The organism is Mycobacterium gordonae, assembly GCF_002101675.1.
Taxonomy (GTDB): domain Bacteria; phylum Actinomycetota; class Actinomycetes; order Mycobacteriales; family Mycobacteriaceae; genus Mycobacterium; species Mycobacterium gordonae.
Map to the genome: position 1 here is coordinate 1 of NZ_LQOY01000150.1, position 51,892 is coordinate 51,892.

Sequence of the window (51,892 nt, forward strand, 5' to 3'; positions counted from 1 at the left end):
GACACCCCCGCCCAACGCTTAGCAGCCCTGCTCGATCAAGCCGCCTAACCGCGTTGCACTAACCACTTGACATTGAGGCTGAAAACTCGCCGTCAGCTCACGCTCGACGCAGCCCGCTCAGTGACTCAGTGGAACTGACCCTCTTCGGTCGAACCGGCCAGTGCGGTCGTCGACGAGGTCGGGTCGACCGTGGTGGCGATCCGGTCGAAGTAACCGGCACCCACCTCTCGCTGGTGCTTGGTCGCGGTGTAACCGCGCTCCTCGGCAGCGAACTCGCGCTCCTGCAGCTCGACATAGGCGCTCATCTGCTTGCGGGCGTACCCGTGGGCGAGATCGAACATCGAGTAGTTGAGGGCGTGGAAGCCGGCCAGCGTGATGAACTGGAACTTGAAGCCCATCGCACCGAGCTCCTTCTGGAACTTGGCGATGGTGTCGTCGTCGAGGTGCTTCTTCCAGTTGAACGACGGCGAGCAGTTGTAGGCCAGCAGCTGGTCGGGGAACTCGCTCTTGACGCCCTCGGCGAACTTCTTGGCGAGCTCCAGGTCCGGCGTACCGGTCTCCATCCAGATCAGGTCGGCGAACGGCGCGTAGGCCTTGGCCCGGGCGATGCAGGGCTCCAGGCCGTTCTTGACGCGGTAGAAGCCTTCGTTGGTGCGCTCGCCGGTGATGAACGGGCGGTCCCGCTCGTCGACGTCGGAGGTGATCAGCGTGGCGGCCTCGGCGTCGGTGCGCGCGATGACGACCGTGGGGACACCGGCGACGTCAGCGGCCAACCGGGCCGAGGTCAGGGTGCGGATGTGCTGCTGGGTCGGGATGAGCACCTTGCCACCCAGGTGGCCGCACTTCTTCTCCGAGGCCAGCTGGTCTTCCCAGTGCGAACCGGCGACACCGGCGGCGATCATGGCCTTCTGCAGCTCGTAGACGTTCAGCGCGCCACCGAAGCCGGCCTCGCCGTCGGCGACGATCGGAGCCAGCCAGTTGTCCACCGAGCGGTCGCCCTCGACCTTGGCGATCTCGTCGGCGCGCAGCAGCGCGTTGTTGATGCGGCGCACGACCTGCGGCACCGAGTTGGCCGGGTAGAGGCTCTGGTCGGGGTAGGTGTGGCCGGAGAGGTTGGCGTCACCGGCGACCTGCCAACCGGACAGGTAGATCGCCTTGAGTCCTGCGCGGACCTGCTGCACGGCCATGTTGCCGGTCAGCGCGCCCAGCGCGTTGACGAAATCCATCTCGTGCAGCTGCTCCCAGAGCACCTCCGCGCCGCGGCGGGCCAGGGTGTGCTCCTCGACAACGTGACCCTGCAGCGCCACGACGTCCTGCGGCGTGTAGGTGCGCTTGACACCGTTCCAGCGAGGGTTGTGGTCCCAGTCGTGCTGAATCTGCTCAGCGCTCTTCGGGGTGCCGACTTCGGACATGGGGCTGCTCCTTACGGTCATTCTTTGACTGAAATTTGCTGGCGACGAGTCTTGAGATGAGTCAAGCCACCGCCGCGCGGATGGAAGCTAAAGGCTTAACTTCACCTCGACTTCACTGATGTGCTAACTCGACCATGGCACAGTGCATTCCCGCTGGTCCACCCATTTCACTTGCGAATTTCGGCTATGACTTGTGGTCATTTTGCGAACCTTGCGAAGCTGGCGAACTACTGAAACGGTTCAGAAGCTACCGATCAGTAACCGAAACCCGCAGGTCATCGGCAATTTACCGGGACGCTTGTCCGGTTAGAGAGTGAACAGCGCGGCGACGGCTTTCGTCTCGTCGCCGACCGCATATGTGAGCGTTGTAACAGTCCGGTCGGCGAGCTCGGCGCCGAACTGGTCGGTCGAACCGGGCGGGTGCACGTGCGAAATGATCTCCAGCTTGTCGCCCAGGGCCACCGGCGCCTCGTGTTCGATGGTCACCCGCAGGGGAAGGGTGAACACCTCGGGATGGGACGCCAGGTAGTCCTCGACGACGCTCCAGTACACCGAGTTGTTCATGTGATCGAACAGGTCGATGTCGGTCACCCGGACGGGAAATTCGTGGATCTCCGTGGCGTCATCGCGGCTGCCCGGCTTCAGGTAGCCCTTCCAGCGCAGCCGCTCCACCGCGGTGGTCTTGTGCAGGCACGCGAGGAAGTCGTCGGCGATGCGCGCCGGCATCTCGGTTTCCTTGTTGACGTGGATCCAGAACGCCTCGGACTCGATCAGACCGCCCTTGCGTCCGTCGATGCGGACCCGCATCTCGCACCACCGGTTCGAGGTGCCCGAGCACCAACGCCGGCACCGCAGCAAGTCCTGGAACTCGATCGGCCGGATCAGGTCGACCATGGTGCGGCGCACGATCCAAAGCGGATGGGTCTCCTCGAAGCCCATCTCGCGCAGCTGGTCCTGGCCGATGTCCTGGATGTGCCGGCAAGACGCGTCCAACCGCAGCCGTCCGGTCCGGTCGATGTCGCCGACACGAAGCGGCCACTCGCGATCGAAAACATCGGGGCTACCGTCGGGCACCGGCATTAACTTTTTGTCCAGGCTCACGGCGCTGCTCCCCGTTTCCTCCTCGTGCCAAAACCAGGTTAACCCTGGGAACGTCGAAGCGAATCATGCCAACGACGACTGGCAAACACCAATCTCACCGCGCCTGCCAAGTCTGCGAAGCGGATCTTCGCAATGCCGACTAGGCTGGTCAGGTGTCTAAAACGTTCGTCGGCGCGCGCGTCCGCCAGCTTCGCGGCGAACGCGGATTCAGCCAGGCCGCGCTGGCTCAGATGCTCGATATCTCGCCCAGCTATCTCAACCAGATCGAGCATGACGTCCGCCCGCTGACGGTGGCGGTGCTACTGCGCATCACCGAGGTGTTCGGGGTGGACGCAACGTTTTTCGCCTCCCAGGACGACACCCGGCTGGTCGCCGAACTGCGCGAGGTGACCATGGACCGCGACCTCGATATCGACGTGGAACCGACCGAGATCGCCGAGATGGTCAACACCCATCCGGGCCTGGCGCGGGCGGTGGTCAACCTGCACCGCCGCTACCGGATTACTACCGCACAACTGGCCGCTGCCACCGAAGAACGGTACTTCGACGGCAGCAGTGGCACCGGATCGATCACCATGCCCCATGAAGAGGTCCGCGACTACTTCTATGAACGGCAGAACTATCTGCATGAGCTCGATACCGCCGCTGAAGAACTGACCGTCAAGATGCGCATGCACCACGGCGACCTGGCCCGCGAGTTGACCCGCCGGCTCACCGAGGTACACGGGGTGCACATCACCCGGCGCATCGATCTGGGAGACGCGGTCTTGCACCGTTACGACCCGCAAACCAAGACGCTGGAGATGAGCAACCACCTCGGCACTGGACAGCAGGTGTTCAAGATGGCCGCCGAGCTTGCCTATCTGGAATACGGCGACCTGATCGACAGCCTGGTCACCGACGGCAAGTTCACCAGCGACGAGTCGCGGACCCTGGCCCGGTTGGGACTGGCGAATTACTTTGCCGCCGCCGCGGTGTTGCCCTACCGCCAGTTCCACGACGTCGCCGAGAATTTCCGTTACGACGTCGAGCGGCTGTCCGCTTTTTACCAGGTCAGCTACGAGACCATCGCACACCGGCTCTCCACGCTGCAGCGCCCGTCCATGCGCGGGGTGCCGCTGTCGTTCGTCCGGGTCGACCGGGCCGGCAACATGTCAAAACGTCAGTCCGCCACAGGTTTCCACTTCTCCTCCACCGGCGGCACATGCCCGCTGTGGAACGTCTACGAAACCTTCGCCAACCCCGGCAAGATCCTGGTTCAGATCGCTCAGATGCCCGACGGGCGCAACTACATGTGGGTGGCCCGTACCGTGGAACGGCGCGCGGCCCGGTATGGTCAGCCCGGAAAAACCTTCGCGATCGGGCTCGGCTGCGAACTTCGCCACGCGCACCGACTCGTCTACTCGGAAGGACTCGACTTGTCGGGGAACATCACTACGCCGATCGGCGCGGGTTGCCGGGTTTGCGAACGCGACAACTGTCCGCAGCGGGCGTTCCCGGCGCTGGGTCGCGCGCTCGATATCGACGAGCATCGCAGCACCGTGTCCCCCTATCTGGTGAAGCAGGCATGACGGGCAGTCAGCCCGGCCGCATTCCGTCCGGCCGGTTCCGCCAGTTGGGTCCGATCAACTGGGTCGTCGCAAAGCTGGCCGCGCGCAAAGTCCGGGCACCCGAGATGCACCTGTTCACCACACTCGGTTCCCGCCAGGGCCTGTTCTGGACGTGGGCCATCTACTCCGGACGATTGCTGCGGGGCCGGCTGCCCACCATCGACACCGAGTTGGTCATCCTGCGGGTAGCCCACCTGCGGTCATGTGAGTACGAACTCCAGCATCACCGGGGTATGGCACGCCAAGCGGGGCTGGACGCCCAGACGCAGGCCACGATCTTCGCCTGGCCCGACGCTCCGCCGGGAGACGGCCCTCGCAAGGTACTCAGCGCCCGCCAGCAGGCGCTGCTCAACGCGACCGACGAACTGATCAAGGACCGCACCATCACCGAGGAGACCTGGCAGCAGCTGACCCGTCACCTCAACCGGGCTCGGTTGATCGAATTCTGCATGCTGGCAACGCAATACGACGCACTGGCCGCAACGATCACGGCGCTGCGAATTCCGCTGGACAATCCCCGGTAACGTCAGAGATACAGGTTGGCCAGCACGGCCAGCGTCAGCGCCACGGGCAGCACCGGAACGCCGAAGGCGAACGCCGACCAGCCGTACCTGCGACGCCAGCGCATCAACACGCCGCAGATCACCGCGGCGACCGCCAGGGCACCCGACGCCAGCAGCACGGCCACGCTCCACTTGCTCACCGTCGTGAGATCGTCGCCGACGGTGATGGCAGCCAGCCAGAGGACGTAGCCGACGAGCAATCCACCGATCGCGCCGATCACGACGGCAGAGTGCCGCGGCTCCTCGTTGCGGGACATGAACACCCCGCGATGGTATCTCCCGCGCGGAGTGTGCTCCCCGCGCAACGTCTGCCGATCAACCGATTCGGGTGAGGTTGAACCGGTCGTGGTGGTCATCGAGGGTGCAGGGCGCCACCGACGAGGGATGCGCGAAGACCACTTCGCCGGTAAGCGTCGTGGGGTCCCACCACTGAGTGACGCTTACCGGATGGCTGCGGCCGACCAGTATTAGTTCACCGACGAAGTAGCCGGGGCATTCCAGGCCGTCCATGATTATCCGCGAACTGACATAGCGGCCATTCTCCAGTTGGGCGTCGAAGGTGCGGCCCGACCCGGTCGTCACGTGGGCAACGCAAGACGCGTTGCAGTCAGTGGTGACGGTCCATGTCCCGACGTCACCGTCTTCGTCGGCGTAATGGTAGACACCGTTCATCGACGGGACTTCGGCCCTGGCGTATGGTGGCGCGGCGCTCAGGCCCATACCGAGCACAAGTGCGATTGCCGCGGGAAAAGCCTTCTTCCTCATGTGTTTCCGCCCTCTGGTGTCTGGACAACCAGCAGGGCGGTCGAGGCGGTCACCGTCAGCGAGTTTCCTCACCGCCGCTTCCGCACCGCCCCACCTAGGGCGAAATTTATATTACGAAAAATTTTTCGGCAATAAACCCGTGCACGACCAGAGCGTTTTCATAGGAAACCTGCCCTAGAAATTGATCATGTGCCCGATCAAGCCGTGGAAGCACTCCTGCAGCGCCTCGGACATGGTCGGGTGCGTGTGCACGTTGCGGGCGAGTTCGTTGGCCGTCAGGTCCCACTTCTGTGCGAGCGTGAGCTCCGGCAGCAGCTCCGACACGTCGTGGCCCACCAAGTGCCCACCGATCAGCTCGCCGTACTTGGCGTCGGCGATCAGTTTGACGAATCCGCTCGGGTCGCCGACGCCGTGCGCCTTGGCGTTGGCGGTGAAGGGGAACTTGGCGACGACCACGTCGTAGCCCTCGTCGCGAGCCTGTTCCTCGGTGAGGCCGAAGCTGGCGACGTTGGGCTGACAGAAGGTGGCACGGGGCAACATGCGGTAGTCACCCAGCGCCAACGTTTCTGCGCCGGCGATGGTTTCGGCCGCCACGACGCCCATGGCCTCGGCGACGTGCGCGAGCATCAGCTTGCCGGTGACATCACCGATGGCGTAGATGTGCGGCACGGAAGTCTGCATGTAGTCGGTGATGCCGATCGCCTTGCGATCGGTGAGCGCCACCCCGGCCTTGTCCAACCCGTATCCCTCGACGTTGGGCGCAAAACCGATGGCCTGCAACACTTTTTCGGCTTTGAGTTCCTCGGACTTGCCGTCCTTGCTCACGCTGACCGTGACCTCGGAGCCGTTGTCGGTGATGGACTCGACCTTGGTGCCGGTGAGGATCTTGACGCCCAGCTTCTTGAACGCCTTCTCAATCTCCTTGGAGGAGTCGGCATCCTCGTTGGGCAGGGCGCGCGGCAAGAATTCCACGATGGTGACATCGACGCCGTAGTTCTTCATCACGTAACCGAACTCCATACCGATGGCGCCGGCACCGGCGATGACGATCGACTTCGGCAGCTCCCGGGTCAGGATCAGCTTTTCGTAGGTCACCACGTTCTCCGACAGCGACGTGCCGGGCACCAGTCGGGTGCTGCTGCCGGTGGCGATGATGGCGTTGTCGAACGTGACGTCCTCGGTCCCACCGTCGTTGAGTTCCACCGAGATGGAGTTCGCGTCGGTGAACCTGCCGTAGCCGTGGATCTCGGTGATCTTGTTCTTCTTCATCAGGTAGTGCACGCCGGCCACCCGGCCGTCGGCCACCTTGCGGCTGCGGTCGAACGCGACCCCGAAGTCGAACGTGGCCTCGCCGCTGATGCCGAAAACCTTGGCTTCCTTGGTGAAGATCTGGGCGAGTTCGGCGTTGCGCAGCAACGCCTTCGATGGGATGCAGCCGACGTTGAGGCAGACGCCGCCCCAGTACTTCGGTTCGATGATTGCGGTGTTCAAACCGAGTTGTGCGGCACGAATGGCCGCTACATACCCGCCGGGACCTGCTCCGAGAACGACGACGTCATAGTGGGTCACGGAACTCACCCTAATGGTGATCGCAAGCGCCGCGAAGCGGGGCGCGGCGGGTCACCATCATCACCACCCAAGCTGATCGCAAGCGCCGCGAAGCGGGGCGCGGCGGGGCACCATCATCACCACCCAAGCTGATCGCAAGCGCCGCGAAGCGGGGCGCGGCGGGTCACCATCATCACCACCCAAGCTGATCGCAAGCGCCGCGAAGCGGGGCGCGGCGGGTCACCATCATCACCACCCAAGCTGATCGCAAGCGCCGCGAAGCGGGGCGCGGCGGGTCACCATCATCACCACCCAAGCTGATCGCAAGCGCCGCGAAGCGGGGCGCGGCGGGTCACCATCATCACCACCCAAGCTGATCGCAAGCGCCGCGAAGCGGGGCGCGGCGGGTCACCATCATCAAAATCCGTGCGGCTTATTGGGGCACTACGCCCATCACACACGGTGTCGTCACACGCTCGCAGTAGTACGAGCCGTACAGGGGCGCGGCGGCGGCGACGGAGGCGAACGGCGCGGACATCACCGCGATCGCCAGCGCGGCGACCAGCGGCTTGGACTCCACCATCGCCAGAATCAGGCCGGCGGCGGCGCAGGCCACCACGTACCCGAACGTCGCGAATACCGGCGGCGTCTTGTCGATGGTGTGGTACCACCAGTAGAACAAGCTCAGCCCGAATACCGCGGCGAAGGACCACACGCCGATCAGCACCAGTAAGAACTTCCACCATTTCAGGTAGAGGTAGCGCCCGGGGACGGCCACCGGTCCGGGCGCCTCGACCGCCGACTCAGCGCCCGAATCGGGCGCTGCCGTGGCGACCGGCGTCACCGGCGCGGGCCGCTCCTGGACCGGCGGCGATTCCGACTTGGGTTCCGCCAGACCGGCCAGCGGCAGGAATGGATGGGAGTCGGTGTCGAAATCGGGGACGAACGGCACGGATGGCTCACCGGCGTCGTATGTGGGTGCGACGGGCAGCTCTCCGGAGTCGAAATCCGGCACGAAGGGTTCGGTGCCCGGGCTCGACTCGCGGTCCTGGGCTTCCTTCTGGTCAGCCATGGGAGACCACCTGCAGCGCGGCCAGCATGCCCAGCCAGCCCGGCCCCAACGCCAGAATCGCCGCGCCGAGCATGGTGACCCATCGGCGCCCGGAGAACAGGATCACCGACAGCCCGACCACGGCGGGTACACCGACCACCAACGCGATCGCGATGTCGGGACGAATCCGGGCATGGATAAGCAGGCTGGACGCCACCGCCAGCACCTGCCCCAGCGCACTCCCCACCAGCATTCCGCCAGCCAGCAGCCACGCGCGCGGAAGAGGGATCACGGAAGACGACCTTACTGAACTACCGAGGCGGTGCTGGGCACGTCCCCGGCGAGTTGTCGGTCACAAGATGGCCTCGTATTGGCGGCCTTTCACCACGCTCGTACGCAGCGCCGGTGATCACGGGTTGGGCTTGCAGCAGTTCACTTTCGGCATCGGTGAAGACCCGGCCGCGACTGAGGAATCGCATTCCCTCGGGCGCTTCGAGGCTGAAGCCGCCGCCGCGGCCGGGTACCACATCGATGACCAGCTGAGTGTGTTTCCACGTCTCGTACTGAGGGCCGGAGATCCACACCGGCACGCCTTCGGCACCGACGTCGAGCACACCCAGCAGAACGTCGCGGTCGCCCACCAGAAAGTCGCCGCGCGGGTAACACATCGGCGACGAACCATCGCAACAACCGCCGGACTGGTGGAACATCACCGGACCGTGCCGGTCCTGCAACCGCGTTAGAAGCTCGGCGGCGGAGGCGGTGATGAGCGCCCCCGGGATCATCAGAAGAAGCCCATCGCCTTGTCGGAGTAGGACACCAGCAGGTTCTTGGTCTGCTGATAGTGCTCGAGTGCCATCTTGTGGCCCTCCCGCCCGAAACCGGACTGCTTGTAACCACCAAAGGCCGAGTGCGGCGGGTACACGTGGTAGCAGTTCACCCACACCCGTCCGGCCTTGATGTCGCGCCCGGCCCGGTAGGCGGTGTTGCCGTTGCGGCTCCACACCCCCGCACCAAGCCCGTACAGGGTGTCGTTGGCGATGCCGATCGCGTCGTCGTAGCTGTCAAACGGCGTCACCGCCACCACCGGCCCGAAGATCTCCTCCTGGAAGATCCGCATCTTGTTGTTGCCGGAGAAGATCGTCGGCTGCATGTAGAAACCGCCGGACAGGTCTCCGCCGAGTTCGGCGCGCTCGCCGCCGGTGATGATCTTGGCGCCCTCCCCCTTGCCGATCTCGATGTAGGACAGGATCTTTTCCAGCTGGTCGTTGGATGCCTGGGATCCCAGCATGGTCTCAGAGTCCAGCGGGTCGCCCTGCCGGACGGCCTTGGTCCGGATCGCGGCCAGCTCCAGGAACTCGTCGTGAATGTCGGACTGGATCAGGCTGCGCGACGGGCAGGTGCAGACCTCACCCTGGTTGAGGGCGAACATGGTGAAGCCTTCGAGCGCCTTGTCCTGGAAATCGTCACCGGCGGCCATCACGTCGGAGAAGAAGATGTTGGGGCTCTTGCCGCCGAGTTCGAGAGTGACCGGGATCAGGTTCTGCGAGGCGTACTGCATGATCAGTCGCCCGGTGGTGGTCTCACCGGTGAACGCGACCTTGGCGATCCGGTTGCTGGACGCCAGCGGCTTGCCGGCCTCGGCCCCGAAGCCATTGACAACGTTGAGCACTCCGGGCGGCAGCAGGTCGCCGATCAGCGACATCAGGAACAGGATGGAGGCCGGGGTCTGCTCGGCCGGCTTGAGCACGATCGCGTTGCCGGCCGCCAGGGCCGGTGCCAGCTTCCAGGCGCCCATCAGGATCGGGAAGTTCCAGGGAATGATCTGCCCGACGACGCCGAGCGGTTCGTGGAAGTGGTAGGCGACGGTGTCTTCGTCGATCTGCGACAGCGCACCTTCCTGGGCCCGGATCGCGGCCGCGAAGTAGCGGAAATGGTCGGCAGCCAACGGAATGTCGGCGGCCAGCGCCTCGCGGATCGGTTTGCCGTTGTCCCACACCTCGGCCACCGCCAGTGCCGCGGTGTTCGCCTCGATGCGGTCGGCGATCTTGTTCAGGATCGCGGCCCGTTCGGTCGGTGACGTCTTGCCCCACGCCGGCGCCGCGCCGTGCGCGGCGTCTAGCGCCTTGTCGATGTCGGTTTCGTCCGACCGCGGGATCTCGCAGAATGACTGGCCGGTCACCGGCGACGGGTTCTCGAAGTAGCGGCCCGCGGCGGGCGCCACCCACTCGCCGCCGATGAAGTTTCCGTACCGCGACTCGTACGACATCAGGGCCCCGGACGTCCCTGGACGTGCAAAGACAGGCATCTGCTCGGCTCCTCGTTAGGTCATGTAATACAGCTCACACTACCGCTGGGCCAGAATGGCTTCCATGTCATCTGAGAGTGCCGACGACCCCTACCTCTGGCTCGAAGACGTCACCGGCGACAAGGCACTGGATTGGGTGCGTGCACGCAACGAGCCGACCAGAGCGGAGTTCTGCGACGCCGAGTTCGAGACGATGCGCACCGAGGCGCTGCAGGTGCTCGACACCGACGCCCGGATCCCCTACGTGCGCAGGCGCGGTGACTACCTCTACGACTTCTGGCGTGATGCCACCAATCCCCGCGGCCTGTGGCGGCGCACCACGCTGGAGAGCTACCGCACCGACACACCGGAGTGGGATGTGCTGATCGACGTCGATGCGCTGGGCCGCGCGGACAACCGGAACTGGGTGTGGGCCGGGGCCGACGTGATCGAACCCGAACTCACCCGCGCCCTGATCAACCTTTCCCCGGGCGGCTCGGACGCCGTCGTCGTACGTGAATTCGACATGCTGACACGCGAATTCGTCGCCGACGGGTTCGAGTTGCCCGAAGCCAAGTCGCAAATCGGCTGGGACGATCCCGACACCGTACTGGTAGGTACCGACTTCGGGCCGGACTCGATGACCGAATCCGGTTATCCGCGCATCCTCAAGCGCTGGCGGCGTGGCACCCCGTTGACGGAGGCCGAGACCCTCTTCGAGGGCGAGCGCAGCGACGTCAGCGCCGGCGGCTCCAAGGACCGAACGCCCGGCTTCGAGCGCACTTTTGTCGGCCGCTCCCTGGATTTCTGGAACCGGCAACGCTACGAGCTACGCGGGACCGAGCTGATTCCCATCGATGTGCCCACCGACGTCAGCAGCATGTCGGTGCACCGCGAGTGGCTGCTGATCGATCTGCGCAGCGACTGGACGGTCGGTGACACCACCTACCGCGCCGGTTCCCTGCTCGCCGCCAATTATGACGAATTCCTGGCCGGTGCAAGGGAACTGACAGTCGTGTTCGAGCCCGACGAACACACCTGCCTCTATCACTACGCGTGGACCAGAGACCGGCTGCTGGTCGTCTCGCTGGCCGACGTCGCCAGTCGGGTGGAGATCGTCACCCCGGGCAGCTGGCGGCGTGAGCCGCTGGCGGGGCTGCCCGAGTCGACCAACACCGTGATCAGCGCCGCCGACGAAACCGGCGATGAGTTCTTCCTGGATTCCAGCGGATTCACCGCGCCGTCGCGGCTGCTGCGGGGCACCGGCTCCGGCGGGTTGGAGCAGATCAAGTCCGCGCCGTCATTCTTCGACGCCGAAAACATCGCTGTGGAGCAGTATTTCGTCGCATCCCAGGACGGCACGTCGATTCCCTACTTCGTGGTGCGTCCCACTGACACCGCGGGACCCGCCCCCACCCTGCTTTACGGCTACGGCGGGTTCGAGACGTCCAACACCCCCGGCTACAGCGGGGTGCTGGGGCGGCTGTGGCTGGCGCGCGGCGGCACGTACGTGCTGGCCAACATCCGCGGCGGCGGAGAATACGGGCCGGCCTGGCACACCCAGGCGATGCGCGAAGGCCGCCACAAGGTGGCCGAAGACTTCGTGGCCGTCGCCGACGATCTGGTCCGGCGCGGCATCACCACGGTCGGCCGGCTCGGCGCACAGGGCGGCAGCAACGGCGGCCTGCTGATGGGAATCATGTTGACCAAGTACCCGGAGAAGTTCGGAGCGCTGGTGTGCAGCGTGCCGCTACTGGACATGAAGCGGTACCACCTGTTGCTGGCCGGCGCCTCCTGGGTCGCTGAATACGGTGACCCGGACAACCCCGACGACTGGGCGTTCATCTCCGAATACTCTCCGTACCAGAATATTTCCGCCGACCGGGAGTATCCGCCGATCCTGATGACGACGTCCACCCGCGACGATCGGGTGCATCCCGGGCATGCCCGCAAGATGACCGCCGCGCTGGAGGCCACCGGCCACCGGGTCTGGTACTACGAGAACATCGAGGGCGGGCACGGCGGCGCCGCTGACAACGAACAGCTCGCGTTCAAGGCAGCGTTGAGCTACTCATTCCTGTGGCGAATGCTCCGAACCGACACGTAGCTGTGACGGTTACAACGTCTAGCAGTGCGCGGCTTCGGGCACCCTGGAAGTCATGTCCGCGCAACTGCCGGGAATCTTCGAATCGCTTGCCCCTACCCTCGACCGGTACGGGTACGCGGCGATCGTCGCCCTGGTAGGCCTGGAAGGGGTGGGGATCCCCCTGCCTGGCCAGCTGATCTTGATCGCTGGCGGAATTTATGCTGCCAGCGGACATCTGACGCTGGTCCCGGTGCTGCTCGTGGGCTTGTTGGCGGCGGTGGGCGGCGACAATGCCGGCTACGCCATCGGCCGCTACGGCGGCCGCGGCCTGGTCCTGCGGTTCGGCCCATATGTGTTTCTCAGCCGGGAGCGGCTGGCGAAGACCGAACGCTTCTTCGCCAGACGCGGCCACATCGTGGTCTCCGTCGGGCGCTTCGTCGACGGGCTGCGCCAGGCCAGCGGCATCGCGGCAGGGCTGGCGCGGATGCGGTGGCGCCGCTACCTCGCCTACAACGCGGCGGGCTCGGCGGTGTGGGTGGCCGTCTGGGTTCTCGCCGGTTATCTGGCCGGCAATCACATCGAGACGCTCTACGCCGGCGTACAGCGGTATGGCATCTATGCCCTGGCGACGGGTGCCGCGATCACCGTCGCCGTGCTGGCCGGGTTGGCGATGAGGCGGCAGGCCGTCGACGCTTGACACGGTGGTCCGCCGCGACTTCGCTTCGGCTTATGCCTGCTGCCAAGCCCGAATTCGAAACGCTGCTCTATTCCAGCAAAGGTCCGGTGGCCACGATCACCCTGAACCGTCCCGAGCAGCTCAACACCATCGTCCCGCCCATGCCCGACGAGATCGAAGCCGCAATTGGCCTGGCGGAACGGGATCACGACATCAAGGTCATCGTGCTGCGCGGCGCCGGACGGGCTTTCTCCGGCGGTTTCGACTTCGGCGGCGGCTTCCAGCACTGGGGTGATGCCATGATGACCGGGGGGCAGTGGGATCCGGGCAAGGATTTCGCGATGGTCAGCGCGCGCGAGACCGCGCCGACGCAGAAGTTCATGGCCATCTGGCGCGCGTCCAAACCGGTGATCGCGCAGGTGCACGGCTGGTGCGTCGGCGGCGCCAGCGACTATGCGCTGTGCGCCGACATCGTCATAGCCAGCGAGGACGCGGTGATCGGCACCCCGTACAGCAGGATGTGGGGCGCCTACCTGACCGGCATGTGGCTGTACCGCCTCAGCTTGGCCAAAGTGAAGTGGCATTCGCTGACCGGACGGCCGCTGACCGGTGTTCAGGCCGCTGAAATCGAGCTGATCAACGAAGCGGTGCCGTTCGACCGGCTGGAGGCCCGGGTGGCCGAAGTCGCGGCCGAGCTGTCCCAGATCCCGCTGTCGCAGTTGCGGGCGCAGAAACTCATCGTCAACCAGGCCTACGAGAACATGGGTTTGGCGTCGACTCAGTTGCTGGGCGGCATCCTCGACGGCCTGATGCGCAACACCCCCGACGCGCTTGATTTCATCCGCACCGCCCAAGCTCAGGGCGTCCGAGCGGCAGTGGAGCGCCGGGACGGCCCGTTCGGCGACTACAGCCAGGCGCCACCGGAGCTGCGGCCGAACCCGTCACATGTGATAGTTCCTGATCGCGATGGGTCGTAAGATGGGCTAGTAAATCGCCGTCGGAATGTTCGCAACCTGGAAAGTGTTACGGTAACCATGATGTCTCGGCTGAGAATCGGCCTGCGTGCAGGCACTGTTTTCATTGCTCTCGCGATCGCCGCGGTGGTGTTGCCCAACGTGGCCATGCCGTTAGCGAAGGCCGACTCCACCGAGGACTTTCCGATACCGCGCAGAATGATCGCGACGACGTGCGACGCCGAGCAGTATCTGGCGGCCGTGCGGGACACCAGCCCGGTCTACTACGAGCGGTACATGATCGACTTCAACAATCACGCGAATCTTCAGGAAGCGACGATCAACAAGGCCCACTGGTTCTTCTCGCTGTCGCCGGCTGGGCGCCGCGACTATTCCGAGAACTTCTACAACGGCGACCCGCTCACATTCGCCTGGGTGAACCACATGAAGATCTTCTTCAACAACAAGGGAGTCGTCGCTAAAGGCACCGACGCGTGCAACGGTTACCCGGCCGGCGACATGTCGGTCTGGAACTGGGCGTAGGGGAGACATGCGGGCACGCAGGTTCGTCGCCGCGGCCGTGATGGCCGCTGTCGCTCCGATCGGGATCGCCGTCGGAAGTGGCCCGGCACACGCCGACAGCGACCTGGGTAAGCAGTGCTCTCCCGAGGGCGCAAAGGTGTGGGGCAAGCCGGGCCCGATCTACTGCGAGCGCCAGGCGGATGGGCAACTGCAGTGGGTTTCCATCCCCGTCTCGGCGCTGTGCGTTGCCTTCTGCGTGAACCAGCCGTAGGCCCGCCCACTCACCGTCGGGCCAGGTCCCGGTTAGCAGACTTCCCGAATTTTGTCCTCCGTTTGGAGGACGAAAATTTCATCCGTTCGGAGGCCGTTCGGGGGATAGATCCGACCGCTGACCAGTGGAATCATGATGGGCGGCGGTAGAAAGTACGGTTTCGAGGAAGTGCCGCAACCACTCGGTCGCGGATAAATACATCGGTTGGGGCCTTGCCGCGGCAGGGCAAACGAACCCATAATGGACCTCCGGCCAGCCGAACATCCGCTCGATCTGCACGTGGTGGATGCGACTGCGTTCCGGAAGCTGGAGGACATCGCATGAGCCAAACAACTGGCAACGGCATCCCTGGCACGCTCGCGGCCCTGGACTGGCAGTCCATCACGTGCCAGTTCGAGGCCGGCTGCACCAACCGCGCAACCCACATCGTCCACCGGCACGCGGTGGATGAATGCAATCACCCGCACGTCGACCCATTCGGAAATATCGTCGAGATCGTCTGCATCGCCTGCCTGTGGCGCGCCGAAGCCGAGATCCTGGTGCAGGTGGGTCAGCTCCGGCGCTCGTCGGGTGCCTACTGCCTGACGTGCGGCGCCCCGGTATCCGAGTTGAGCGACATCATGCGCGACGTCGTCGCGCTCTGACCGTTTGTCAGTAGTGCGGCTGCGCGGCCGGTAACCGATCCGTGTTCTCCCCGTCGGGGGCGCCCTTCTCCCCTAACAGCGCACGCACCGCGGTACGCGGCCCGAACGGACGCAGCATGGTGCTGGCCGGCCGTGGGCGCACGTGCTGCGGCCACCAGAACCAGCGCCCGAGCATGGTGGCCAGCGACGGCGTCATGAACGACCTCACGATCAAGGTGTCGAACAACAGACCCAGTGCGATCGTCGTACCCACCTGGGCCATGACGCGCAATGGGCTGAACGCGAACGTGGCCATGGTGGCGGCGAACACCAGACCTGCAGCGGTCACCACCGAGCCCGAACCTGCCATCGCGCGGATCGTCCCCGTCTTGAGGCCCGCATGGATCTCCTCTTTGAACCGCGAGATCAGCAACAGGTTGTAATCCGAGCCGACCGCCAACAGCAGGATGATCGCCATCGCCAGCACCATCCAGTGCAACTTGATGCCCAGGATGTACTGCCACAAGAGCACCGAGAGCCCGAACGAGGCACCCAGCGACAGCAACACCGTGCCAACGATCACGACGGCCGCCACGACGCTTCGGGTGATCACCAGCATGATGACGAAAATCAGTGTGGCAGCCGATATTCCGGCGATCAACAGATCAATGTTGGAGCCGTCGTGCATGTCCTTGTACGTCGCGGCGGTGCCGCCGAGGTAGACCTTGGCACCCTCCCACGGCGTGCCTTTGATCGCCTCGTGCACGGCCCGCTTGATCGGTTCGATGAGGTTGATGCCTTCAGGACTCGCCGGGTCGCCTTCATGCGAGATGATCAACCGAACAGCGTGGCCGTCCGGCGATATGAACTGCTTGAGACCCCGCGCGAAATCCGGGCTCTGGAACGCTTCCGGCGGAAGGTAGAACGTATCGTCGTTCTTCGCCCTGTCGAATGCATCCCCTTCGGCGGTGGCGTTGTCGGACTGCGCCCTTGCCTGGTCGTTGAGGCCCATCGTCGTCGCATAGTTCGACATAATGGTGTCGAGATTGCGCTGCTGGCTCTCGATCTGCGGCGGTATCAATTCCACGAGCCTGGGCTGAATCGCGTCCAGCCTGTCCAGATTCGCGCTGAGTTTCACAATATTCTCCGCCACCTGGTCGATTCCATCCAGCGCATTGAAGATGGACCGCAGCGCCCAGCAGATCGGGACGTCGTAGCAGTGTCTCTCCCAATAGAAATAGCTGCGAATCGGTCGGAAGAAGTCGTCGAAGTTGGCTATCTCGTCGCGCAACGACTGGGTGATCTGCACGGTTTCTTTGGTGAGTCTGGTGGTTTCGTGCGTCGTGTTGCTGAGGTCCTGGGTGACCTGCATCTGCTCGCGCAGGGTGGCCATCGTCTTGCGCAACTCGTCGGCCTGGTTCAGCAGATTTTTGGCCTGCTCATCCTGAAAGTGCTGAGTCTGTATCCGCCCTGCGGCCTGGGCGCTCATCTGAAAACCGAGTGTGCTGTGGTCAAGCGGCGTGCCCAACGGCCGGGTGATGGTCTGCACCCGACCGATACCGGGGACGTGAAAGACCGCCTTCGCGACCTTGTCCAGGACCAGGAAGTCGGCCGAGTTACGCAGGTCGTGATCGGTTTCGATCATCAACAGCTCGGGATTGAGGCGAGACTGGTTGAAGTGCCGGTCAGCGGCCGCGTAACCGACGTTGGCTGGGGTGTCCGCGGGTAGGAAGTTTCGGGTGTCGTAGTCCGTTTTGTAACCGGGCAGAGCGATCAGACCGATCAGGGCAATCGCGATCGTCACCGCGAAAACCGGTGCGGGCCAACGGACGACCGCCGTGCCCATCCGGCGCCAGCCCCGAGTCTGCAGCTTTCGCTTCGGATCCAGCAGCTTGAAGAATGACGCCACCGTCAGCACTGCCGGGCCAAGCGTCAGCGCCGCCAGCACCGCCACCAACATGCCGATGGCGCATGGTGCCCCCAGCGACTGGAAATACGGCAGTCGGCAGAAGCTGAGACAGTACATTGCGCCGGCGATGGTCAAGCCCGAACCCAGCACGACATGCGCGGTGCTGTGGAACATGGTGTAGAAGGCTTCTTCGCGAGTTTCCCCCAGACCGCGAGCCTCGTGGTAGCGGCCGACCACGAAAATTGCGTAGTCCGTTCCGGCGGCTATCGCCATCAACACCAACAAATTGTTGGCGAACGTTGATAGCCCGATGATCTCGTAGTTGGCCAGCAGGGCGACTACGCCACGAGCTGCCAACAATTCGACGAAAACCATGAATAGCACGGCCAACATGGTGACGATCGAGCGATAGATAAAGAGCAGCATCACGATGATGACCAGGATGGTCACCATAGTGACGATGGCGACGCCCTTCTCGCCCGCATGGGACTGGTCCGCGAACAATGGACCTGCGCCGGTGACGTATGCCTTGATTCCCTGCGGAGCGGGCACCGAATCGACGATCTTGCGGACGGCGTCGGCAGACTCTGCTGACAGGGTGCCGCCCATATTGCCGGCCAGGTACACCTGGACGTACGCGGCCTTCTGGTCGTGGCTCTGGGAACCCGCGGCGGTCAGCGGGTCACTCCAGAAATCCTGCACGTGTTGAACGTGCTTCTTGTCTTGCTCGATTCGCCGGACAAGCTCGTCGTAGTAGCGATGCGCGTCCGCCCCAAGCGGTTTGTCGCCCTCCAGCACGATCATGGCCGAGCTGTCGGAATCGAACTCCTTGAACGTCTTTCCGACCCGCATCATCGACTGGAACGATGCAGCATCGGTGGGGCTCTGAGACACCGAATGGTTCTTACTGACGACCTCGAGTTGCGGCACAGCGGTATTGGTGACTACGACCACGCCCAGCCAGATCAGGACGATGGGCAGTGCCAGCCGATGGATCATCCGCGGCAGGAAAGGTGGGATCAGCGGCTGATCGACCCGCGGCCGGGGCGGTGCCTGGGTGGTCTCGCTCATGCGGACTTGTCCAGGCAGTAGACGAAGGCGTTCACCGTTTCGTTGGGGGGCGACTGGTTGGGAGCCTTCACGACGTCACCGCGTCCGTCGTTGTTGTTGACCAGGAATCGGCAGGCGATCCAGCTGCCGTTGCCTTGGGCCATCAGGTTCGCCGGGATGCCGGGCTTCGTTGACTTCAATTCCGTCTTCCACGGTAGGGGCACATTCAGAGCCTGCTGAGGATGGGAGTTTTCGTCGAGATACGTGACAGTCGCCGTGCTGCCGGGTGAACCCCAGACCTCGAGGGTGATCGTCTTGGGGTTGAACTGGTCGATGACGTCACCGGATGAACCGCCACCGAACGAACCGCTGTGAACGCCGAAGATGCCGTGCAACCGGTGAACCGCAAATCCCGCCACCGCGACGACGGCCAGAACGGTGAGGATCAGCCAGAACCGGTTGGCCAGGCCCCGCAGACCTCCGCGCTTGGCCGGCTGGCGAGTCCGCTTACTGCCTTCGCCGCCAGCGGATTCGGGGGTCGTCAAGGGATCCGTCCTTGGCTCAGTCGTCGTCATGGGCGCTTCCCAACCAGCGACGGGAGCCGCCAACTAATTAGTCTGTGAGTCAACTTAGTCTCTCTAACCTATCGCGCAAACAGTAGGAAATCTCGGCGTAGTGCGCAAAGACCTTGTGCATCAAGACCTTCGCCGTCGCGTTCACCGGGACCTCGGAAGCGAGCCGACACAGGTCGCGGTAAGCACCCGGGTGAGGGCGGACGGGAAGTCGATGTTCCATTCGGGCGGCAGCACTTCCGGCTCCTCCTGATACACATCGGAGATCCGCTCCGGAGGGTTAGCGATCTGCCAGAACGCCGCGGCCAGGGAGTAGGCGGCGATCAGCATGTCGAACGCGCCCGACCGGCCCAGCTCCGGCAAAGCCCGCTCGATGGCTCCGGCCAGGGCAATGGCGGCCGTGGAAATTGTCCGCCTGATTTCAATGACGCGGTCGACATCGACTTCGTGCTCGAGGTGCAGGTGCAGGTTGGCGAGCAGGTCACAGAACAGTGGGTCGGCGGCCAACCCGTTGGCCAGCGTCTCGGCCACCCGGGCCGGCGACATGGGACCCGGCTCGCCGAGTTGTTCGCACACCGTGTCCGACCACCGCACCCAACCTTCGGCGGCCAGATGCAGCAGCACTTCCTTGTGCGAGGTGAAGTATCGGCGCACCGCCGAATAGTGGATCCCGGCGCGACCAGCCACCGCGGTCAATGTCACCGAGGCGACGCCGCTTTCGGAAGCCAGTGAGCGGGCGGCTTCCACCAGCGCCGCGGCTCGCTGGCGCTTGTTCTCCTCGGTGCGGGCGCGCCGGAAAGTGAGTTGCGCCACTGGCCGAGGATAACGCACACGGCGTGATTTGCGCGCGGGAATCCGGACTTTACGCACGCGATATGCCTTAACATCGGCCCTCTGACGGAAGGAGCCCACCTTCGGCCCCACCCCCGCCGTGTTTTACTTAGGCAAGGCTAATTGTGTTCGCGCTGCGCTGCCCCAACTGCGCAGTGCGGGCGGTCGAATGAAGACGCAAGCGTCTCCTAGGGCGGGTATCGTCCGCCTGAGTGATGCCCAACGGTGAAAGGGACCTGAGATTTTCAAGGTGCTGTCGCGCGTGTGGATTCCACTCGTCATCCTGGCGGTGTTGGTCGCCGGCGCGTTCGTCGTGAACCGGGTCCACGGCTACTTCGGTTCGGAGAAGCGGGCCTCGTACGCGGACAGCAACCTGAAGAACCCGGAGCCGTTCAATCCCAAACGAATCACCTATGAGGTGTTCGGTCCGGCGGGCGCGGTCGCCGACATCAGTTATTTCGACGTCAACGCCGACCCGCAACGCGTGGACAACGCGCCGCTGCCCTGGTCGCTGCACATCAGTACGAACAAGGCGGCAATGGTGGGCAACCTGATGGCCCAGGGCGACAGCGACAGCATCGGGTGCCGCATCCTGATCGACGACGTCGTCAAATCGGAGCGAGTCTCCAACGAGGTCAACGCCTTTACCTTCTGCCTGGTCAAGTCCGCGTGAGTACGACCTACGCCGACGGCCTTCCAGGCAGCACTGCCGTCGAACCTCGTCCCCATCGCCCGTTCATTCCGCGGATGATCCATGCCTTCGCGGTGCCGATCATCCTGTTCTGGGTCGTGGTCGTGGTGGCGCTCGGCCTGCTCGTTCCGTCACTGGAGATCGTGGGGCAGCAACGGTCGGTTTCGCTGAGCCCCAAAGATGCCCCGTCGTTCGTCGCCCTCAAGCGGATCAGCCAGGTCTTCAAGGAAGGCGAGACCGACAGCGTTGCGATGATCGTGCTGGAAAGCGAACAGCCCCTCGGCGATGCCGCGCACAGGTACTACGACGGTCTGATCCGCAAGCTGCGTGCGGACAAGCACGTGCTGAGCGTCCAGGATTTCTGGGGCGATCCGCTCACGGCGGCGGGCGCGCAGAGCAACGACGGCAAGGCCGTCACCGTTCAGCTGAATCTCGCCGGCAACCAGGGCGAACCGCTGGCCAACGAATCCGTCGACGCCGTCCGCAAGATCGTGGACGCGAACCCACCGCCGCCGGGGCTCAAGGCCTACGTCACCGGGGCCTCGGCACTGGCCGCCGATTTGCAGCACAGCGGCGACAGGTCGATGGCCAAGATCACGATCACCACGGTGGTGGTGATCCTGTTCATGCTCATGTTCATCTATCGGTCGCCGCTGACGGTGATCCTGCTGCTGGTCACCGTCGGGATCGAACTGAGCGCAGCGCGCGGTGCCGTCGCCATCCTCGGGAGCAACGCGCTGATCGGGCTGTCCACCTTCGCGGTCAGTCTGCTCACGTCACTGGCGATCGCGGCCGGAACCGACTACGGAATCTTCATCATCGGGCGATATCAGGAAGCCCGCCAAGCCGGTGAGGACCGGGAGTCCGCTTTCTACACGATGTATCACGGCACCGCCCACGTCATCCTGGGGTCCGGGTTGACGATCGCGGGCGCGACGTTGTGTCTGGGCTTCGCGCGCATGCCGTACTTCCAGACGTTGGGCATTCCGTGCGCGGTGGGCATGCTGGTCGCTGTTCTGGTCGCGCTGACGCTGGGGCCGGCCGTGCTCGTCGTCGGTAGCCGGTTCGGTGTGTTCGACCCCAAGCGGGTGCTGTCGGTGCGGGGCTGGCGCCGGGTCGGTACCGCGGTCGTGCGCTGGCCGCTGCCGATTCTCGCCGTCACCTGCGTGATCGCCCTGATCGGCCTGATCACCCTGCCGGGCTACAAGCCCAGCTACGACGACCGGGCCTACCTGCCCAGCTTCATCCCGGCCAACCAGGGCTTCGTCGTCGCCGATCGCCACTTCTCCCAGGCTCGGATGAAGCCGGAGATTCTGATGATCGAGTCGGATCACGACATGCGCAATCCGGCCGATTTCCTGGTCCTGGACAGGCTGGCCAAGGGCATCTTCCGGGTACCGGGAATATCCCGCGTGCAGGCCATCACCCGGCCGGACGGCACCACCATGGACCACACGTCGATTCCGTTCCAGATGAGCATGCAGAACGCCGGTCAGATGCAGACCATGAAGTACCAGCGCGACCGGATGGACGACATGCTCAAGCAGGCCGACGAGATGAGCAAGACCATCGCGCTCATGCAGCGGATGTACGGCCTGATGACCCAGCTCGTCGGGGTCACCCACAAGATGGTCGGCGACACCGAAGAGATGCAGCAGATCACAAACGACCTGCGCGACAAACTCGCCAACTTCGACGACTTCCTCCGGCCGATCCGCTCCTATTTCTACTGGGAGAAACACTGCTACAACATCCCGGCCTGCTGGTCATTGCGGTCGGTCTTCGACGCGCTCGACGGCATCGACGAGATCGACGAGAAGCTGAACGTCCTGGTTGGCGACATCAAACAGCTCGACGTGCTGATGCCGCAGATGGTTGCAACCTTCCCGCCGATGATCGAAACCATGGTCAGCATGCGAACCATGATGCTGAGCATGCACAGCACCATGTCCGGGATCTTCCAGCAGATGGACGAGATGAGCGACAACGCGACGGCGATGGGCCACGCGTTCGACGCGGCGAAGAATGACGACTCGTTCTATCTGCCACCGGAAGTGTTCAAGAACTCCGACTTCAAGCGCGCCATGAAGAACTTCCTGTCCTCCGACGGGCACGCGGCGCGGTTCATCATCCTGCATCGGGGTGACCCCGCCTCGGCCGAGGGCATCGCGAGCATCGGCAAGATCCAGACGGCAGCCGAAGAAGCGCTCAAGGGCACCCCCTTGGAAGACTCCAAGATCTATGTGTCCGGAATGGGCGCCATCGTCAAGGACATCTCCGAAGGCGCCAAGTGGGACTTGGTGATCGCCGGCATCTCGTCGCTGTGCCTGATCTTCATCATCATGCTGATCCTGACCCGGGCGTTCGTGGCGGCGGCGGTGATCGTCGGGACCGTCGCGCTGTCGCTGGGCGCCTCGTTCGGCCTGTCAGTGCTCGTCTGGCAGCACATTTTCGGCGTCCCGCTGCACTGGCTGGTGCTCGCGATGTCGGTGATCGTGTTGTTGGCCGTGGGATCGGACTACAACCTGCTGCTGGTCTCCCGCTTCAAGCAGGAGATACATGCCGGCCTCAATACCGGCATCATCCGGTCGATGGGCGGGACCGGCAAGGTCGTGACCAACGCGGGGCTGGTCTTCGCCTTCACGATGGCGTCGATGATCATTGGCGACGCCCGGATGATCGGGCAGGTGGGCACCACCATCGGGCTGGGTCTGCTGTTCGACACGCTGATCGTGCGGGCCTTCATGACGCCCTCGATCGCGGCGCTGCTGGGCCGCTGGTTCTGGTGGCCCATCCGGGTGCGGTCCCGTCCGGGCCGCAGCCCTGCACTCCCCCGGGACCCGGCCACCGAGCGGTCGCCGGCGCTGAGCGCCGAGCGCTAGCTCGAACCCGCCATCCGAGTGGCGCGGGGCTCCGAATAGTAGGTGTGCAGGGACAAGACGGACGATCGGTAGCGGTCATCGGCAGCGGTGTTGCCGGTCTCACGGCCGCCTATCTGCTCTCGGCCCGGTACCGGGTCACCATGTACGAGGCCGACGCGCGACTCGGCGGCCACGCGCACACCCACATGGTGGACGGCGGCGATGGTCGGATGACGCCCGTCGACACCGCGTTTCTGGTGCACAACGACCGGACCTATCCCACGTTGTGCCGGTTGTTCGACGAACTCGGGATCGCCACCCAGGAGTCGGACATGTCGATGTCGGTGCGCGCCGGAGACCTCGAATACGCCGGGGCGCTGGGCGTCAAAGGGCTGTTCGCCTGCCGGCAGTCATTGCGGCCCCGCTACCTGCTGATGCTCGCCGAGATCCTGCGCTTCCACCGCGCGGCGGCCCGGTTGCTACGCGAGGACGTCGGCGACGATCTGGAAACGCTGGACGGATTCCTGCGGCGGCACCGCTTTTCGTCCTATTTCGTCGAGTACTTCATCACGCCGCTGGTGGCGGCCGTCTGGTCCTGCGCCGGCGACGACGCGTTGCGCTATCCGGCCCGCTATCTGTTCGTTTTCCTCGACCACCACGGCATGCTGTCGGTATTCGGCTCACCAACCTGGCGGACGGTGTCCGGAGGCTCGGCCACCTACGTGCACGCAATCGCCGCGCGCCTCGACGAAGTGAAGACCGGCACGCCGGTACGTGCGCTGCGCCGGACACCGGACGGGGTGGTGGTGCAGGCAGCGGACGGCCCACCGCGGTCCTTCGACGCGGCGGTCGTCGCCGTCCACCCCGACCAGGCGCTGTTGCTGCTCGACGAGCCGACCCCATGGGAGCGTGCCGTGCTGGGCGCGATCCCCTACTCCACCAACTACGCCCAACTGCACACCGACGAATCGGTGCTGCCACGGCACCGCCGGGCCCGCGCGTCGTGGAACTACCTGGTGACGCCGGGCCGCGAGCACGTAGTGGTCAGCTATGACATCAGCAGGCTGATGCGGCTGAACGGCAGCCGCCGGTTCGTGGTGACCCTGGGCGGCCACGACTGGGTCGACCCGTCGTCGGTGCTGGCCGAGATGACCTACAGCCATCCGCTGTACACTCCGGAATCCGTTGCGGCGCAACGACTTCTACCGACTCTCGATGACGACAGGGTGGTGTTCGCCGGCGCTTACCACGGGTGGGGATTCCACGAGGACGGTGCGGTGTCGGGGGTGCGGGCGGCCCGGCGGCTCGGGGCGGACTGGCCCGCGGTGCCCGACCGGGAAGCGGTCCTGACATGCTGACTCCGGCGATCTACCGCACCACGGTAAGCCACTGCCGGCAGGTTCCGGTGCAGCACTCGTTCGAATACCGAAGCTACAGCTGGTATGTCGACATCGACCAGCTGCCGGCATTGCCGTGGTGGCTGCGGCCCTTCGCGCGCTTCTCCGCCTCGGACCATCTGGGGGGTGCGGGCGGCGCGGCGGACACGTCGTTGCGCCGGCGACTGGAGATCTTCTTCGCCGAGCACGACACCGCCATGCCCGATGGGCGCATCACCGCGCTGCTGCAGGCGCGTGTTCTCGGCTACGTCTTCAACCCGCTGAGCATCTTCTGGTGCCACGACCGCAACGGCCGGCTGCGCCACGTCGTCGCAGAGGTGCATAACACCTACGGCGGACGGCATGCGTATCTGCTGCCGCCGGCCGATACACCCGTGCTGGTCAGCAAACAGTTCTACGTTTCGCCGTTCAACCCGGTCGACGGGCACTACCTGGTGCTGGCCCCACCACCGGAGCGCGAGGTCGACGTGATGGTGTCGCTGCTGCGGGAGCGCCGGCTCGCCTTTACGGCCACCTTGCGCGGCGACCGGCTGCCCGCGACGGCTCGGCAAGTGGCGGCGCTGCAGTTCCGGTCACCGGTGGCACCGCTGGCGGTGGCCGCACGCATCCGTCTACAGGGAATCAAATTGTGGTTACGACGGGTCCCGGTGGTGGCACGATGAGTGTTGACAGTATCCAAACATTCAGCCCGGCAATCGATTCCGGGCGCTGGCCGGCGCTCGCCAAGGTGCCCTCCGGGCCGCTGGCCGCCGCCTCGGCGACCATCGCCGAACTGCTGCTGCGCCGCGCGTCCGGCGGACTGCCCCTGCGGCTGATCTACCCCGACGGCACGGTGATCGGTGGCGGCGACGCCAAGTCCCCCGCGCTGCAAATCCGTCAACCGGACGCACTCGCCCGGCGGATCGGACGGCACGGCCTCATCGGATTCGGCGAGTCCTACATGGCCGGCGAATGGTCGTCGGACGACCTGACCGCCGCCCTGACGGTGCTTGCGGAATCGGTAGCCGAGTTGGTGCCAAAATGGCTGCACTGGCTGCGGCCGGTCGCCCCGGCCTTCCAGCCCGTCTGGCGCGATCCCGGCAGAGACCAGGCGCGGCGCAACGTCGCCGAGCACTACGACTTGTCCAACGACCTGTTCGCCGAATTCCTCGACGAGACCCTGACGTACTCCTGCGCGCTGTTCGACGACCTGCCGGCGCGCCAGGTGGACCTGGCCGCGGCCCAGCGTCGCAAGATCGACCGACTGCTCGACCTGGCTCACGTGGGCGCGGGATCGGCCGTGCTCGAGATCGGCACCGGATGGGGAGAGCTGTGCATCCGCGCCGCCGCACGCGGGGCCCGCGTCCGCTCGGTGACGCTGTCGGTCGAGCAGCAACGACTCGCCAGACAGCGGGTGGCCGCGGCCGGTCTGTCCAGGCTGGTCGACATCGAGCTATGCGACTACCGCGACGTCGCAGGGCGCGGGTATGACGCCGTGGTGTCGGTCGAGATGATCGAAGCCGTCGGATACCACTCGTGGCCAAAGTATTTCACCGCTCTGGAAAAGTTGGTGCGCCCGGGTGGCCGGGTGGCGATCCAGGCCATCACCATGCCGCACGAGCGGATGCTGGCCACTCGCAATACGCATACCTGGATTCAGAAGTACATTTTCCCTGGCGGACTGTTGCCCTCAGCGGCGGCCATCGTCGACATCACCGAGCGTCACACGAACTTGCGCACCGTCGACGCGGTCTCGCTGCGGCCCCATTACGCCGAGACGTTGCGGTTGTGGCGTGAGCGCTTCCTGCAGCGTCGTAACGAGCTGGCGCGCTTGGGATTCGACGAGGTATTCGAACGTATGTGGGAGCTTTACCTGGCTTACTCGGAAGCCGGATTCCGGTCCGGTTACCTGGACGTCTATCAGTGGACGTTCGAGCGCAGGGGTGTGCGGTGAGCGAGAGCGACATCCTGGCGGTAACCGGCTCCTGCACCCTGGCGGTGGCCGCGGTGCATTCGGTCACCTTCGCGATCGGGCGCAAGCTCGGCCGCTACAACGTGGTGGACGTGGCGTGGGGCATCGGCTTCGTGGTGGTGGCGGCGGTCGCGGCGGCGGTGGGTAACGGGGATCCGACCCGGCGCTGGCTGCTGCTCGCGCTGGTGTCGATCTGGGGGCTGCGGCTGAGTTGGCACATCCACCGCAAGACCGCCGGACACGGCGAAGACCGCCGCTATGCCGACCTGCTACGGGGTGCTTCGGTGGGACAGGTGGTGCGCAAGGTCTTTCTGCTGCAAGGCTTCCTGACCCTGTTCATCTCCTTCCCGCTGCAGTTGTCGGCGGTCACCGGTCCCACGCCCAAGTCGTTGCTGGCGGTGACCGCATCGGGTGTGGCGGTATGGCTGGTCGGTTTCACCTTCGAAGCGCTCGGCGACCGGCAATTGCGGCAATTCAAATCCGACCCGGCTCACCACGGGCTCATCATGGACCGGGGTCTGTGGTCGTGGACGCGTCACCCGAATTACTTCGGTGACGCGTGTGTGTGGTGGGGATTGTGGCTGATCACGCTCAACGGCTGGGTGCCGCTGGCCACGGCGGTCTCGCCGCTGGTGATGACATATTTCCTGGTCGACGTGAGCGGGGCCCGGCTGACCGAGAAGTACATGAAAGGGCGTCCCGGATTCGCTGAATACCAAGAGCGGACCGCCTATTTCGTTCCGCGGCCGCCCAGAATGGTGCGTCAACCATGACCGGTATGTCGGGTGCGGTGATTGCTGGGGATAGGCTACCGACGATGACCGGACCGCTGCAGCCCAGCGGCGACCTGGACGCCCTGCTGCGCCGGGTCGCCCATGGTGACAATGCCGCGTTCGCCGCGTTCTACGACCAAACGAGGACGCGGGTGTACGGACTGGTGGTCAGAGTGCTGCGCGACACCGGGTACAGCGAGGAGACCACCCAGGAGATCTACCTCGAGGTGTGGCGGAGCGCCGCGGAATTCGACTCGACCAAGGGGTCCGCCCTGGCCTGGCTGCTGACCATGACCCACCGTCGCGCGATTGACCGGGTGCGCAGCGAGCAGGCCGGCTCGCAACGCGAATCCCGTTACGGCGTAGCCAATCTCGACCCCGCGAGCGACGTGGTCGCCGATTCGGCGATAGCGGGCGACGAGCGTCGCCGGGTGGCTCAGTGCCTGGAGGGGTTGACCGAGACGCAGCGCCAGTGCATCGAACTGGCCTACTATGGCGGACTCACCTATGCCGAGGTCTCGCAGCGGTTGGCCGCGAACCTGTCGACCATCAAATCGCGCATGCGCGATGCGCTGCGAGGCCTGCGCAACTGCCTGGATGTGCCATGAACGAGCCTACCGATTTCGACCTCCTCGAACTGGCGACCCCGTACGCCCTGCACGCCGTGTCCGACGCGGAGCGCGTCGAGATAGACCGGCGGGTCGCGGCCGCGCCGGCCCCGATTGCCGCGGCCTTCAACGAGGAAGTCCGCTCCGTGCGCGAGGCGATGGCGCTGGTGTCCTCGGCCAGTGCCGCCGAGCCGCCAGACCAGCTGCGGGCGGCCGTGCTGACCGCGATACAACCCGATCGCCGCCGCCATTCCCCTTGGCGCGCAAGGGTTTTGGCTGCCGCAGCGGCGGTCGTCATCGGCCTGGGGGGTTTCGGGCTCGGAATGCTGGCCAGGCCGCACCCCACCTCGACGGTCACCGAGCAGGTTTTGACGGCTCCGGACATGAAATCGGTGTCGCGCCCCCTGGGCCCCGGGCAGGCCACGGTGATGTTCTCTCGTGATCGCAACGCGGCGGTGCTGGTGATGAACAACGTCCCCCCGCCAAGCAATGGAACCGTCTACCAGATGTGGCTGATCGGTGCCAACGGCCCCAGGTCCGCCGGGACCATGGGCTCCACGGCTGTGCAGCCCACGACGACGGCGACAATGAACGAAATCGGCAACTGCAGGGCGCTCGCTTTCACGGTTGAGCCCGGCGCCGGCTCGCCGCAACCCACCGGCACGATCTTGGCCGAGATTCCGCTCAAGTAGCCGGGCGCTGCGCCCTCTTGTTGAACAGGCCACCGAGCAGCGAGACGATCAGGCCGAGCACCACCAATCCCACACCGGCGAGCAGCGTCACGTTGAGCCACAGGTGCATGCTGCTCTCGGCGTGGCCGACCATCACGTCGGCCATCCGGCGGATGTCTCCGGTGGTCCGATTGAGCGCCTCGTTGACGGGGCGCCCGGCGACCTCGATTCCCGCCCACCCGGCGGCGCCGACGAGCAACGCCGAGATACCCAGCCCGGTCAGCGCCCGGCCGCGACTGCGGGCGACGACCAACGTCAGGAAGGCGAAAAGCGCCGTCAGGGCCGCCACGCCGATGCTGACCCAAGGCCCCCATACCTCGGCGCGGTGGAACTGCCCCTGTCGCACCGGCTGGCCGGCCGGCACCGTCACCGGGACCTTCAAACTCGCGGGGACCTGCACGTTGTAGGTAGCCAGCTGCTGCTGGATGCCGGTGTCCCTGAGCATCGGCGCCACGTCGACCACCCATTGCTCGTTGCCGCCCGGCTGCGGCGCGCTGAACAGCCAGCTGTGCGCGGCCCGGTTCACCTGGACGAACAACGGCGGAAACGACGAACCGGCGGTGAATGCGGCCGCCACGTCGTGCACGGTCGAACTGTCGACGCGGCGACCGCCTTGTTCGTTGATCAGCGCCATGGCGCGGGTGGCAAGCTCGGACGCCATCGCCGACTGCAGCGCCGGGTCGCGCGCCGCTTGTTCGGCCAGCGCGGCGTAACCGTCCTCATCGACGACCGTCGTCTGCGCCCACGCCGCCGGAATCGCCGCGGCCAGACCGGCCGTGGCGACCAGCCAGCACAACACCGTCACCAGGAACCGCACGGGTTGGAACCCTACTGGGCGATCCCCCGCAGATAAGCAGCCTGCCCGAGGTGTTGTGCGCAGTCGTCGATGATGCTGACCAGGCGCGCACTCGCCGTGACCGGCGGATCCCAGTTCGTGTCGACGATGCGGGCGAGTTCCTCAGCGGTGACGGTCTCGACGTACTCCAGCGTCAGCAGGTGAACCGAGTGGTAGTAGCTCAGCAGCATGTCGATGGGCGCCCGGACCTTGGCCACCTCGTCGGGGCCGTGCCCGTAGCCGGTGTCGTTGCGCGGCAGGTCTAGGTTGAACCGGTCCACCCAGCCGTCGGCGGTCCAGGCCTGTTCCACGCCGGCTATATCGGCCAGTTGCAGGTCCTGAACCCGCGCGCTGTGCCACAACAGCCAGGCGATGCTGTTCGCGTCCGCGGTCGGCTGGTAGTCGGCGATCTCGTCGGTCAGGCCGTGGCACACGTCGCCGGCGTGTTCGATCAAGCGGGTGAACGCGTCGCGCAGGAGCTCTTGAACGGCAGCGGTTTCGGAGGACGCCATAGTTTCGACCCTACGGGGCGCCGTGGAATACCGCTTCGACGTTGTTGCCGTCCGGGTCGCGGACGAAGGCGCCGAAGTAGCCCGGGTGGTACTCGGGCCAGAGGCGTGGCGCGTGCAGGGACTCCGCGCCCAGGCCGACGGCCGCGTCGTGAAACGCCCGCACGGCGTCCTCGTCAGCGGCCTGGAAAGCGAGGTGCACTTCCCGGTTGGGTCCCATGCCCGCTCCGTCGGCAATCCAGAACGCCGGCTGCCCATCCCGGCCGTAGCCGATGGCCTCGCCGAAATCCAGCTGTCGGGAATAGCCCAGAACCGCGAGCACGGTGTCGTAAAACTGCTGTGCCGCGGGGTAGTCGGCGCAGTTGATTCCGATGTGGTCGATCACGATTCCGAATCCTGGCACGAGCCACCGACAGGGTCGTAGATTATTTAGATGCCCTATGACCTTCTGATCCGCAACGGCACCATAGTGGACGGACTGGGAGGTGAGCCCTACGTCGGCGACGTCGCTGTCCAGGACGGGCTGATCGTGGCGGTCGGCTCGGTGAACGGCGCGACCGCGACCAGGGAGATCGACGCCACCGGCCTGCTGGTCACGCCGGGCTTCGTCGACCTGCACACCCACTACGACGGCCAGGCCATCTGGTCGGACCGGCTGAGGCCGTCCTCGGCACACGGGGTGACCACGGTGGTGATGGGCAACTGCGGTGTCGGATTCGCCCCCTGCCGCCAGGAGGACCACGACGTACTGGTCGACGTGATGGCCGGCGTCGAGGACATCCCCGGTGTGGTGATGACCGACGGCCTGCCGTGGACCTGGGAGACCTTCCCGGAATACCTCGACGCGCTGGAGTCGGGCCGCCGGGACATCGACGTGGCGGCCTATCTGCCGCACTCCCCGCTGCGGGTCTACGTGATGGGCCAGCGCGGCGCCGACCGGGAACCAGCGACCCCGGAAGACCTGGCCAAGATGCGCGCGCTGGCCACCGAGGCCATCAAGGTCGGAGCGCTGGGTTTCGCGTCCTCCCGGCTCACCATCCACAAGACCGAGAGCGGGGCGCCCATCCCCAGTTACGACGCCGCCCGTGAGGAGATCGAGGAGATCGCCCGGGGCGTCGTCGACGGCGGCGGCGGGCTGCTGCAGTTTGTACCCGACATCCCGGCCGGGGGTTACCAGCCGGTGCTGCAGACCGTGTTCGACGTCGCCGAGGACGTCGGGCTGCCGGTGACCTTCACCCTGGTCGTCGGCAACGCGGGAGATCCGACCTGGCCGGACGCCATCACGATGGTCGAGAAGGCCAATGGAAGGGCGGCGGCCGGCGACCCTCAGTTCACCGCGCAGTTGCTGCCCCGGCCGATCGGGCTGATCATCGGGCTGCAACTCTCGGCCAACCCGTTCGTGCTGTACCCGAGCTACCGTGAGATCGCGCACCTGCCGCTGGCCGAGCGGGTCGCCGAGATGCGCAAGCCCGAGGTGCGCGCCCGCATCCTGGCCGACAAGCCGGGTCAAGGGCACCCGATCCTGTATGTGGCCCAGATGTGGGACTGGATTTTTCCACTCGACGACAACCCCAACTACGAGCCGAACCCGTCGGACAGCATCGGCGCCCGGGCCCGGGCGCGCGGCGTCAACCCGATGGAAGAGGCCTACGACCGGCTTCTCGACGACGACGGGCGGGCCATGCTGCTGGTCGCCACCAGCAACCTGGAGGGCAACTCGCTGGACACCGTCGGCAAACTTCTGCACCGCGACGACGTGGTGCTCGGCCTCGGCGACGGCGGCGCGCACTACGGCATGATCTGCGACGCCAGCTACTCCACCTACTTCCTCACCCACTGGACGCGCGACCGCGAATTGGGCCGATTCAGCGTCGCGGAGGCGGTCCGCGAACTGACATCCGTGCCGGCCCGCATCGCCGGTCTGGGCGACCGCGGCCGCATCGCCGCCGGCTTCAAGGCCGATCTCAACGTCATCGACCACGCTGCGCTGCGACTGCACAAACCGGTTATCGCCTACGACCTCCCCGCCGGCGGTCGCCGGCTGGATCAGACCGCGCACGGCTATGTCGCGACCGTGGTGTCGGGTGAGGTGATCGCGGAGAACGGTGTGCCGACCGCCGCCCGGCCGGGCAAGCTGGTCCGCGGCCGGCGGCCGACGCCCGTTCCCGCGTGCGGCCCCGCTGCGAATTAACGGTAGCGGGTTAGCCGATACGCCCACGGTAAAAGGCTGTGCCGGGTAAGTTTGGGTGGTGACAAGCCCGCATTTCGCGTGGTTGCCGCCAGAGATTAACTCGGCATTGATGTTCGCCGGTCCCGGTGCGGGACCGCTACTTTCTGCTGCCTCCGCATGGGGCAGTTTGGCCGAAGATCTCGCTTCAGCGGTGTCATCCTTTGGTGCCGTCACCCAGGAATTGACCAGCGGATCGTGGCAGGGCGCCTCGGCGGCCGCGATGATGGTCGTCGCCACCCAGTACATGGGCTGGCTCAGTGCCGCGGCAGTTCAGGCGGAGCAGGCGGCCGAACAAGCGGCAGCGACGGCGGTCGCGTTCGAGACGGCGGTGGCCGCTACCGTGCAGCCCGCGGTCGTGGCGGCCAACCGCGGCCTGGTGCAGATGCTGGCCTCGACGAACTTCTTCGGCATGAACTGGCCGGCGATCATGGACACCGAATCCGCCTACGAGCAAATGTGGGCGCTGGACGTGGCAGCCATGGCGAACTACCACTTCGACGCGTCGGCGGCAGCCGCTCAACTGGCGCCCTGGCAGCAGGTGTTGCGCAATCTCGGTATCGACATCGGCAAGAACGGCACCATCAACTTCGGCTTCAACAACACCGGCAGTGGCAACATCGGCAACAACAACGCCGGCAACTACAACCTCGGCAGCGGCAACAGCGGCAGCGGGAACGTCGGCGCGGGCAACACCGGCTACGGCAACGTGGGCATCGGCAACACCGGCAGCAACAACCTGGGCTTCGGCAACCTCGGCAACAACAACGTCGGCCTGGGCAACACCGGCAGCGACGCCTTCGGCATGGGCCTGACCGGCGACCGGCAATTCGGGTTCGGCGGGTTCAATTCCGGCAGCGGTAACACCGGCTTCGGTAACTCCGGCACCGGCAACACCGGCCTGTTCAACTCCGGCAACGGGAACCTGGGTCTGGGCAACTCCGGCTCCCTCAACACCGGTATGGGCAACTCGGGCAGCGTCAACACCGGCTTCGGCGGCTCGATGGGCTACCTCGGCTCGGGGTTGCAGAGCGCGGTCGGCGGTACCGGCCTGGAGGCGGGACTGGCCAACTCCGCGCACTACGCAACCGGCGGCCTGGGTACGGCGGCGCTGAGTTCGGGACTGCTGAGTTCGGCGCTGGCCAACACCGGCGGGCTGCACTCCGGCCTGGCCGGAGCGTTGAACTCGGGCCTGAGCAGCACACCCATGGTCGCCCCGGCATCGGCACCGGCGGCGGCCGTCGACCCGGGCGCTCAGGGATCCGTTTCAGCGAATCCGACCAGCAGCCCCGCAGCCAACACGGGCCTGCGGACGTCGGCCGGCACCCCGGTGACGGGCTTCGTCAGCCCAAGCAGCAGCGACCCGAGCGTGCGGACAACGCTCGGTCGCGAGTCAGGCATCGCGCCCCCGACGCTGCCGAACTCGGGCATCCCGAAGTCGAACTTCTACCCGCCGGCCGAGCGCGACACCGGCGACCAGAGCCGGGTCATCCAATTCCCGATCCGCACCGAGTAGCCGCGCGCCTATTCTCGATCCATGGCCGCAAAGATCAGCAAACCGGTCGACTTCCAGCGGTTGGCCGACGCCCTGCCGGACTACCCGTTCGCCTATCTGATCACCGTCGACGACGATTACCGTGCACACACGGTGACCGTTGAGCCGGTGCTACGCGACCTGTCGGTGCTCGACGTGGGGCTGATCGGCGGGGGCACCCGCACCAACCTGGTGCAGCGCAGCGACGTCACCCTGGTGTGGCCGCCGCCGGCACCGGGCGGCTACTCGCTGATCGTCGACGGCCGCGCCGAAATCTCCGAGGCGGGCGCCGAAACCGTCCGCTGTGCAGTCACGCCGACTCGCGCGCTGCTGCACCGAAACGCCGACTCCCCCTCGGCGGCCAAGGGCTGCCTGCACGACTGCGTGGTGTTCTCGCTGGCCGGAGACGCGGCGCCATAGCTTCTCGAGCCCACAACCCAACGAGGAGCGGCGAGTGATCACTCTGGACCGCTTGGTTAACGTGCTAGGTAGTTATGGTGTTCGGCTGCGTTGGTCGTCGGTTCCAAGATCGACTGAATTGCGCAGCGTTGTGCTCCACGAGGCCACCCCGGTGGGTCCCGTGACAGGCGACGTCCTCCTTGCGGTCGACGCCGGCACATGTGAGCAGGCGTTGGAGTGGGCCGAGTCGGCGCGTGCCGTGGTGGTGTTGGTACGCGACCGTGTGGTGCCATCGTCATTCGACACCAAGGGCGGGCCCGGCGCGGTGTTGGTCGTCGAGGAGTCGCTGTCCTGGAGCGAACTGGCCGCCGTGGCGTACGGCCTGGTGCTCGAGGGGCGCGAGACCGAATCCGGTCGGGGTCCAACAGATCTGTTCGCCCTCACCGACAGTCTGGCTGACGCCATCGGCAGCGCGGTGGTGATCCACGATCGGCTGCTGCAGGTGCTGGCGTACTCGCGGCTCCAGCAGGATGCCGACCCGGCGCGGGTGCAGACCATCCTCGGACGACAGGCGCCCGAGCGGGTGAGGGAGTTCTTCGAAGCCGCCGGCGTCTTCGCCCATCTTGCGGCTTCCGACGAGCCCTTGTTCGTCCCCGGAGACGCTCAATATGGTGTGACGGGCCGCATGGTGGTGGCCGTGCGCTCGGGCCGGGAACTCATGGGGTCGCTGTGGGTGGAATGTGGCGCCCCGCTGGACGGCGCCGCACGTGCGGCCCTGGCCGACGGCGCCCACACCGTGGCTCTCCACCTGCTGCGCTCACGGGCCAGTGCGGACCTGGAGCGTCAGGTGGAATCGGAGCTGGTGATCGAGTTGCTGGAAGGCAGCGCCGACGCTGCCAGATTGACCAGCAGACTCGGAGTGCCGGACGGCCCGCTACGGGTGATCGCGTTGCAGGCGTCCATCGGCGCTGATCGCGATGCCCCTCTGCTCCTGGCGTTCGATCGGGCCACCGCCGGGTTCGGCTGGTCACGACCTGGGCGCAGCGCCCTGGTCGGCAGCACCATCTACACGCTGCTCCCGGGCGACGAGGCGGGACCGGCGCGCCGGTGGGTCGCCGGTCTGCAGGCGGCACTATCGAGAGGGGCTACGGTGGCGGCCGGCATCAGTGGCGCAGCCGAGACGTCCGACCTCGCCTGCGCCCGCCAGGAGGCCGACGAATGTCTGGGTCTGCACAAGGTGACCACCGCAGGTCCGCCTCCGATCTACGACGAATCATGGGACGACATCCTGCTGCAACGGTTGCGCGCAGCGTCGCGATCCGGTCGTCTGCCGGATCGGGGGCCGGTGGCTGAGTTGCGTCGCCACGACGCCGCGAACGGGACCGAATACCTCGCGACACTTCGCGCGTGGCTGGCGGCCCAGGGCGACCCGGCCGAAGCCGGCGAACGCCTGGGAGTGCACGAGAACACGGTGCGTTACCGGATGCGCAAGATGGCCGAGATCACCAACCTCGCGCTGGACGACGCAAAGAAGCGGCTCGCCATGATGATCCAGCTCGCGGCCACCGATGCGGACTGACCGATGCTGTCGGATCGCGACAACACGCGGCGGTTCGGTTGTACGGCTGGGGCAATGCTGCCGTCCCCTGGCTAGACCACCCTGGAGGTAGCCGCCCGAACAGCGGCCCGCCGAACAGGAGCCCATCGATGACGCCCCCGCAACCGGACACGCGATGCCGGGGCCAGCAGGGCGACGCCGCGATGGAGACCTTCGCCGTCAACCCTCCACGCTGGCTCTGGGTGCTTTTCAGCCGTAACCCGTTGATCCGCGCGAGCGATCGACTCGAAGCGCTGGCAGCGGTGGTGATGTTGACGTTGGCGCTGCTTGCCATACCGATCGCCGGCGCGGTGGGCACCGCGGTCTACGACGCCCGAAGCGCCCACCACGCGGCGCAGGCCCAGAGCCGGACGGCGGTCACCGCGACCGTGATCGACCTGCCGGCTCGCAGCGACCCCACCCGGGTCAAGGCCCGATGGTTCGCCGCCGGAACCGAACACACCGGCTTGGTCCAGGCCCGCTCGGCGCCCAAAGTTGGTGAGTCTGTCGAGATCTCGGTCAATCCGGACGGCTCCTACGCCGGCCCGCCGCACCTGTCCGCCGCACGCGAAGCGGTGTTGGTGGCACTTGCGGTATGGCTGAACGCGACGGCGGCGGGTCTGCTCGGGTACGCGGGTATTCGAAGCGTTCTGAACCGCAAGCGTCTTGCCGGCTGGCGACCCGAACTTGCACACGCGCCCGGCAGTGGCCGAGAAGGTGTTGTCGGCTGACGACAATCGCCAACTGCGCCGTTGTCCGGTTCCGGCAAACCCTGTCACACCGGTGACGGCCACCATGGAAGTAGGAGATTCGGACCACGCTTTTGGACTGAGCCCCGCGAGGGCCACCGAGTCGTCAGGGGCGGTTGCTGCAGTCCGGCCCGCCCCTGGCGACGACCAAGCGCACCAGAAAGGACAAAGAAAATGGCTGTCTCACAACGCGTCTGGACCACGCGAGAGCACTGCACCCATTCGCGCAGCCGATACGGCGCACCGCGTCCGCCTCGGCGCCCCGAGGTTCCCGACGATTTGATGGATTGCGACCCCGGCCCCGTCGCCGCAAGCGGCATGGTCGTAACCATCCGTCACGACGCCACCGGCAACACCGAAACCTTCCTGCTCGGAAGGCGTTTCGGCGAGGGTGCCGATCTGCCGGTCTACTCGACACTCTCGCCGATAGGCCGTGCCGTGCTGGGCGCGCGTCCCGGTGAACGGCGCACCGCCATGATTCCCCACGACACACGCCCGATATCAATGACACTGCTGTCAGCCGTTCCCTACCCCGGTCCCACCGTGGCCGGTCGGCAGGCGGCGTTATGACGAGCGTCGCGCTATTGGCCGGAATAACCTCTGCGGCAATTGTTCTCACGCCGATCCCGTCGGCGGCCGCGCAGGCCGCCGATGCTGCGAAGAACCTTCCGCCATTGATCACCCACTACGGTGCGATCGCCTATGGCCAAGATGGGTCGCAGGGCAAGGCCCGGCGCCACCTGTCCAAACTGGGCGCGCAGCAACAGGCGCTGCAGCGATGCGGCGACAGCACGTGCACAGTCGTCACCACCTTCACCCGTTGCGGTGCTGTCGCCCATGACGGCGCCTACTATCACGGCGGCGTCGGACTGTCCCGCGGGATGGCCGAGGCGAACGCCATATCGCGGCTCGGCCGGGGGTGGATCGTCGACTGGGCCTGTAACTAGGCACGCCGGGCCGGGCGGGCCCGGCTCTCAAGGCGGCGGCGCAACCATCTGACGAGTTCGATACACCCGGCGAAGGCCAGCGCTACGGCGAACGACACCGCGAACGCCGCCAGCGGACGGTCCTCTAAGGTGTGCCCTCGGACGAAGCCGATCAACGTGCTCAGGGTCGCCCAGAGGACGACGCCAATTCTGTCGAACACCAGAACCTGCGGTAGAGGGAACTCCAGCACGCCGCAGCAGATCGCGGCACGGTGCGGCCACCAGGGATGAAGCGCGCGACGACCACCAGTGGACCGCCGGGCCGGTCCAGTTCCTGGTGCGCCCAGGCCAGGCGCCGTTCACCGTTACGGCCGCGGGCGAGCCAGCGCCGCGCCCGACGTCGAATAGGCAGAAGGCCCAGGATCAACGGGTATTCCCACCAGGAGTGACCGAGCGCATCGAGCAGCGAATCAAACTCGGCGGGCTACCGCCACGGTCTAGGTCAAGCCCTTGCGGACGAACGGCTCGGCTTCCCCCCGCTCGACCGCCTCGTCGTGTTTGGCGGCCGCATCGTCGAGCAGCTTTCGCAACGCCGGCTCGTCGCGCACCAATTGGCGGTACTTGGGGTCGAGCGCCATGATCTGATCGCGCTCGTTGAGCAGCTTGTTGAAGATGCGTTCGCGTTCCGCCGCGTCGTGGGTGTACTCGGAATCCAGATAAGCCGTCGCGTGCCGCCGGGCATTGGCGATCGCTGTGGTGGCTTTGCCTTTCGGGCTGAGCACCGAGGCCACCACGGTGACCAGCAGGACGACGACGATCACACCGAGCGACGTCATGGTGCCGATCTCGATGACCTTCACCGGCTCACCGCCGTTGATGAACGGGACGTTGTTCTCGTGCAACGCGTGCAGGATCAGCTTCACACCGATGAGGCCCAGAATCGCGGCCAGCCCATAGGACAGATAGATGAGCCGGTCGAGCAGACCGTCGACGAGGAAGTACAGCTGCCGCAGGCCGAGCAGCGAGAACGCGGTCGCGGTGAAGACGATGTAGACATGCTCAGTGAGTCCGAAGATGGCAGGAATCGAGTCGAGCGCGAAAAGGATGTCGGTGCCGCCGAGTGCCACCATCACCAGCAGCATCGGCGTCATCGCCCGCTTGCCGTCGATCGTGGTGAACAGCTTGTCACCGTCATAGTGCTCAGAAGTCCGGATGACCTTTTTCGCCAGCCGGATGACGAAATTGTCGGCCTTGCGATCGTCGTCGGCATGGTCATTCGTGAGCACGCTGCCGGCGGTGAGCAGCAGGATCAGGCCGAACAGGTAGAAGATCCAGGCGAACGCATTGATCAGCGCTGCGCCGAGAAAGATGAAGCCGGTCCGGGCGATCAGTGCGAATGTGATGCCGAACAGCAGCACCTTCTGCTGATCCTCGCGCGGGACCCGGAAGCTGCCGATGATCACCAGGAACACGAACAGGTTGTCGACCGACAGGGCCTTTTCGGTGACATAGCCGGCGAAGTACTCCGGAGCCGCGTCTCCACTGCCGAAGATCAACAGACCAACGCCGAACAGCAGTGCGATGCCGACGTAGCCGGCCGACCACACCGCGGCCTCCCGCAGCGTCGGAACATGCGCCTTGCGTACATGGAAGAAGAAGTCGAAGGCCAGCAGGCCCACGATGGCGAGACCGGTCAGGGTCCACACCCACTCAGGAACGTCCATTGCCTATCGATACCCCAATTTCACGAAAAAGCCCGGCCCCCCTGTGGGGAACCGGGCTTTTCGTTGACTTCTCTTTTCTGGTTCGACTCCTCCGCCTTGTTTGGCTAGAAGTCCATACCGCCCATGCCGCCGGTCGGGTCGCCCGCCGGAGCGGCCGCCTTCTCCGGCTTGTCGGCGACGACGGCCTCGGTGGTCAGGAACAGGCCCGCGATGGACGCCGCGTTCTGCAGCGCCGAACGGGTCACCTTGACCGGGTCGGCAACGCCGGCCTTGAGCAGGTCCTCGTACTCACCGGTGGCGGCGTTCAGGCCGGTGCCGGCGGGCGAGTTGCGGACCTTCTCGGCCACCACGCCGGGCTCCAGCCCGGAGTTGAAGGCGATCTGCTTGAGCGGAGCCTCGAGCGCCACGCGCACGATGTTGGCACCGGTCGCCTCGTCGCCCTTGAGGTCCAGCTCGGCCAGGGCCGGAGCCGACTGCAGCAGGGCCACACCACCACCGGCGACGATGCCCTCCTCGACGGCCGCCTTGGCGTTGCGCACGGCGTCCTCGATGCGGTGCTTGCGCTCCTTGAGCTCCACCTCGGTGGCAGCTCCGGCCTTGATCACCGCAACACCGCCGGCCAGCTTGGCCAGGCGCTCCTGCAGCTTCTCACGGTCGTAGTCGGAGTCGCTGTTCTCGATCTCGGCACGGATCTGGGCCACCCGGCCGGCGATGGCGTCGGAGTCACCGGCGCCCTCGACGATGGTGGTCTCGTCCTTGGTGATGACGACCTTGCGGGCCTTGCCGAGCAGCGAGATGTCGGCGGTCTCGAGGGACAGCCCGACCTCTTCGCTGATGACCTGACCACCGGTGAGGATGGCCATGTCCTGCAGCATCGCCTTGCGACGGTCACCGAAGCCCGGCGCCTTGACGGCGACCGACTTGAAGGTGCCGCGGATCTTGTTGACGACCAGGGTCGACAGCGCTTCGCCCTCGACGTCCTCGGCGATGATCAGCAGCGGCTTGCCACCCTGAATGACCTTCTCCAGCAGCGGCAGCAGGTCCTTCACGGTCGACACCTTGCTGGACACCAGCAGGATGTAGGGGTCTTCCAGGACGGCTTCCTGACGCTCGGCGTCGGTGACGAAGTAGCCCGAGATGTAGCCCTTGTCGAACCGCATGCCCTCGGTCAGCTCGAGCTGCAGGCCGAAGGTGTTGGACTCCTCGACGGTGATGACGCCCTCGTTGCCGACCTTGTCCATCGCCTCGGCGATCAGGTCACCGATCGACTGGTCACCCGCGGAGATGCCCGCGGTGGCCGCGATCTGCTCCTTGGTCTCGACGTCCTTGGCCGAGCTGAGCAGGGTCTGGGTGACCTTCTCCACGGCCTTCTCGATGCCGCGCTTCAGCCCCAGCGGGTTGGCGCCGGCGGCTACGTTGCGCAGGCCTTCCTTGACCAGTGCCTGCGCCAGCACGGTCGCCGTCGTCGTGCCGTCGCCGGCAACGTCGTCGGTCTTCTTGGCGACTTCCTTGACCAGCTCAGCGCCGATCTTCTCGTACGGGTCCTCCAGCTCGATCTCCTTGGCGATGGAGACACCATCGTTGGTGATCGTGGGAGCGCCCCACTTCTTCTCGAGGACGACGTTGCGACCCTTGGGCCCCAGCGTCACCTTTACCGCGTCGGCGAGGGCGTTCAGGCCCCGCTCGAGGCCGCGACGGGCCTCTTCGTCGTACGCAATTGTCTTGGCCATTGCGAAGTGATTCCTCCGGATTGGGAATGAAAGGGGTCACGGATGACGACAACCCCGTTACTTACGCTGGCCGGGCGCAGTGCCCGCGACGGACGATCACAGCGGTTGGTTGCTGGACCTCACCGTCCCGACCTAGCACTCGCCTATGCCGAGTGCCAAAGTCATTATTAGCACTCGCCTATGCCGAGTGCAAGGTCGGCTGGTGGCGTTCGCCGTGGGCTGAAGCGGATGCGGCCCTGCCATACCGCCGACTGTGGAAATGCTGACGCCTGCCCGGCGTGTCCCGTCGGGTGATTCACACTCGGCAAAGAGGCAGACTGGGTTGATGTCACTGGTCGTGCCGCCCTACCCCGCGCCGCGCTACACCAAGGCAGAACCGGAGGTCAGCGCCCAGCTCAGGCGGGGCGCCGAGGCTCCGGACTACGAGTATGCCGGGGTCAGCTACCACTATCTGGCTAATCAGCAGCTCACGGCTGGCGACTACGGCCTGTACCGGGTCGACATCGCGCCGGCCGGGGGTGGACCCGGCCCGCACTACCACCGCACGATGTCCGAGGCATTCTTCGTGCTGTCCGGGACCGTAAGGCTCCACGACGGCCGGGAGTGGGTGGACGGTCACCAAGGCGATTTCCTCTATGTGCCGCCGGGTGGCATCCACGGATTCCGCAACGAGGTGGACGAACCGGCGTCGATGCTGATGCTCTTCGCACCGGGCGCACCGCGGGAGGCGTACTTCGAAGGCTTCGCGCAACTGGCCGACTTGACCGACGGGGAACGGCGCGAGTGGTTCATGCGCCACGACAACCACTTCGTCGAATGACCGGGCTGCTTAACAGGGTGCTCGACACCCACGGCGGCCTCGCCCGGTGGCGCCAGGTGGGTCAAATCGAAGCCACCATCGTCACCGGTGGCAAGCTGTGGGACATCAAGGGGCAGCCCCAAGATGCCACGCCGCGGCGAATGACGGCCGCTACCCGACGCGAATGGGCGTCGCTGCACCCCTTCGGCGCCGCGGACCAGAAGACCGATTTCACCGCGGGGCGCATCGCGATCGAGAAGCTGGACGGCGCGGTTGTCGCCGAGCGCCTCGACCCGCGGCAATCCTTCGCTGGGCACGCACTCACCACCCCGTGGGATCCATTGCAGCGCGCGTATTTCAACGGCTACGCGCTGTGGACCTATCTGAACTCGCCGTTCTTGACCGCACTGCCGGGCGTCACCGCCGACGAAGTCGAGGTGGACGACGAGCAAAGGGGGCGGCTAAGGGGACTGCGGGTGCACTTCCCGGCCGCGCTGGCGACCCACAGCCAGGTGCAGGAGTTCTACTTCGACGACGACTGCTCGCTGTGCCGGCACGACTATCGCGTCGACATCGCCGGCGGATTCGCCGCGATCCAACACATCTCGGACATGGTGGAGGTCGACGGAATCATGTTGCCGACCAAACGCCGGGCCTACCGGTGCGATCGCGACGGCCGGGTGCTGCCTGAGGAACTGATGGTGTCCATCGACCTCAGCGACTATCGGTTGAGTTAAGCGCCGAAGAGGAGATCCCCGGCGACCATTCTGCGGGTGCGTTCGCAGAACTCGCGGCCGCTGAACGGAAGTTGGGTGACGACCTTGCCGCTGGGATGGCGGAAGTAGTTATCACAGGCCAACCAGACCTTCCCCGCCATCGCGGCCTGCAGTTCGTCGTTGTAGCGCCGCTGCGCATCTGGCGTCACCTCGACCGTGCGAGCATCCCGTCCGCCCATGAGGTCAAGAACCCGACGGACGAAGGTGGTCTGTATCTCGTGGATGTAGATGATCGAGTTGACCCCATTGGTGTTGGGGCCGTACAGGATGAAGAAGTTCGGGTAACCGGAGACCAGGGTGCCGAGATAGGCCTCGGCTCCGCCCCGCCAATCCTCGCGTAGGTGCCGGCCGTCGCTTTCGTACACCTCGATGCTGTCCAGATAGTCGGCGGCCTTGAACCCGGTGCCGTAGATGACGGTGTCGACCCGGTGTTCGGTGCCGTCGACGGTGCGCACCCCGTGTTCGGTCAGTTCCACGATGGCGCTGGTCTCCAGGCCAACGTTGGGCAATGCGAAGGTGGGGTACCAATCCCGCGACATCAACGGCCGTTTGCACCCCGCCGGGTAATCCGGCGTCAGCTTGGCCCGCAGTTCGGGGTCGGCCACCTTGCGTGCCAGATAGTTTCGGGCCAGCTCGGTGGCCTCGCGGGTCTGTGCGGCGTCGGCGTCGAAACTGGCCGACTCGTAGGCCTCGAACGCCTCATCGCGCAGCTTCTGCGCCAACTCCGGGTGACGTTCGAACTCCTCCTGCTGCTCCGGGCTGAAGGGGAAGTCGAATCGGGGCGCGATCCAGATCGGGGTTCGCTGAAATACGGTGAGATAGGCGGCTTCTCGCGCGATCGCCGGCACGTATTGCACAGCGCTGGCGCCGGTGCCGATGGACGCGACCCGCTCCCCCGCCGTCGACCTGCTGTGATCCCAGCGAGCCGAGTGGAACTGCCGACCCCGAAACCTCTGCGCCCCAGGTATTTCCGGAATGTTGGGCACATCGAGCATCCCGACCGCACTCACTACGACGTCGAAGTCGTGCTGGCGGCCCTGGAAACCTTCGTCGACCGTCAGCGTCCAGCGCTTCGAGTCAGCCGACCATCGCGCGCCTGCGATCGCGGTGTTCGGCCGCAGGTGCGGGCCGAGCCCGTGGTCGGCGGCGACCTTCTCCAGATAAGCCAGGATCTCTGGCTGGTTCGCGTACGTCTTGCTCCAACGCGGGTTGAGCGCGAAGGAGTACGAGTACAGGTGCGATGGCACGTCGCAGGCCGCGCCCGGGAAAGTGTTGTGCCGCCAGGTCCCCCCGAAGCCGTCGGCGCGGTCGAAGATGGTGAATTGGTAACCGCCTGCGGCGAGTTGGATGCCCATCGCGATCCCGCCGGCACCCGCGCCGATGACAGCCACTCGCGGCTTCAACCCCATTGCAGGAAATAGGGTCGCTCGGGCCGTGTCCTCGCGGCCTCACGGTCGGGCACGCACACTCCGGAGTGGGCCAGACCGGCAATCACGTTCTCAACGTTACCGCGCGTTCGCCGGCCAGCTGCCGGTGCTGCCGGAGTGAGTAAGTTGAGGCCATGTCCAACGAGAACCGCAAGTGGTCGACCGCCGACATTCCTGACCAGAGCGACCGCACCGTCGTCGTCACCGGCGCCAACACCGGCCTCGGGTATCACACCGCCGCCGCGCTGGCCTTCCGCGGCGCCCGCGTCGTGCTGGCGGTGCGCAACCTGGAGAAAGGGAACGCGGCGCTGTCGCGCATCGTCGCCGCCAAACCCGGCGCGGACATCACGCTGACCCAGCTCGACCTCAGCTCGCTGGCCTCGGTGCGCCGCGCCGCCGACGAGTTGCGCAGCGCCTACCCGCGCATCGACCTGCTGATCAACAACGCCGGGGTGATGTGGACACCCAAGGAGGTCACCGCCGACGGCTTTGAATTGCAGTTCGGCACAAACCATCTCGGCCACTTCGCGTTCACCGGCCTGCTGCTCGACCACCTGCTGCCGGTGCGCGGCTCCCGGGTGGTGACGGTCAGCAGCCTGGGCCACCGCATGCGCGCCGCGATCCACTTCGACGACCTGCAGTGGGAACGCAACTACAGCCGCATCGGCGCATACGGGCAGTCCAAGCTGGCCAACCTGCTGTTCACCTACGAGCTGCAGCGCCGGTTGTCCGCCGCATCCGCCCACACCGTCGCCGTCGCCGCACACCCGGGCGGCTCGGCCACCGAGCTGGCCCGCAACGTTCCCCGCGTGCTGCGCCCGCTGAATGCATTGGCGCCCCTGCTGTTTCAGAGCGCGGAGGCCGGAGCCCTGCCCACGCTGCGCGCGGCCACCGACCCCACCGTGCAGGGCGGGCAGTACTACGGGCCCGACGGTCTCGGGGAACAACGAGGCCACCCCAAGCTGGTGCAGTCCAGCGCACAGTCCCACGACCCGGACCTGCAGCGCCGGCTGTGGAGTGTCTCTGAGGAACTCACCGGCGTGAAGTTCCCGGTCTGACATGCGCTCTGTCACCGAACATCAGCGCGTGATCGCGGACATGATCGCGGCCCGTCCGGCCATCACCGTCGCACTGGCCGACGCGCTGGGCCTGGTGCTGGCCGACGACGTCGTCGCGCCGCTGTCCCTGCCGGTCTTCGACAACTCCGCGATGGACGGCTACGCGGTGCGCGCCGAGGACACCGCGGCAGCGACGCCGGAGCGGCCCGTGACGCTGCCGGTCGCCGAGGACATTCCCGCCGGCCGCACCGACCAATTGACCCTGGAACCCGGCACCGCACACCGGATCATGACCGGCGCGCCGCTACCGGCCGGAGCAACGGCGATCGTGCCGGTGGAAGCCACCGACGGCGGCGTGCAGTCCGTGCAGATCCGCCAGCATTCCGAGCCGGGCAAGCACATCCGCCGCGCCGGTGAGGACGTCGACGCCGGCACCACCGTGCTAAGGGCCCGCGAGGTGGTCACACCGGCCGCGCTCGGCCTGCTCGCCGCGCTCGGGCTGGCCGAGTTGCCCGTGCTCCCGAGGCAACGCGTGCTGGTGATTTCGACCGGTTCCGAACTGGTGAGGCCCGGCACCGAGCTGAGACCCGGCCAGATCTACGAATCCAACGGAATCATGCTGGCCGCCGCCGTTCGGGAGGCCGGTGCCGACGTGGTCGCCGCCGAGACCGCCGGAGACGACGTCGCGCAGTTCACCGCCGTCCTGGACCGCTACGCGCCCGACGCGGATCTGATCATCAGCAGCGGAGGCGTCAGCGCCGGCGCCTACGAGGTGGTCAAGGACGCGTTCGGCCGAGAGGGCGATCAGGGCGTTCAGTTCGTGAAGGTGGCGATGCAGCCGGGCATGCCGCAGGGCGCCGGCCGGGTTGCCGGGACACCGATCGTCACGCTGCCCGGTAATCCGGTCAGCGCGCTGGTCTCCTTCGAGGTGTTCATCCGGCCCGCGCTGCGCGCCGCCATGGGCCTGCCCAACCCGCAGCGGCCGAAGCGGGCCGCTGTGCTCACCGAGGCGGTGACCTCGCCGCGCGGCAAACGGCAGTTCCGGCGCGCGATCCTCGACCCCGCCGCGGGCCGGGTCACCAGTTACGGGCCACCCGCATCGCACCATCTGCGCTGGCTGGCGTCGGCCAACGCGCTGCTGGACATCCCCGAGGACGTGGTGGAGGTGCCGGCCGGAGCCGAACTGCAGGTGTGGGATCTGAGCTAACGCCGGTGAAATTCGTCGGCCGCATCGAATGCGGGGGTAGCCGCAATCGCAAGTGCGGCTACCGAGATCACCACCGGAATCGTGACCAGCGCCACCGAGAGCCCGGCCCACTGGGCCAGGTGGCCGATCAGGGGCGGCCCCAACAGGTAGCCCACCCAGCCGGTCGCGGCGACCAGGGCGATCGCCGAGCCGCCGCTGCCGGCCGAGTAGGCGGCGCTGAACGCCGTGGGCACCAACAGCGCCACCCCGGCTCCCAAACTGGCGAATCCGATCACGCTGACCAGCGGATCGCCGGCCGCGAGCGTGACGCTCATGCCGACGGCGGCGAGCAGGGCCAGGGCTGGCAGCAGCCGGCGAGCCGAAAGCCGGGCATGCAGGCGCATCGCGCCGAAGCGGATGAGCACCATCGCCAGGGTGTAGGCCGCATAGCTCAATGCCGACAAGCCGGCGCCGGCGCCCACGACGTCGTGCAGGTAGTTCGCCGACCAGTCGGTCGCGGCGCCCTCACACAGGAACGACGCGAAAGCCACCGCGGCCAGAATCACCACGGTCGGCGTCCAGGTTCGCCCCCGCTCGTCCGCCGTGACCGCCACGGTCTCGTCGGCGATCAAGCGCAGGGTCAGTGGCCCGACCACCACCAGCACCGCGGCCCCCAGCACCAGCAACTGCGGTTCCAGCCCGACGCCGACACTCACGCAGCCCGCCCCGATGACCGCGCCCAGCAGGGCGCCGAGGCTCCACATGCCGTGAAACCGGGCCATCATCGGGGCCTGCGCCAATCGTTCGAGGGTGCCGGCCTGCGTGTTCATCGCGACGTCCAGGGCACCCTGGAACCAGCCCCACAGCATCAGCGACCCAAACAGCCCCAACCCGGAGCGCGCCAGCCCCACGGACAGCGGAGCGATCGCGTAGCCGGCGACCAGGACCGGCACCAGTCGGCGACTGCCCCACCGGGGCAACGCCCAATGGCTGAACAACGTCGCCGCCACCGACCCCAGGGGCGCGCCGAACAGGGCGGTGCCCAGCGCCCCGTCCGAGAGCCCGAGGGCCGCCTTCACGTGCGGGATGTGGGCCGCCCAGGACGAGAACACCACGGCATGGGCGACGAACGCCGCGGTGACGCCGATCTTCGCGCGGCGCAGTTGCGCAGCGCTGCGGGATTGGATGGGTTGGGTAGGAATGTCGGGCTCCTCGACAAGCAGGCTAGTTGCCTGCTTTCCCTGCCTGGTACCCAACGAACCACGCCGCCCGTGAGCGCATACGTAAGATGACCCGCGTGGCACGACGCCCTGGCTCTTCCGAAGGTCCCGCGCACCTGATCGAGTTGGTGCGGGACACCATTCCGCCGATTCACCCGGGCGGTCGGCCGTTCATCGGCGCGGGCCTGGCCCTGGCCGCCGTCGGCTACCGGCACCGGTGGCTGCGCCGGACCGGCCTGCTGACGGCCGGCGCGTGCGCGGGCTTTTTCCGGCATCCGAAACGGGTGCCCCCCACCCGGCCCGGCGCCGTCGTCGCACCCGCCGACGGCACGGTCTGCGTGATCGACACCGCCGTCCCGCCCGCCGAACTGAGCATGGGCGACACGCCGAGACCGCGCATCAGCATCTTCCTGTCGATCCTGGACGTGCACGTGCAGCGCGCTCCGGTGAGCGGCGAGGTGATCGCCGTGCAACACCGGCCGGGCAGCTTCCTGTCCGCCGACCTGCCCGAGGCCAGCGAGGCCAACGAACGCACCAGCGTGCGCATCCGCATGGACAGCGGAGAAGACGTCGTCGCTGTGCAGATCGCCGGACTGGTGGCGCGCCGCATCGTGTGCGACGCCCACGTCGGCGACCGCCTGACCATCGGTGAGACCTACGGCCTGATCCGGTTCGGCTCGCGACTGGACACCTACCTACCGCCGGGCGCGCAGCCGATCGTCAGCCTCGACCAGCGCACTCTGGGTGGCGAGACCGTCCTGGCAGAGCTGTCATGATCAACAAGCCCCGGGTCCGCCGGACTGAGGCGCTTCACCTGCTGCCCAGCGCCATGACCGTGCTGTCCATCTGCGCCGGCCTCACCTCGATCAAGTTCGCGCTCGACCACAAGCCGATCCCCGCGATGGCCCTGATCGCGGTGGCCGCCATCCTCGACGCCCTGGACGGCCGGGTGGCCCGCATCCTCGATGCGCAGTCCCGGATGGGCGCCGAGATCGACTCGCTGGCCGACTCGGTGAACTTCGGAGTGACCCCGGCGCTGGTGGTCTACGTGACGCTGCTGTCGAAGTGGCCCATCGGCTGGGCGGTCGTGTTGCTGTACGCGGTGTGCGTGGTGCTGCGCCTGGCCCGCTACAACGCCCAGCAGGACGACGGGACGCTGCCGCCCTACGCCAAGGAGTACTTCGTCGGCATGCCGGCGCCGGCGGGTGCGGTGTCGATGATCGGGACCATCGGCCTCAAACTTCAGTTCGGCGAGGGCTGGTGGACTTCTGTCTGGGCCCTGAGCCTGTGGATCACCGGGACATCGCTGCTGATGGTCAGCGCCATTCCGATGAAGAAGTTCCACACGCTGGCGGTGCCGCCTAACTGGGCGGCCCCGCTGCTGGCCGTGTTGGCGATCGCCGCGGCGGCCGCGGTGCTCGAACCCTTCATCCTGATCTGGGTCATCATCATCTCCTACGTGTGCCACATTCCGTTCGCGGTACGCAGCAGGCGCTGGCTGGCCAAACATCCCGAGGCGTGGGAAGACGACAACAAGCAGCGCCGCGCCGCCCGGCGCGCGACTCGACGGGCCCAGCCGCACCGACGGTCGATGGCGCGGCTCGGGTTGCGCAAACCAGGCCGGTGACGTGGCCCGCCCCAATCAGCTTGCCCTGACCGCCCGCCTGAACACTTCGGCTGTCGACTCGCGCCGCGGCGTGGTCCGCCTGCATCCGAGCACCATCGTTGCACTGGGCATTCGAGAGTGGGATGCGGTGTCGCTCACCGGATCTCGCACCACCGCGGCGGTCGCCGGCATGGCCGGCGGCGACGTCCCGATCGGCATCGTGCTGCTGGACGACGTCACGCTGTCCAACGCGGGCTTACGCGAGGGCACGGAGGTGCTCGTCAGCGCGGTCACCGTCTACGGGGCGCGCACGGTGACGTTGAGCGGCTCGACGCTGGCCACCCAGTCGCTGTCCCCGGCCACGCTGCGCCAAGCCCTACTGGGCAAGGTGATGACGGTCGGTGACGCGGTGTCGCTGTTGCCACGCGACCTGGGACCGGGAACCTCGACGTCGGCGGCCACCCGCGCGCTGGCCTCGTCGGTGGGCATCAGTTGGACCTCGGAGTTGTTGACGGTCACCGGCGTAGACCCGCAGGGGCCGGTCAGTGTGCAGCCGAACACGCTGGTCAGTTGGGGCACCCAGGTACCCGACTCGTCCCACGTCATTCCGGCCGTGGACGTCTCGACCCCGGAGATGCAGGTCGAGGAACTCAAAGGGGCCCAGCCGCAGGCCGCCAAGCTCACCGAGTGGCTCAAGCTCGCCCTCGACGAGCCGCACCTACTCAAGACGTTGGGCGCCGGCACCAACCTCGGGGTCCTGGTGTCGGGTCCGGCCGGGGTCGGCAAGGTGACGCTGGTCCGGGCGGTGTGCGCCGGGCGCCGGCTGGTCGAGCTGGATGGCCCGGCCGTCGGGGCGCTGGCCGCCGAGGACCGGCTACGCGCCGTGTCGACGGCGGTCACGAAAGTCAGTGACGGCGGCGGGGTGCTGCTGATCACCGACGTCGACGCCCTGCTGCCGGAAACCCCGGAACCGGTGGCGGCGCTCATCCTCACCGAGCTGCGCAGGGCGGTGGCCACCGACGGCGTGGCGTTGATCGCCACGTCGGCGCGGCCCGACCAGATCGACACCCGGCTGCGCTCTCCGGAGTTGTGCGACCGCGAATTGGGGCTGCCGTTACCCGACGGCGGAACGCGCAAGGCACTGTTGGAAGCACTGCTAAAAAGGGTGCCCACCAGCGACCTGGATCTCGATGAAATCGCTTCCAGGACACCGGGTTTCGTTGTCGCCGACCTGGCCGCCCTGATGCGCGAGGCCGCGCTGCGGGCGGCCTCGCGGGCCAGCACCGACGGCCAGCCGCCCAAACTCAGTCAGGACGACCTGATCGGCGCGCTGTCGGTGATACGGCCGCTGTCCCGCTCGGCCAGCGAAGAAGTCACCGTCGGCAGCGTGACGCTGGCCGATGTCGGCGACATGGTCGAGGCCAAGCAGGCCCTGACTGAGGCGGTGCTGTGGCCGCTGCAACACCCGGACACCTTCTCCCGCCTGGGCGTCGACCCGCCGCGCGGAGTGCTGCTTTACGGCCCGCCGGGCTGCGGTAAGACCTTCGTGGTCCGCGCGCTCGCCAGCACCGGGCAACTGAGCGTGCACGCCGTCAAAGGCTCGGAGCTGATGGACAAGTGGGTGGGGTCATCGGAGAAAGCGGTGCGCGAGTTGTTCCGGCGCGCAAGGGATTCCGCTCCGTCGCTGGTGTTCCTCGACGAGGTGGACGCGCTGGCGCCGCGGCGCGGACAGAGCTTCGACTCGGGCGTGACCGACCGCGTGGTCGCTGCGCTGCTGACCGAACTGGACGGCATTGACCCGCTGCGTGACGTCGTCGTGCTGGGCGCCACCAACCGGCCCGACCTGATCGACCCGGCGCTGCTGCGGCCCGGACGGCTGGAACGGTTGGTGTTCGTCGAACCGCCCGACGCCGACGCCCGTCGCGAAATCCTGCGCACGGCAGGCAAATCCATTCCCCTGAGCTCCGACGTCGACCTGGACGCGGTGGCCGCCGGCCTGGACGGGTACAGCGCGGCGGACTGTGTGGCGTTGCTGCGCGAGGCCGCGCTGACGGCGATGCGGCGCTCCATCGACGCCGCTGATGTCACTGCCGCGGACCTGGCCGCCGCGCGGGAGAAAGTGCGCCCCTCTCTGGACCCGCTACAGATCGAGTCCTTGCGCGAATTCGCCAAGCAGTAGCGCATTTCCCGTGGACTCGCCACGGCGCGCAGGGCTTCGCTTTCCCGGTTTTCTGCAATATATTTAGCCGTTCGAGTCGCCCCAATGATGGGAGCCGCAGATGTCGACTTACCTGATCGCAGCACCTGAGGCTCTGGCCGCGGCGTCAGCCGATGTCAGCGGGATCGGGGAGGCGATCCGCAAGGCGACGGCGTCGTGGGCGCCGTCGACGACGGGGATCGCGGCGGCGGCCGCCGATGAAGTGTCGGCGGCGATCGCGCGGTTGTTCGGTAACTACGCGCAGGGGTTTGTGGCCCTGGATGCGCAGGCGGCGGCCTTCGAACAGCAGTTTGCGGCGGCGTTGAGCGCGGGCGCGGGTGCGTATGCCAGCGCCGAGGCCGTCAACCTCTCTGCTCTGCAGAGCGGGGATCTGCACGCCCTGGGCGAGAGTCTGCTGGCCCCGATCAATGGGCCGGTGATGGCGTTGACGGGGCGGCCGCTGATCGGTAACGGCGCCAACGGCGCCCCCGGGACCGGCGCTGCCGGCGCGGCGGGTGGGTGGCTGCTCGGTGATGGCGGGGCTGGTGGCT

General features: G+C 66.4%; 51 protein-coding genes. 31 read left to right on the plus strand and 20 right to left on the minus strand.

The window, feature by feature from the left end; genetic code table 11:
- Window positions 1–125: 125 nt before the first annotated feature.
- On the minus strand, window positions 126–1,412 hold the full coding sequence (aceA, locus tag AWC08_RS20495) for an isocitrate lyase (RefSeq protein WP_065132698.1): 1,287 nt from the start codon (window positions 1,410–1,412) through the stop codon (window positions 126–128).
- A 306-nt stretch (window positions 1,413–1,718) separates the two neighbouring features.
- Window positions 1,719–2,513, minus strand: a complete 795-nt coding sequence (locus AWC08_RS20500) for an acyl-[acyl-carrier-protein] thioesterase (RefSeq protein ID WP_065132699.1) — start codon at window positions 2,511–2,513, stop codon at window positions 1,719–1,721.
- 152 nt (window positions 2,514–2,665) lie between these two features.
- On the opposite strand from AWC08_RS20500, the gene ramB reads away from it, so the two are divergent.
- Both ramB and AWC08_RS20510 read left to right on the plus strand, forming a co-directional pair.
- Window positions 2,666–4,084, plus strand: coding sequence for an acetate metabolism transcriptional regulator RamB (gene ramB / locus AWC08_RS20505; RefSeq protein ID WP_069433289.1), 1,419 nt, complete (start codon window positions 2,666–2,668; stop codon window positions 4,082–4,084).
- Window positions 4,081–4,647 (plus strand): carboxymuconolactone decarboxylase family protein, encoded by a 567-nt coding sequence (locus AWC08_RS20510; protein ID WP_069433288.1) that lies wholly within the window; start codon window positions 4,081–4,083, stop codon window positions 4,645–4,647. The genes ramB and AWC08_RS20510 overlap by 4 nt, the downstream gene beginning before the upstream one ends.
- Window positions 4,648–4,649: 2 nt before the next feature.
- On the opposite strand, the gene AWC08_RS20515 is transcribed toward AWC08_RS20510, so the two are convergent.
- The 7 genes from AWC08_RS20515 to exaC all read right to left on the minus strand — a co-directional run bounded on the left by AWC08_RS20515 (window position 4,650) and on the right by exaC (window position 10,358).
- Window positions 4,650–4,943: a hypothetical protein gene (locus AWC08_RS20515; RefSeq protein WP_065132737.1), complete on the minus strand. Its 294-nt coding sequence runs from the start codon at window positions 4,941–4,943 to the stop codon at window positions 4,650–4,652.
- 58 nt (window positions 4,944–5,001) lie between these two features.
- The gene (locus tag AWC08_RS20520; RefSeq protein WP_142283703.1) at window positions 5,002–5,451 is read right to left on the minus strand and encodes a hypothetical protein; all 450 of its coding nucleotides are present in this window, start codon (window positions 5,449–5,451) and stop codon (window positions 5,002–5,004) included.
- Window positions 5,452–5,625: 174 nt separating this feature from the next.
- Complete coding sequence (gene lpdA / locus AWC08_RS20525; protein ID WP_069433286.1) at window positions 5,626–7,020, minus strand: dihydrolipoyl dehydrogenase; 1,395 nt, start codon at window positions 7,018–7,020, stop codon at window positions 5,626–5,628.
- A 412-nt stretch (window positions 7,021–7,432) separates the two neighbouring features.
- Entirely contained in the window at window positions 7,433–8,071 is a 639-nt protein-coding gene (locus AWC08_RS20530; protein WP_069433285.1) for a hypothetical protein, read from the minus strand.
- The gene (locus AWC08_RS20535) at window positions 8,064–8,342 is read right to left on the minus strand and encodes a putative holin (RefSeq protein WP_065132705.1); all 279 of its coding nucleotides are present in this window, start codon (window positions 8,340–8,342) and stop codon (window positions 8,064–8,066) included. Before AWC08_RS20535 ends, AWC08_RS20530 begins: the two co-directional genes overlap by 8 nt.
- A 19-nt stretch (window positions 8,343–8,361) precedes the next feature.
- A complete protein-coding gene (locus tag AWC08_RS20540; protein WP_069433284.1) occupies window positions 8,362–8,835 on the minus strand; it encodes a DUF779 domain-containing protein in 474 nt (157 codons plus the stop codon).
- Entirely contained in the window at window positions 8,835–10,358 is a 1,524-nt protein-coding gene (exaC, locus tag AWC08_RS20545; protein ID WP_065132707.1) for an acetaldehyde dehydrogenase ExaC, read from the minus strand. Before exaC ends, AWC08_RS20540 begins: the two co-directional genes overlap by 1 nt.
- 55 nt (window positions 10,359–10,413) lie before the next feature.
- On the opposite strand from exaC, the gene AWC08_RS20550 reads away from it, so the two are divergent.
- The 6 genes from AWC08_RS20550 (at window position 10,414) to AWC08_RS20575 (ending at window position 15,489) form a co-directional block, all read left to right on the plus strand.
- Window positions 10,414–12,444 (plus strand): prolyl oligopeptidase family serine peptidase, encoded by a 2,031-nt coding sequence (locus tag AWC08_RS20550; protein ID WP_069433283.1) that lies wholly within the window; start codon window positions 10,414–10,416, stop codon window positions 12,442–12,444.
- A gap of 52 nt (window positions 12,445–12,496) precedes the next feature.
- Entirely contained in the window at window positions 12,497–13,120 is a 624-nt protein-coding gene (locus AWC08_RS20555) for a DedA family protein (RefSeq protein ID WP_069433282.1), read from the plus strand.
- 32 nt (window positions 13,121–13,152) lie between these two features.
- Window positions 13,153–14,076, plus strand: a complete 924-nt coding sequence (locus AWC08_RS20560) for a crotonase/enoyl-CoA hydratase family protein (protein ID WP_069433281.1) — start codon at window positions 13,153–13,155, stop codon at window positions 14,074–14,076.
- Window positions 14,077–14,136: 60 nt separating this feature from the next.
- A complete protein-coding gene (locus AWC08_RS20565) occupies window positions 14,137–14,595 on the plus strand; it encodes a DUF5078 domain-containing protein (protein WP_065132738.1) in 459 nt (152 codons plus the stop codon).
- Between the two features lie 7 nt (window positions 14,596–14,602).
- Window positions 14,603–14,845, plus strand: coding sequence for a hypothetical protein (locus AWC08_RS20570; protein WP_065132711.1), 243 nt, complete (start codon window positions 14,603–14,605; stop codon window positions 14,843–14,845).
- Window positions 14,846–15,165: 320 nt separating this feature from the next.
- Window positions 15,166–15,489 (plus strand): hypothetical protein, encoded by a 324-nt coding sequence (locus AWC08_RS20575; protein ID WP_069433280.1) that lies wholly within the window; start codon window positions 15,166–15,168, stop codon window positions 15,487–15,489.
- Window positions 15,490–15,496: 7 nt separating this feature from the next.
- Here AWC08_RS20575 and AWC08_RS20580 read toward each other — a convergent pair whose 3' ends face one another.
- The 3 genes from AWC08_RS20580 to AWC08_RS20590 form a co-directional block, all read right to left on the minus strand.
- The gene (locus tag AWC08_RS20580) at window positions 15,497–18,448 is read right to left on the minus strand and encodes an MMPL/RND family transporter (protein ID WP_069433279.1); all 2,952 of its coding nucleotides are present in this window, start codon (window positions 18,446–18,448) and stop codon (window positions 15,497–15,499) included.
- Window positions 18,445–19,002, minus strand: a complete 558-nt coding sequence (locus AWC08_RS20585; RefSeq protein WP_065132714.1) for an MmpS family transport accessory protein — start codon at window positions 19,000–19,002, stop codon at window positions 18,445–18,447. The genes AWC08_RS20580 and AWC08_RS20585 overlap by 4 nt, the downstream gene beginning before the upstream one ends.
- 141 nt (window positions 19,003–19,143) lie before the next feature.
- Window positions 19,144–19,830: a TetR/AcrR family transcriptional regulator gene (locus AWC08_RS20590; protein WP_065132715.1), complete on the minus strand. Its 687-nt coding sequence runs from the start codon at window positions 19,828–19,830 to the stop codon at window positions 19,144–19,146.
- Window positions 19,831–20,080: 250 nt separating this feature from the next.
- Here AWC08_RS20590 and AWC08_RS20595 point away from each other — a divergent pair, with 250 nt between their 5' ends.
- From AWC08_RS20595 to AWC08_RS20630, 8 genes are all read left to right on the plus strand, one after another.
- Window positions 20,081–20,503, plus strand: a complete 423-nt coding sequence (locus tag AWC08_RS20595) for an MmpS family transport accessory protein (protein ID WP_065132716.1) — start codon at window positions 20,081–20,083, stop codon at window positions 20,501–20,503.
- A 74-nt stretch (window positions 20,504–20,577) separates the two neighbouring features.
- A complete protein-coding gene (locus tag AWC08_RS20600; protein WP_069433278.1) occupies window positions 20,578–23,403 on the plus strand; it encodes an MMPL/RND family transporter in 2,826 nt (941 codons plus the stop codon).
- Window positions 23,404–23,447: 44 nt separating this feature from the next.
- On the plus strand, window positions 23,448–24,740 hold the full coding sequence (locus tag AWC08_RS20605) for an NAD(P)/FAD-dependent oxidoreductase (RefSeq protein ID WP_069433277.1): 1,293 nt from the start codon (window positions 23,448–23,450) through the stop codon (window positions 24,738–24,740).
- A complete protein-coding gene (locus tag AWC08_RS20610) occupies window positions 24,734–25,441 on the plus strand; it encodes a DUF1365 domain-containing protein (protein ID WP_065132719.1) in 708 nt (235 codons plus the stop codon). The genes AWC08_RS20605 and AWC08_RS20610 overlap by 7 nt, the downstream gene beginning before the upstream one ends.
- A complete protein-coding gene (locus AWC08_RS20615; protein ID WP_069433276.1) occupies window positions 25,438–26,712 on the plus strand; it encodes a class I SAM-dependent methyltransferase in 1,275 nt (424 codons plus the stop codon). The genes AWC08_RS20610 and AWC08_RS20615 overlap by 4 nt, the downstream gene beginning before the upstream one ends.
- Before the next feature lie 14 nt (window positions 26,713–26,726).
- Window positions 26,727–27,503: a DUF1295 domain-containing protein gene (locus AWC08_RS20620; protein ID WP_372513483.1), complete on the plus strand. Its 777-nt coding sequence runs from the start codon at window positions 26,727–26,729 to the stop codon at window positions 27,501–27,503.
- A 44-nt stretch (window positions 27,504–27,547) separates the two neighbouring features.
- Window positions 27,548–28,111, plus strand: coding sequence for a sigma-70 family RNA polymerase sigma factor (locus tag AWC08_RS20625; protein WP_065132722.1), 564 nt, complete (start codon window positions 27,548–27,550; stop codon window positions 28,109–28,111).
- On the plus strand, window positions 28,108–28,803 hold the full coding sequence (locus tag AWC08_RS20630) for an anti-sigma factor (RefSeq protein ID WP_069433275.1): 696 nt from the start codon (window positions 28,108–28,110) through the stop codon (window positions 28,801–28,803). Before AWC08_RS20625 ends, AWC08_RS20630 begins: the two co-directional genes overlap by 4 nt.
- Here the strand turns inward: AWC08_RS20630 and AWC08_RS20635 are convergent.
- From AWC08_RS20635 to AWC08_RS20645, 3 genes are read right to left on the minus strand one after another with little or no spacing between them, the layout of a single operon-like run.
- Window positions 28,796–29,659 (minus strand): hypothetical protein, encoded by an 864-nt coding sequence (locus AWC08_RS20635; protein WP_069433274.1) that lies wholly within the window; start codon window positions 29,657–29,659, stop codon window positions 28,796–28,798. The genes AWC08_RS20630 and AWC08_RS20635 overlap by 8 nt on opposite strands.
- 11 nt (window positions 29,660–29,670) lie before the next feature.
- Window positions 29,671–30,189 (minus strand): mycothiol transferase, encoded by a 519-nt coding sequence (locus tag AWC08_RS20640; protein WP_069433273.1) that lies wholly within the window; start codon window positions 30,187–30,189, stop codon window positions 29,671–29,673.
- 10 nt (window positions 30,190–30,199) lie between these two features.
- Window positions 30,200–30,571, minus strand: a complete 372-nt coding sequence (locus AWC08_RS20645; RefSeq protein ID WP_069433291.1) for a VOC family protein — start codon at window positions 30,569–30,571, stop codon at window positions 30,200–30,202.
- A gap of 48 nt (window positions 30,572–30,619) precedes the next feature.
- Here AWC08_RS20645 and AWC08_RS20650 point away from each other — a divergent pair, with 48 nt between their 5' ends.
- The 7 genes from AWC08_RS20650 to AWC08_RS20680 all read left to right on the plus strand — a co-directional run bounded on the left by AWC08_RS20650 (window position 30,620) and on the right by AWC08_RS20680 (window position 37,639).
- Window positions 30,620–32,377 carry an N-acyl-D-amino-acid deacylase family protein gene (locus tag AWC08_RS20650; RefSeq protein WP_069433272.1) on the plus strand — a complete coding sequence of 586 codons (1,758 nt, stop codon included), beginning with the start codon at window positions 30,620–30,622 and terminating at the stop codon, window positions 32,375–32,377.
- Between the two features lie 58 nt (window positions 32,378–32,435).
- On the plus strand, window positions 32,436–33,929 hold the full coding sequence (locus AWC08_RS20655) for a PPE family protein (RefSeq protein WP_069433271.1): 1,494 nt from the start codon (window positions 32,436–32,438) through the stop codon (window positions 33,927–33,929).
- A gap of 21 nt (window positions 33,930–33,950) precedes the next feature.
- Window positions 33,951–34,367: a hypothetical protein gene (locus tag AWC08_RS20660; RefSeq protein ID WP_065132728.1), complete on the plus strand. Its 417-nt coding sequence runs from the start codon at window positions 33,951–33,953 to the stop codon at window positions 34,365–34,367.
- 34 nt (window positions 34,368–34,401) lie between these two features.
- Entirely contained in the window at window positions 34,402–35,925 is a 1,524-nt protein-coding gene (locus tag AWC08_RS20665; protein ID WP_069433270.1) for a PucR family transcriptional regulator, read from the plus strand.
- A gap of 128 nt (window positions 35,926–36,053) precedes the next feature.
- Window positions 36,054–36,674 (plus strand): Rv1733c family protein, encoded by a 621-nt coding sequence (locus tag AWC08_RS20670; protein WP_083271080.1) that lies wholly within the window; start codon window positions 36,054–36,056, stop codon window positions 36,672–36,674.
- A 192-nt stretch (window positions 36,675–36,866) separates the two neighbouring features.
- Window positions 36,867–37,262, plus strand: coding sequence for a GreA/GreB family elongation factor (locus AWC08_RS20675; RefSeq protein ID WP_082986162.1), 396 nt, complete (start codon window positions 36,867–36,869; stop codon window positions 37,260–37,262).
- On the plus strand, window positions 37,259–37,639 hold the full coding sequence (locus tag AWC08_RS20680; protein WP_065132732.1) for a DUF4189 domain-containing protein: 381 nt from the start codon (window positions 37,259–37,261) through the stop codon (window positions 37,637–37,639). Before AWC08_RS20675 ends, AWC08_RS20680 begins: the two co-directional genes overlap by 4 nt.
- On the opposite strand, the gene AWC08_RS38440 is transcribed toward AWC08_RS20680, so the two are convergent.
- The 3 genes from AWC08_RS38440 to groL all read right to left on the minus strand — a co-directional run bounded on the left by AWC08_RS38440 (window position 37,636) and on the right by groL (window position 41,072).
- A complete protein-coding gene (locus AWC08_RS38440; RefSeq protein WP_232007811.1) occupies window positions 37,636–37,839 on the minus strand; it encodes a hypothetical protein in 204 nt (67 codons plus the stop codon). The two genes, AWC08_RS20680 and AWC08_RS38440, sit on opposite strands and share 4 nt — an antisense overlap.
- Window positions 37,840–38,115: 276 nt before the next feature.
- On the minus strand, window positions 38,116–39,342 hold the full coding sequence (locus AWC08_RS20690) for a TerC family protein (protein WP_065132734.1): 1,227 nt from the start codon (window positions 39,340–39,342) through the stop codon (window positions 38,116–38,118).
- 104 nt (window positions 39,343–39,446) lie between these two features.
- Entirely contained in the window at window positions 39,447–41,072 is a 1,626-nt protein-coding gene (gene groL, locus AWC08_RS20695) for a chaperonin GroEL (protein ID WP_065132735.1), read from the minus strand.
- Between the two features lie 325 nt (window positions 41,073–41,397).
- Between groL and AWC08_RS20700 the strand changes: the two genes are divergently transcribed.
- Entirely contained in the window at window positions 41,398–41,892 is a 495-nt protein-coding gene (locus AWC08_RS20700) for a cupin domain-containing protein (protein WP_069433269.1), read from the plus strand.
- Window positions 41,889–42,608 (plus strand): hypothetical protein, encoded by a 720-nt coding sequence (locus tag AWC08_RS20705; protein ID WP_069433268.1) that lies wholly within the window; start codon window positions 41,889–41,891, stop codon window positions 42,606–42,608. Before AWC08_RS20700 ends, AWC08_RS20705 begins: the two co-directional genes overlap by 4 nt.
- Here AWC08_RS20705 and AWC08_RS20710 read toward each other — a convergent pair.
- A complete protein-coding gene (locus tag AWC08_RS20710; RefSeq protein ID WP_232007810.1) occupies window positions 42,605–44,038 on the minus strand; it encodes a flavin-containing monooxygenase in 1,434 nt (477 codons plus the stop codon). The genes AWC08_RS20705 and AWC08_RS20710 overlap by 4 nt on opposite strands.
- A gap of 170 nt (window positions 44,039–44,208) precedes the next feature.
- On the opposite strand from AWC08_RS20710, the gene AWC08_RS20715 reads away from it, so the two are divergent.
- Both AWC08_RS20715 and moeA read left to right on the plus strand, forming a co-directional pair.
- The gene (locus AWC08_RS20715; protein ID WP_069433266.1) at window positions 44,209–45,132 is read left to right on the plus strand and encodes an SDR family NAD(P)-dependent oxidoreductase; all 924 of its coding nucleotides are present in this window, start codon (window positions 44,209–44,211) and stop codon (window positions 45,130–45,132) included.
- Window position 45,133: 1 nt separating this feature from the next.
- Window positions 45,134–46,339, plus strand: a complete 1,206-nt coding sequence (gene moeA, locus AWC08_RS20720) for a molybdopterin molybdotransferase MoeA (protein WP_069433265.1) — start codon at window positions 45,134–45,136, stop codon at window positions 46,337–46,339.
- Here the strand turns inward: moeA and AWC08_RS20725 are convergent.
- Window positions 46,336–47,481, minus strand: coding sequence for an MFS transporter (locus AWC08_RS20725; protein ID WP_083271081.1), 1,146 nt, complete (start codon window positions 47,479–47,481; stop codon window positions 46,336–46,338). The genes moeA and AWC08_RS20725 overlap by 4 nt on opposite strands.
- A 134-nt stretch (window positions 47,482–47,615) precedes the next feature.
- Between AWC08_RS20725 and AWC08_RS20730 the strand changes: the two genes are divergently transcribed.
- From AWC08_RS20730 to AWC08_RS20745, 4 genes are all read left to right on the plus strand, one after another.
- Window positions 47,616–48,314: a phosphatidylserine decarboxylase gene (locus AWC08_RS20730; RefSeq protein ID WP_142283704.1), complete on the plus strand. Its 699-nt coding sequence runs from the start codon at window positions 47,616–47,618 to the stop codon at window positions 48,312–48,314.
- Entirely contained in the window at window positions 48,311–49,165 is an 855-nt protein-coding gene (pssA, locus tag AWC08_RS20735) for a CDP-diacylglycerol--serine O-phosphatidyltransferase (RefSeq protein ID WP_065132158.1), read from the plus strand. The genes AWC08_RS20730 and pssA overlap by 4 nt, the downstream gene beginning before the upstream one ends.
- Window position 49,166: 1 nt before the next feature.
- Complete coding sequence (locus AWC08_RS20740) at window positions 49,167–51,323, plus strand: AAA family ATPase (protein WP_069433262.1); 2,157 nt, start codon at window positions 49,167–49,169, stop codon at window positions 51,321–51,323.
- Window positions 51,324–51,423: 100 nt separating this feature from the next.
- Window positions 51,424–51,892, plus strand: a 469-nt coding sequence (locus AWC08_RS20745; RefSeq protein ID WP_142283705.1) for a PE domain-containing protein, incomplete at its 3' end; no start/stop codon positions are given.

Bases quoted from the DNA above. Each gene is read 5' to 3' on its own strand.
- aceA (WP_065132698.1), bottom strand. From the start codon at position 1,412: ATGTCCGAAGTCGGCACCCCGAAGAGCGCTGAGCAGATTCAGCACGAC.
- AWC08_RS20510 (WP_069433288.1), top strand. From the start codon at position 4,081: ATGACGGGCAGTCAGCCCGGCCGCATTCCGTCCGGCCGGTTCCGCCAG.
- AWC08_RS20515 (WP_065132737.1), bottom strand. From the start codon at position 4,943: ATGTCCCGCAACGAGGAGCCGCGGCACTCTGCCGTCGTGATCGGCGCG.
- AWC08_RS20520 (WP_142283703.1), bottom strand. From the start codon at position 5,451: ATGAGGAAGAAGGCTTTTCCCGCGGCAATCGCACTTGTGCTCGGTATG.
- AWC08_RS20530 (WP_069433285.1), bottom strand. From the start codon at position 8,071: ATGGCTGACCAGAAGGAAGCCCAGGACCGCGAGTCGAGCCCGGGCACC.
- AWC08_RS20540 (WP_069433284.1), bottom strand. From the start codon at position 8,835: ATGATCCCGGGGGCGCTCATCACCGCCTCCGCCGCCGAGCTTCTAACG.
- exaC (WP_065132707.1), bottom strand. From the start codon at position 10,358: ATGCCTGTCTTTGCACGTCCAGGGACGTCCGGGGCCCTGATGTCGTAC.
- AWC08_RS20550 (WP_069433283.1), top strand. From the start codon at position 10,414: ATGGCTTCCATGTCATCTGAGAGTGCCGACGACCCCTACCTCTGGCTC.
- AWC08_RS20555 (WP_069433282.1), top strand. From the start codon at position 12,497: ATGTCCGCGCAACTGCCGGGAATCTTCGAATCGCTTGCCCCTACCCTC.
- AWC08_RS20560 (WP_069433281.1), top strand. From the start codon at position 13,153: ATGCCTGCTGCCAAGCCCGAATTCGAAACGCTGCTCTATTCCAGCAAA.
- AWC08_RS20565 (WP_065132738.1), top strand. From the start codon at position 14,137: ATGTCTCGGCTGAGAATCGGCCTGCGTGCAGGCACTGTTTTCATTGCT.
- AWC08_RS20570 (WP_065132711.1), top strand. From the start codon at position 14,603: ATGCGGGCACGCAGGTTCGTCGCCGCGGCCGTGATGGCCGCTGTCGCT.
- AWC08_RS20575 (WP_069433280.1), top strand. From the start codon at position 15,166: ATGAGCCAAACAACTGGCAACGGCATCCCTGGCACGCTCGCGGCCCTG.
- AWC08_RS20580 (WP_069433279.1), bottom strand. From the start codon at position 18,448: ATGAGCGAGACCACCCAGGCACCGCCCCGGCCGCGGGTCGATCAGCCG.
- AWC08_RS20585 (WP_065132714.1), bottom strand. From the start codon at position 19,002: ATGACGACGACTGAGCCAAGGACGGATCCCTTGACGACCCCCGAATCC.
- AWC08_RS20600 (WP_069433278.1), top strand. From the start codon at position 20,578: ATGATCCATGCCTTCGCGGTGCCGATCATCCTGTTCTGGGTCGTGGTC.
- AWC08_RS20610 (WP_065132719.1), top strand. From the start codon at position 24,734: ATGCTGACTCCGGCGATCTACCGCACCACGGTAAGCCACTGCCGGCAG.
- AWC08_RS20615 (WP_069433276.1), top strand. From the start codon at position 25,438: ATGAGTGTTGACAGTATCCAAACATTCAGCCCGGCAATCGATTCCGGG.
- AWC08_RS20625 (WP_065132722.1), top strand. From the start codon at position 27,548: ATGACCGGACCGCTGCAGCCCAGCGGCGACCTGGACGCCCTGCTGCGC.
- AWC08_RS20630 (WP_069433275.1), top strand. From the start codon at position 28,108: ATGAACGAGCCTACCGATTTCGACCTCCTCGAACTGGCGACCCCGTAC.
- AWC08_RS20640 (WP_069433273.1), bottom strand. From the start codon at position 30,189: ATGGCGTCCTCCGAAACCGCTGCCGTTCAAGAGCTCCTGCGCGACGCG.
- AWC08_RS20650 (WP_069433272.1), top strand. From the start codon at position 30,620: ATGCCCTATGACCTTCTGATCCGCAACGGCACCATAGTGGACGGACTG.
- AWC08_RS20660 (WP_065132728.1), top strand. From the start codon at position 33,951: ATGGCCGCAAAGATCAGCAAACCGGTCGACTTCCAGCGGTTGGCCGAC.
- AWC08_RS20670 (WP_083271080.1), top strand. From the start codon at position 36,054: ATGACGCCCCCGCAACCGGACACGCGATGCCGGGGCCAGCAGGGCGAC.
- AWC08_RS20675 (WP_082986162.1), top strand. From the start codon at position 36,867: ATGGCTGTCTCACAACGCGTCTGGACCACGCGAGAGCACTGCACCCAT.
- AWC08_RS20680 (WP_065132732.1), top strand. From the start codon at position 37,259: ATGACGAGCGTCGCGCTATTGGCCGGAATAACCTCTGCGGCAATTGTT.
- AWC08_RS20690 (WP_065132734.1), bottom strand. From the start codon at position 39,342: ATGGACGTTCCTGAGTGGGTGTGGACCCTGACCGGTCTCGCCATCGTG.
- groL (WP_065132735.1), bottom strand. From the start codon at position 41,072: ATGGCCAAGACAATTGCGTACGACGAAGAGGCCCGTCGCGGCCTCGAG.
- AWC08_RS20700 (WP_069433269.1), top strand. From the start codon at position 41,398: ATGTCACTGGTCGTGCCGCCCTACCCCGCGCCGCGCTACACCAAGGCA.
- AWC08_RS20705 (WP_069433268.1), top strand. From the start codon at position 41,889: ATGACCGGGCTGCTTAACAGGGTGCTCGACACCCACGGCGGCCTCGCC.
- AWC08_RS20715 (WP_069433266.1), top strand. From the start codon at position 44,209: ATGTCCAACGAGAACCGCAAGTGGTCGACCGCCGACATTCCTGACCAG.
- moeA (WP_069433265.1), top strand. From the start codon at position 45,134: ATGCGCTCTGTCACCGAACATCAGCGCGTGATCGCGGACATGATCGCG.
- pssA (WP_065132158.1), top strand. From the start codon at position 48,311: ATGATCAACAAGCCCCGGGTCCGCCGGACTGAGGCGCTTCACCTGCTG.